The sequence below is a fragment of the Paenibacillus periandrae genome (genome assembly GCF_022458865.1).
Lineage (GTDB): Bacteria > Bacillota > Bacilli > Paenibacillales > NBRC-103111 > Paenibacillus_S > Paenibacillus_S periandrae.
Window position 1 is genome coordinate 1 of the sequence record NZ_JAJNMU010000012.1, and the last position, 57,671, is coordinate 57,671.

Below are 57,671 nucleotides of genomic sequence, written 5' to 3' on the forward strand. Positions count from 1 at the left end.
GGAACGAGTAGCACGGGAGCGATGAGTAAGACCTTGACGGGATTGACGCCTGGTACGACATACTATGTGCGTGCATATGCGACCAACAACACAACAGCAACGGGCTATGGAGTGGAAGTTCAGTTTACGACGCAGAACTTACCGGTAGCACCAACGGTAACGACGCTGACGTACACGAACATCACGACAACGACCGTTGATTTAACGGGCAATGTAAGCTCGGACGGCGGAGCATCGTTAACGGAGCGTGGATTTGTGTATGCAACAACCCCGAATCCGACAACGTCCAACTCAAAAGCAACCGATGGAACGAGTAGCACGGGAGCGATGAGTAAGACCTTGACGGGATTGACGCCTGGTACGACATACTATGTGCGTGCATATGCGACCAACAACACAACAGCAACGGGCTATGGAGTGGAAGTTCAGTTTAGGACGCAGAACTTACCGGTAGCACCAACGGTAACGACGTTGACGTACACGAACATCACGACAACGACCGTTGATTTAACGGGTAATGTAAGCTCCGACGGAGGAGCAGCGTTAACGGAGCGTGGATTTGTGTATGCAACAACCCCGAATCCGACAACGTCCAACTCAAAAGCAACCGATGGAACGAGTAGCACGGGAGCGATGAGTAAGACCTTGACGGGATTGACGCCTGGTACGACATACTATGTGCGTGCATATGCGACCAACAACACAACAGCAACGGGCTATGGAGTGGAAGTTCAGTTTACGACGCAGAACTTACCGGTAGCACCAACGGTAACGACGCTGACGTACACGAACATCACAACGACAACCGTTGATTTAACGGGTAATGTAAGCTCGGACGGCGGAGCAGGGTTAACGGAGCGTGGCTTTGTGTATGCAACAACCCCGAATCCGACAATATCCGACTCGAAAGTACCCGATGGAACGAGTACGGGAGCGATGAGCAAGACCTTGACGGGATTGACGCCTGGTACGACATATTATGTGCGTGCATATGCGACGAACACGGTAGGAACGGGCTATGGAGTGGAAGTTCAGTTTACGACGCAGAACATACCACCAGTAGCACCAACGGTAACAACGCTGACGCACACGAACATTACGACAACGACAGCCGACGTAACGGGTAATGTAAGCTCGGACGGCGGAGCAGGGTTAACGGAGCGTGGCTTTGTGTATGCAACAACCCAGAATCCAACAATATCCGACTCGAAAGTATCCGATGGAACGAGTACGGGAGCGATGAGCAAGACCTTAACGGGATTGACGCCTGGTACGACATATTATGTGCGTGCATATGCGACGAACTCGGCAGGAACGAGCTATGGAACAGAAATTCAGTTTATCACAATTCCACTCTCATCCAATGCAGGGTTGACAAGTCTATTATTGACAGATGTTGTATTGAACACGACATTCAATAGTGAGACTGTTGCTTATACCGCATCTGTGGGTAACCGTATTACGCAGACTGATGTAACTGCTACTTTAAACGGTGAGGCTGCTTATGCAGTTCTGAGCGTTTTTGATGCAAATGGCAATATAGTTGGTAGCCCTGCAACACTGAGCAACAATCAAAAGAGTGGCGTTATTGCCCTGAATGTAGGAATTAATACGCTCAGACTTGAAATTTTTGCCCAGAATGGTACAACTACCGGCACGTATACCTTTGCTATCTTAAGAGTGCAGCAGCAAAATAATTCGGGGTCGTCAGGTGGCAGTAGTTCGAATAGTACACCGCCTTCTCAGATACCAAGCAATTTGATTGTTGATATTACAAACCCTAATAGTGGTGTAAAGGAAGTCAATGCCAAAATTACACAATTAATAGGACCGCAACTGAACCTTTCAGGAAAATTGCTGACAGCAGATGGAACTGCTCTCAATATTACTGAGTTCCCTGTTAATGCCAATGGAGCATTCACGCTACCTAATGTTGGTCCTGGTGAATACAAACTCTTACTGAGTGTAATCGCCCCAACTGGCGAAAAATTAGCCGGACGTGTAGCCAAGTTGACTATTGACAGTAACCGGAATGCAAAGCTTGAAGCCGATTTGATTGACCCTTATGGTATCATCACTGATTCAGTAACAGGCAAACCTGTAGATGGTGTAAAAGCTACCTTACATTGGTCAGATACTGAATTGAACAAGTCCAAGGGTAGAAAAGCTGGGGACCTGGTTATCCTTCCTGAACTTCCGGACTTTGCTCCCAACAAAAATCATGACCCGCAAATCAGCGTTAACGGCGGACAATACGGATGGATGGTATTCCCGGATGGCGACTACTACATTCTGGGAGAAAAGGATGGCTACGAACAGTTTGACAGCCGGAAAGACAATCGTGATGTGAAGCATGGAGATGACAGCTATGTTCGCGGTGGCAACATTCATGTAGGTGTATCTATCGTAGAGTACAGTTTCCAAATCAAGCCTAAGATCAAGGATTCGGGTGAACACATGCTTTATATAGAAGGCTTTCCAGATGGTTTATTCCACCCGGAAAATAGTATTACTCGTGCAGAGTTAGCGACCATTCTAAGTCGCATACTGCCTGTAACAGCCTCAACATATTCAGCACCCACGTTCACAGATGTGAATTCTTCTCACTGGGCAGCAAAAGCTATTATCAGGGCAGGTGAGCAGCATTGGCTTACTGGATATCCAAATGGTAGTTTTGCTCCTGAAAAGTCAGTCACTCGTGCAGAATTTGCGCAAATGCTGTCGAATATTAAAAATTTAAATTCTACACAGAATAGCTCGTTTAATGATATTACAGGACATTGGGGTCTTCCAGCAATATCCGCTGCCGAGAAGCTTGGATATGTATCGGGCTATCCTGATGGAACCTTCCGGCCGGATCAACCGATAACCCGTGCTGAGTCGGTGAAAGTGTTTAACAAGCTTCTGGATCGTCAACCATTGAAAGTAGATGTTTCTCCTAAATGGGGCGATGTACCTACAACTTATTGGGGTTACGACGCTATTATGGAAGCATCCTCTTCTCATAAGTTTGATAAATATGAGAATGGATATGAAGTTTGGAAGAATTAATGTCAGCTGAGGGTGTCCAAGAGCCATGAAAATGGCGAGTGGCACCCTCTTTTCAATTTCGTAAATACAGGCAGTGGAAGGATATCCACTAAAGCCAGAGTGTACAAAAGCTGAAGGTATCTTAGAATAAGAAGATACTGCGTGGCTCGTGACCTTTGCGGGAAAGATTAGTCTTCGGCTATTCTTTATCAACATGATCAACTGCTGGATCACATCAAATTATCGATGACAATCGTTGTATGGGACCAGGAGCTCTACACGCTTTTCCTGATACCCGACAACATGTCGGTAATAAGCGGCTACGGTTTTTTTGACAAAAGGTAGGATGCTAGTACGTGCTGGATGACTCCTGTAAGAGCTGCCCAGCCCGAGATGCAGAGATGTACTCTGCTGTAATCTAGCGTGTACAGCTATGCGGCGGTTTTGAAAAGCGAACTTTTCCATGTACACGGTTTTAAGGCTGGCTGTTTCTTGGATTCTCTAACAAAGTTGTTGCCAAGCGGTAGTAAAACTTGAACTAAAGCATTGACAATTATCATGATATGTGTGATATTATTAACTAATTAACGTTAGGTAGGAAGATGCGTGAGAAGGAGTGGTTGAGATATGAACCGATATTGGATTTATGTGGTGCTTTCAGGCATATTGGAAATCGTATGGGTAACGGGCCTTAAGCATTCAGAAACGGCTTTGGAATGGACAGCTACTGCGCTAGCTATCATAATAAGTTTTCTGGTCATTATTTTGGCTGCAAGACGTTTGCCTGTCGGTACGGTTTATGCTGTGTTTGCCGGTATTGGCACCAGTGGTACGGTAGTGGTTGAGATGCTTATATTTGGTGAACCATTTAACGTAGCCAAGATTATGCTCATTGCAGTACTGTTAGCCGGAGTTATTGGCTTGAAGATCGTCACCACAGAAGAAGCCGGAACCGAAGTAGAGAGGGGGAGCCAATAATGCCTTGGTTAGCACTTGTTGCTGCTGGATGTCTTGAAGTGCTTGGAGTGATCAATCTGAAACGTTTGGCCATGAAGAAATGGGATGCAGCCTTATATCTTATTATTACCTTTGGTATTGGTTTTGTACTCTTATCCTACGCAATGAAAACTATTCCTATGGGAACTGCTTACGGAGTTTGGACTGGAATTGGTACGATTGGTGCCGCGTTAGTAGGGATGTTTATGTACGGAGAACCGAAGGAATGGCGGCGGCTTCTGTTCATTGCAATGATCTTGTGTTCAGCAGTAGGGTTAAAATTGATCGGTTAATCATCGAAGGCCAAGCAGTTGACATGAAACCTTAAGGTGTCATATAATAATACGAAACCAAATAGTTTCGTATTTTATTAAACTTTGACATGGAGGTTATTGAAATGGAAGACAAGCTTCAATCATTACCGGATATCGTTCAAAAAATGGTGTTTAATGCGCCTATTCAAAAAGTATGGAGTGCTGTTGCAACATCGGAAGGCATTGCTGCATGGTTCATGCCCAACGATTTTCAGCCAGTTGCTGGACACGAGTTCCTGATCAATGCAGGTCCATTCGGAATGTCGCCTTGTAAAGTAACTGAGGTTGAACCCCCTCATAGTCTTGCTTTTCAATGGGGGAAAGATTGGAGTATCAGGTTTGAATTGGTGGAGCTCGACGATAAAACCGAATTTACACTGACGCATTCCGGCTGGGATGCTGAGAAAGTTACAGAGTTCGGATTATCCCACACGATGATCCGCGACAATATGGCCCAAGGCTGGGTTGGGCTTGCCAAATCATTGGCTACCTATGTCGAAGCCTGATCATGCCATTGCTTCACCGAAGCATGATGTGTTTCAAGCGATAGCAGATCCTACCCGGCGCAGTTTGCTGCAATTGCTTGTCGATCAGGAGCTGCCCGTTACAGTCATAAGTGGACATTTTCCAATCAGCCGAACGGCGGTTTCAAAGCATCTGCGAGTTTTGGCAGAAGCAGGGCTTGTCCGGGAAAGAAAGGTTGGACGAGAGACAAGGTATCAGCTTGTTTCGGAGCCTTTAGTAGAATTAAAGAGCTGGCTGTCCTTCTATGAACGGCATTGGGAAAATAAGCTGGCTATGCTTAAGCATTTTGTTGAATCGGATAATCAGGGTCAGGATGATAGTAGTCCAAGTGGTCCATCGAAGCTGCTTGAGTAGCGGCGGGATAAACTGACTGCAAACACGCTGTATAATCAAATTAATGCATATTGGGACCAAGCCCGCATTGTTTATTGGCTTGGTCTTTTTGTACACTGAATAACGCTTCTAATAGGCATTCAATGAATTCAATGAAATTCAATGAAAACGATTGCATGTACTTCTCATAATCGGAATTGTGTTGTAATATGGAGTCAATAATGATTGAAGCAATAAGCCAAACAACGCAGACCTTTGAACGGAGGAGTCTTAATGAGAGTTCATGATATCGAAATTACTCACGACATGCAGCCGCAATATTTACAAATGGTAGCCCAGAAAGCGAGCACGTACCGTTCGGATATTACGATTAAGTTTGAGCGGGAAAACATAAATTTAGATGCAAAAAGCATTCTGGGAATGCTGCTGATCCCCATGCGTACGGGTACTCGGATTACGATTCAAACCAAAGGAAGGGACGAGCAGGAGGCCATTGATGCAATGAGCAGCTTGTTGGAAAAGTAACGCTCCTTAGATTTCAGAATGCCCAAGCCAAACCAAGTCCGTTAAAGCTATGGAAAAGGTACTGTCACTCACGAACGATGAGATGACGGTGCCTTTTTTCATTATGGAGAAAGTATTACAGGAGAGCAGATATGTGCATTGATTTCCGTCGCAGAGGTGTCTGAACGCACAAAAACGGGCTTGCGCCCGCTTTTTGAATAAGTCTGTTATCCATTTGTTCCCTGATTTAAATATCGTTAAACATTCCTGAATTTAAGCCAGCAGTAACACCGGTAGCTATAATGAGTACAGCAATCACTGCGTAGATAACGAAAACAATAGCGACGATAAGCAGATAAGCTTTAAAAAAGCTTTGTTTGTTAGGATTTGCGTTGCCGCCAAATGCCCATACAAACCACATCACAATGTTGACAATGGGGATAGCTGAAATAATTAGTGCAATAATCCATTCTTTGACGGGTACTACTGGTGCCTGGGGGCCATACGAATCCTGGTAACCATTCACAGGTTTGTTTAAAGGAATTTCTTGATTCATTTCATCCACCTCTTATATATGTAGTGTAAAAAATTACCTTATTACACTGTATCCCTTTAAACATAAATCGTCAATAGGTGACAAGCCATGAAAGATTTATATGAATTTTCAGATAAAAATAAAACAGAAGAGCTCCAACGCAGCTTACTTGCAGCCAAAGGTTTGCCATAATGAATAAAAGAGCTCTTCTGGAGTGTATCAATAGGTCATGCAGCCTACTACGGTCAAACATAAAAACAAGGTGTTCTAAAACAATGAAAGCCCTACCTCTCTTTCATCCTTGCGGCTCCTAGACCGCGCCAGTGTGAATCAGTTAACACAGTTACAAATTCTTAGGGTTGTTGGAATTTGAATGATTTTTATGAGTAGAGAAACAATAAGTGAACCGAGGAAAAGCTAGATGGGGGTGCATTCATTGATACAATGATATACTATACCATCTATCAGTTCAAATTGCAAATTAATTTTGAAAATTTTACAAACATGCCAGAAGCAAGGGTGAGATAGGCATTTCACTTACTTGTTCTACGCCATCGGCTCTACATAGCACAAAAGCAATTTTTATAAGCTCATTGTTGCCATTGAAAATAGGCTTAAAGAACGCACGCAGTTTGATGCTGTCTGAAGAGTGGGGGCTTCCCGTTTGAAAAGTAACCTGTTTTTCCTGACGGTACTCCATTACCTTGGAAACACACCGTTTAACCTTCAAGCAATCTGTGGGCTCAATAAAGGAAAGCAAGGAACTGCCGCCGAAGCCTTCAGCAGGCTCGACAAATGGCAGCGGCTCATAGTGGTTCGTGATTTCTGTTATGTCCAGATCCTCAGTCAATAGGCCGGAGGCAACGACCGGCTTGTTGCGAATTTGGCTGTTCAGCCATTTTTTCTCGGAAATTTCCTTAACGACATGAAAGTATAGGTCTTTTTGCTCCCAACGAATTTTACTGCTGTGAATTTCGACAGTCAGCTTATCTCCATTATGCCCGCACAAGGTTTCTTCTGCGTACAAATAACCTTTCTGATTCAGGCGCAACTGCTTTTGTGCCATTTTTTTTAATGATTCAGGCGCGAAAATATCGTAAAGCTTCATACTCAATATTCGGGACTTTGGAATACCAAGAAGCTTCGTGAATGCATGATTGACCTCAATAAATTTGGATGTACCTTTTTCTTCAAAAGTATAAAACATGCCCTCAGTGGCATTGGCAAATTGCTCGTTAAGTGAACGCATTCTAAGTTAGCCTCCTATGTAATAACAAGGTATGGATGAAGCAGCGCAACAATATCGGCTTTATAGTTCATTTTCCTGTATAATTAACCTATTCTTTCTCAATTGAATCACTTTTTATACTATTCGTTGAAGTTATCGAGTTTATGGGCGCTATGAAAAAGAGGTGGATTATGGTACCAAACGAGGAACGCTTTGATATTTATGATCAGCAGAAGAATTGGCTCGGAACCGCGTCTCGACAAGAAGTACATAGGGAGGGTCTATGGCATCAGACATTTCAATGCTGGATAATAAAAGATGCAGAGGACGGTCCAGCGCTGTTGTTCCAAAGACGGCATCCTGACAAAGATACGTATCCGGGAATGCTGGATATTTCTTGTGCTGGTCATCTGCAGGCTGGTGAACGTGTGGAAGAGGGAAATCGGGAGCTGGAGGAGGAGCTCGGTCTGGGTGTACCGTTCGAACAACTGATATCCTGTGGTATATATCGTAGTGATAAATGTATTAAACCTGGATTAATAGATAGGGAGTTTTGTCATGTGTATGGGTTTCGATCGAATCAGGCACTGACTACGTATAGACTTCAGGGAGATGAAGTGACAGGATTATATCGGGTATTCATTCAAGATGTGCTGCGGCTTGTCTACGGAATGACCAGTCAGGATATCATTGAAGCTATTGGTGTCGAGCCTGATGAATCGGGAGATCTGCGAGTAGTCAGCCGCAGCTTCACAAGTGATGACTTTGTTCCGCATGCTGCGGATTATTACGAAATGGTACTAAAGGGTTTTGGGCTACAGCGATAGGCAGACTAACGTCTGCTTCGCTGCACATATTCGATAAGCATGTCTTTGGTAATGTAAGTCCTTGTTGGTGAGATACCGTGCTTGGCATGCTCATTAATAGCGGCAGCATATCGGTTGATCTCGTCTACAGTGAAAGCTTCACCAGCTGAATATTGGGCGACAGCCTGATCAATGGCTTGCTCGCGCTTAAGGTCCAGCTCCTGAAAAACCTCCAGGTGCGCATGCATTTTTTGCGTATGAGATGTAATTGCTTCGTGAACACTCATGATGGGCAGCTCCTTAATCCTTGTCGGACATGATAGTATTGTGCTAGCTATCATACCATGATTTGAACCTGCCGAACAATCCTGGTATTTATACTTGCAGGTGATAATGTGCTGTTGTGGCGCTTACTCTTGTACAAAGTTGTGGTGCTTAAGATGAAAAGTGTAGCTGGAGCCATCGTTCGGAAGCTGAACGGCAGGGGAGGCTGGCTTGGCCAGCAGGAGAAATGCACTCGTCGTAAGATGCTGGTTCGTATGAACTTCCCACACCATCCAGTAGCTGATGGCAAGTCCTAATCCTACGAGAACAAGTAAGCTCTTGATCCGATCATTCATAAGATTAATCCTGCTTTCTATTGTCTAATGATACATATTGTATCATAAAATTGACTAAAATGGTCCAGATTGAATCAAATAATGGGGTTGTTCTCAAAAAACATAGTTAGCATGGAGTTAACTATAGAACGATACCCAACATTTCTGGTATGATATTAGTAGAAATGGATATGAATAGAGAATGGAGGAATTACCATGTCAGCGGCACGTATTCAACATAAGGTTATTTTTAATTTAAAGGTTGAGGCTGGGTCGGAACAAGCAGATCAGTTTTTATCCAAAAGCAAAGCAATTCTTGAAGTCATACCAGGTGTATACGATTTTCAAGTGTTACGTCAGGTGAGCAGCAAAAACGATTACGATTATGGATTTTCAATGGAGTTTGAGGATCAAGCAGCCTATGATGCCTACAATACCCATCCGGCCCACGTGGATTATGTGGAACATATTTGGAAAAATGAAGTAGTCCGTTTTCTGGAGATTGATTTCACAGTCGTATAATCAGTAAATAGTTTCAAAACGTTAGTACATATGAGGAGGAGTGAATACAATGATGGATAGAACTTTAACGGAATCCCATACAGGCAGCTTTGGACACATCATGCAGATTTTTGCGGTATCCCTGCTGGTCTCATTTGTTGGGACGCTTGCGGGTGCTATGCTGATTCCACCTTCACTTATCGGTTTGTTCGTTGTGATTGAGTTGGGCATGCTCGTATCTGTGTTCATTATGCGCTTCCGCGGAAAAATGATCGGTTATCCGTTTCTGTATATTTTCACCGCAGTTACGGGGGTTACGTTGTATCCGATTATTGCCACTTACGGTGGTATCATTGGAGCTAATCTGGTATCAGCCGCGTTTCTGGCCACTGCAGGTATTTTTGGAGGACTTGCCCTGTATGCCTATCGTTCGCAGAGGGATTTCAGCTTTTTGGGCGGATTTTTGTTCGCGGCTACAATCGGTTTAATCGTAATGAGTCTGTTCTCGTTGTTTATACCGATGGGCTCGACTATGAATTTGGTATGGTCTGTGCTGGGGATTGTTATATTCAGCGGCTGGGTATTGTATGATGTGTCCCAGTATAAAGATGGAGTAAGCCCTGAGGCTGTGCCGATGGCTGCTTTGAATATTTACTTGAATTTTATTAATTTGTTTATATACATTTTGCGTTTTCTGGCTGCGATTGTCGGATTTAGCAGAAATTAAATTGCAAACCCCTGACTATTGTTGGGAAACGAAGGAGCCTTGTGGAGCAGGGCTCTTTTTTGTTGTGTATAGGGTCATAGATCCTTTCAAATCCATAGTTGATACACGGAAAAGAAGAGTGATATAGTGGGGATGTAATCGTTATCATATTTTCTTTTGATAAAATGGAGGGAATCCAATGACTGTCTACCACACTGTCATGATGAAGCCGCAGGATAAGGTCGCGGTTGCGCTTACGGAAATTCCGGCTGGGGCTCAGTTGAATGTTGTCTGTCAAGGTATTGAGGTTCAGGTAGAACTGGCTGAGCCGATTGAGTTCGGTCATAAATTTGCTGTCGTACCGATTGCGGCTGGAGAAGATATCATTAAATATGGCGAGGTTATTGGGGTTGCAGTCAGAGGGATCCGCAAAGGCGAGCACGTACACGTTCATAATCTGGAAGGTAAAAGAGGGAGAGGGGATTTGCAGCATGACAGCTAATGTACAATCACGGACGTTTTGGGGATACCGTAGACCGGATGGCAGTGTAGGGGCGCGCAATCACGTGCTGATTCTGCCAACGATTGTTTGTGCTACCCAAACAGCTCAGCGGGTGACAGAGCTTGTGAATGGAACGGTTACTTTTATACATCAGCATGGCTGTGCACAGGTAGGAACCGATTATGATCAAACGTTCCGAACCTATGTAGGAACCGCTGCGAATCCTAACGTATACGGAGTGATTGTGCTGGGTCTTGGCTGTGAGACCCATCAAGCGCGAAGTGTAGCATCCGAGCTTCGTAAGACCGGCAAGCCCGTAGAGGTCGTCTCGATCCAGGATCATGGAGGGACGCTGTACACTATAGCCGAGGTAGCCAAAATTGCCGCAAGAATGGTACAGGAGGCTTCGCGCCAGCGACGGGTGGAATGTGACTTCGGTGAGCTGATCGTAGGTACGGAGTGCGGGGGATCTGACGCCTGTTCGGGGCTGTCGGCCAATCCGGCAGTAGGCTTTTGCAGCGATAAAATCGTCGATCACGGGGGAACCTCGATTCTGGCGGAAACTACCGAGCTGATCGGGGCTGAGCATTTGCTTGCGGCACGCGCGGTTAATGATCACGTAGCGAAGCGGGTGTATCAGGTCATTGAAGCGATGGAGAAACGGGCCTTCTCCATGAATATCGATATTCGTACCGGCAACCCAAGTCCGGGTAATATTAAAGGCGGGCTCAGCTCATTGGAGGAAAAATCATTGGGTGCGTCGAACAAGTCCGGTTCAAGGCCTTTACAGGAACTGATAGATTATGCGGAAAAGCCGACCAAAAAAGGTCTCGTATGGATGGATACTCCCGGTCATGATATTGAACAGCTGTCCGGGATGGCGGCAGGTGGTTCGCAGATCGTATTGTTCACAACAGGCAGGGGCACGCCAACTGGCTCTCCAATCGTCCCGGTAATCAAGATAGCGACTAATAGTGCGATATATGAGAAAATGAACGATAATATCGATATGAATGCGGGTACGATAATTGATGGAACGGAAACGATTGAACAGGTGGGAGATCGGATTTTCGAGGAGATTATCGAGGTATGCTCGGGAAAACTGACAAAGTCGGAAATCTTGAAGCAGAACGATTTTGGGATTTGGCGAATAGGGCCGACGTTCTAAAATTGAGGTGGTCGTATACGCTGCGCGGCTGAGGTGTTCTTACAATCGCTGTTGTTTCCGGATTTTATTTGATTGTTTTAAACATTTAATGGTGAAAATCCGGAAACAAAGGCGAACGCTCCGCTTCTCCAGCCAACCTCAGCCACTCCGCTGGGGTTAGCTCAGTTGTAGAATCATATTAATAGATTGAGATAGAAAGATTGAAAGAGAAATAGAGTGATAGATAGAGAAGGAGAGAAGCTCATGTTGCGTCCACTTGAAACAATCCAAGCCTACAAGCAAGATGAGAGTATGTCCTTACATGATCATCCATGGCTGCAATATATCGTATCGGCGGAAGAACGAATGGTCAATCTCGAGCGGGTCCTCTCGCTTCAGGATCTGGTTAACGCGAACCCGGTTCTGGATTATGTGGAGAAGTCGCTGGAAACGCTCGACCGATTGCAGATGTCCTTTTGGATTCAAGAGATTGTCGAAGAAGTGCTTATCTGGTCTGAGGTGGCCAAGGGCGGGACGGTGCGACAACGAGTGCAGTGGCAGAAGCAGGGCGTGCATCTGATGGCTCACAACATTGGTTCGAGTGAAATTTACGATTGGCATTCGAGTTCGTTGCATAGCGAGGCAAGGAGGCACGTAATCCACACGTTGATCCAGACTCACGGTTTAATTGGCCAGTATTTACGCGGGGAGGTTCCCTTCGAGGTACAACGACCATTGATGGAGCTTATACAGAATGGACTGCTCGCGGCTAATGAGCTGAGGGATATATTACTGGTGCTAAATCAATGCATTCTGGAAGCAGTATCGACGGAACTGTGGATTGAGATATCGCAGCAAGTTGCTGAGGTCATTGAGCTGATCGTTCATAAGCAGGAAGACAACGGGCTTTCGCTCCAAAACAGGCTGAAGCGGCTGCGGGCCAGCTCGATTTCCAGAGGCGAGAATTTTGAACGTGAATTTGCCAAGCTGTCAGCGCAGCCAGCGGTTATTGAGGCTTTTCAAGCGCTAGACAGCAAGACGCTGTGGTTTGTCGAAGCGGCTCTTCACGAGTTTTCTTTTGAGGAATTTGCCAAGCTGTTTCTCATCATTCTCAGCTCGGATGCGACAAAGCAGGCGGACCATATCAGCTTCGAGCGCATGATGAATGATATGTATTATGATTATCGGGGACAGAAGAAAATCAATGTCTACAAGAAACGAATCATAGAAAAATATTTGCGCGAATGCTCCTTTGAAGACATTATTTTGGCGCGTTTCCCGGTAAGTGGGCATCTATCTCCACAGTTAAATCAATCGGGTCCGCAATCGGATACAGTCTATTTTCATATGGAGTTCTCCACGGCGGCGGATAAGCTGATCCAGTTTTGTATGGAGGCCGAAAAATCACCTTTGTATGAAAAAGCGATACTTATGCTATTCGACCTGTTTGAGCTGCGCCGTGATGCCTACGACCGTTTTCATAATGAAGAGGAATATTTGACGATGATGAATCAAACCGCTGATTACAAAAAGGTTATTCTAGATTTTATTGTGGGCAATCGGGTTGTCGATATTGGCCCTGGTGGCGGGGTTATGCTGGATCTGATCGAGGATATGTTTCCCGATAAACAGGTAATCGGCATCGATATTTCGCTTAATGTGATTGAGGCGCTCGAGCGGAAGCGGCAGCTGGAAAACCGCCAGTGGATGGTGCTGCAGGGTGATGCACTCAATTTGAAGGAATACGTGGAGCCTGGTTCCATAGACACTGTCATTTTTTCTTCAATTTTGCATGAGTTGTTTTCGTATGTGGAATATGAGGGTAAAACCTATAATCATGCTACAGTTGCGGCAGCGCTGCGAAGTGCCTTCGATGTAATCCCCAACGGCGGGAGAATCATTATCCGTGATGGCATTATGAGCGAGCCGACCGAACAGCAGCGGATCATCACGTTTTTGGATGGGGAAGGCATGCAGTGGCTGGAGAGATATGCCAAGGATTTTGCCGGAAGAGAGATTCAATTCGTGCGACTGGGTATTCATGAGGTGCAAATGCCGATTAACGATGAGATGGAGTTTTTGTATACCTATACATGGGGTGAGGAGGCTTATGTACATGAGGTCCAGGAGCAATTCGGTTATTTTACACCCTCAGCTTACGAAAGCTTCATTCATACGGTGCTCGGCCCGCAGGCCCGGATCGTAGTTAGCAGACACCTGCTTCAGCACGGCTACACGGAGGCACTAAGTCCGAGAATCCGGATATTCAATGAACAGCGCGAGCCTGTGAGCTTGCCGGACAGCACATGTCTGATCGTAATACAAAAGCAAATGTAGTAGGAGGTTTCCATGCATATTCAAAAGGGACAAAAGGTAGATATCAATCAGGACAATCATTTATCCAGTGTGATGATTGGTTTGGGGTGGGAGCATTCCAATCAGGCTATGGACATAGATGGGGCTGCGTTTTTACTATCTGCCGCTGGTGTTTGTGAGCAGGATGACAACCTTATTTTTTATGGGAATCCGAGCAGTAAGGATGGAGCAATTACCCATACGCAATCAAGCCAAGGGGATAAGGAGCAAATTTCGATAGCCTTTAACCGGTTACCCCAAGATATTCAGAAGATTGCCATTACGCTGACGATCTATGAGGGCGAAAAGCTTAGCCAGCATTTTAGCCAGGTTTCGCGAATCTACATTCGGTTTCAGGACCCGTTAAATCATAAGGAGCTGTTCAGGTTCGAATTCGGCAGTGAGCTCAAGCTGGAAACAGCGATAGTTGCAGGAGAGCTTTATCTTCATAAGGGTAAGTGGAAGTTTAATGCTATCGGAAGCGGGTTTAATGGTGGCTTATCAGCGTTATGCAGCAATTATGGAATCAAGGTGATTGAGGAAGCAGACAATGAGACGCAGCAGGTGGACACGTCAGTCAAGCCTGTTGGTGAAGCACCTACAGTTCCAACAAAGCCTGCTGACGAGAGTCCTGTCATTCCGGCAAAACCTGTTCGGGAGACAGTTGTTACTCCCAAGTCTTCCGCAGCCCCGGCGGCTAAACCTCTTTTACTCGGAAAAATAGAGCTGAAGAAACAAGAGTCCGTTTCGATCGCAAAGACCTCCAAGGTTACAGCCCAGCTGAAGTGGGATAATCCGAAAAAGGATCTGGACTTGTACTGCTTTTATGTAACGAAGAAGGGTGAAGCGAATAAAATATATTACCGTCGGTTGGGCAGTTCCTCCAAGTCACCGTATATCGAGCTTGATAAGGATTCGCGAACAGGAGGGACAGAAACCGTCACCATTCACAACACGTCGGATCTGAGGTATGTGCTTTTTGCAGCCTACAGCGCACTGTCCAATGGAATTGGCAGCTTTAAATCGATGAAGGCTCGTGCTGTGGTGGACAATCATGCCGGACAAACAGTGACTGCTCCTCTATTGCAAAATAACAGATTTGCTTACTGGGTCGCCATTGCACAAATTGATTTCAGCGATCAGGATGATATGAGGATTAGCCATGTTGAAACATACTCAAAGAGCGGCTCGGAGAATTCGCCATTGCTCTACCCGGACGGGACTTTTAAAATGAATGTCGGTCCGATTGAATTTAAATAGCAAATGTTGCTTTGTCACCCGGAGTTGTGTAAGCTTTCTTAAGAACTTATTATGGTTAGGCTGAAATAGCTCTCCTACTAGGCTTAAGGAAGGAAGATTAACATTGTCTACGAATCAGATGGAACAGTTCAAATTTTTAAAAAATGAGATTACGCGATTTATGATGGCTTACAAATTTGCGTTGGATGCGTTCGATACGAAGCTGGAAATTTTAAAAGAGGAATTTCAATTTTTGCATGACTATAATCCCATTGAGCATACGAAATCCAGATTGAAATCTCCTGAAAGCATTATGAGAAAAATGTACAAAAAGGGCTTTGGCATTTCATTGCCCAGTATTAAAGACAATATTCGGGACATTGCAGGTATGCGGATAACCTGCTCATTCATTAACGATATATATCGAATCAGCGATATGCTGCAAAGTCAAAGTGATCTTACACTGCTTGAGGTGAAGGATTATATTCGCAATCCCAAGCCCAACGGGTATCGGAGCTTGCATCTGCTGATTGAAATTCCTGTATACATGTCTGATCGGCAGGAGCAGGTATGTGTCGAGGTGCAAATTCGGACGATAGCGATGGATTTCTGGGCGAGTCTGGAACACAAGATTTTTTATAAATACAATCAGGCTGTTCCGACTCGACTGCTTCAGGAATTGAAGACGGCAGCAGATTCTGCAACTGCGCTGGATTTGCAAATGGAGCGGCTGCATAAGGAGATAACCGAAATTAAAGAGGATCAGGATCAAGGCTCGGAAGGGGAACTGAATCAGATTCGTGTCAGTAACCAGCAATTTCAGCTCCCGGAGGCACTGCTTCGTTTAATGGGCGGAGGTTAAAGAAAAATCTGGTTGACAAATATTTTTAATATGTCATAATGAAAGTATCAAACAGAGATAGTTGATACCTTGTTTATAATATCAGTATATAAGTTTTCAGCGGAGCTGAATATTCTGATATTGCAAGAAAAGCTACATTTGTAACACGGATGTATCTTCACCGAATAGGCTTCGATCAGAAGCTTCTCTTAAGAGATAAGAATTTATATGTTTTCAGCGAAGCTGAACGAATTCTTATCTCGCAAGAAAAGCTACATTTAAAACACGGATGTATCTTCACCGAATAGGCTTCGATCAGAAGCTTTTCTTATTGCTTTACTTATAACCCGCATATAGCGTCATAGCTGCTGCGGATTTCTTTTTACAATCCGATAATGTCATAATGATATTATTGAGACTGCCCTCGTGGAAGGATGGTTACGATGAAAGCACTTATTGTCATTGATTACACGGTTGATTTTGTAGTTGGGAAGCTGCCTTGCGGTGAGCCGGGAATCGAGATTGAACAGCGGATTGCCGAGCTTACGGATACTTTTGTCACTCATAATGATTTTGTCGTTATGGCTGTCGATCTGCATGATGAGCTTGACGTCTATCACCCGGAGCACCGACTGTTCCCACCTCATAATATTAAGGGTACGGAAGGCAGGGCATTATATGGTAAACTGGATGAAGTGTATCAAACCCATCGTGACCAGATCTACTGGATGGACAAAACCCGCTACAGCGCATTTGCCGGTACGGACCTGGAACTTCAGCTGCGGGCAAGAGACATTAAAGAGCTTCACCTGATTGGAGTCTGCACGGATATCTGTGTGCTGCATACGGCCGTGGATGCCTACAATCGAGGCTTTAACATTGTCGTACACCGTGATGCGGTTGCGAGCTTTAATCCGGCAGGGCATGAGTGGGCGCTGGGACATTTTCAACATACGCTTGGAGCAACTATTTTATCATATAGGGGATGAAGATATTGACTAAACCAACTGTACAACAACACATTCAAGAAGTACTGCATGTTCTTCCCAAGATTGATGCCGAACAGGAAATTCGCCGCAGGGTCGATTTTTTGAAAAGCTATTTGCTGTCCACCAAGGCGGAGGGTTATGTTCTCGGTATATCGGGGGGGCAGGATTCGACACTTACGGGGAAGCTTGCGCAAATCGCTGTAGATGAGCTGAATCAAGAGATAACGGATCCTACAGGTATTGCCGGTGAAGGGTATCGATTCATTACAGTCCGATTGCCTTATGGCGTGCAGCAGGACGAGGCAGACGCACAGATGGCTTTATCCTTCATTCAGCCTTCGAAAAACATTACTGTCAATATCCAACCTGCTGTCGATGCATCAGCAGCCCAGTTTGAGCAAGCGACAGGTGAGAAGCTGAGCGATTTTCTGAAGGGAAATATTAAAGCCAGAGAACGGATGAAGGTGCAGTATGATCTGGCTGCCCATTACCGGATGCTGGTTCTGGGAACCGATCATGCGGCAGAGGCCGTCAGCGGATTTTTTACCAAACATGGTGATGGCGCCTGCGATGCAGCCCCTATATACGGCTTGAATAAACGTCAGGGCAAGGAGCTGCTCAAGCATTTGGGATGTCCGGAGCTGCTCTATTTGAAGAAGCCGACGGCGGACCTTGAGGATTTGAAGCCGGGTCTGCCGGATGAAGTTGCCCTTGGTGTAACTTATGAGGAAATCGATACGTATCTGGAGGGCGGGGTGCTGTCCGATGCCGCCAAGGATATTATTGAACGACGTTATCAAAGGACCGAGCACAAGCGCAATGCCGCTGTCACTGTGTACGATGATTGGTGGAAGGAGAGATTGTAAATGTCGTACGATAATTTGACGCTGCACACGGATAAGTATCAGATTAATATGATGTATGCGCATTGGAAGAACGGAACGGATTCCCATCAAGCGGTATTCGAGGCTTTCTTTCGCAAGCTGCCTTTTGGCAATGGTTATGCTGTGTTTGCCGGGCTTGAGCGAATTATTAACTATATTAACCATTTGCAATTTGACGAGGAAACAATCCGTTATTTACAAGAGCAGGAGGAAGAATACGATCCGGCTTTCCTCGAAAAGCTGCGAGGCTTCCGCTTTACAGGCAATATTAGCGCAGTTCCTGAGGGTACAATTGTGTTTGCCAACGAGCCGTTGATTCGCGTGGAAGGGAAAATATTTGAAGCTCAGCTTGTCGAGACGGCTCTGTTGAATTTTATGAACTTCCAAACCTTGATTGCGACCAAGGCTTCGCGGATTCGTCAAGTCGCACCCGAGGATACGCTAATGGAATTTGGGACTCGCAGAGCCCAGGAAGCGGATGCTGCCATATGGGGGGCACGGGCTGCTTACATTGCCGGTTTCGATGCGACCTCGAATATGCGGGCAGGAATGCTGTTCGGGATTCCATCCAAAGGTACGCATGCTCATGCGTGGGTACAGGACCATGATACGGAGGAAGAGGCTTTTCGCCATTATGCCGCTGCGCTGCCGAATCAGGTGACATTGCTTGTGGATACGTACGATACGTTGAGATATGGGGTTCCCAATGCGATCAAGGTTGCCAAATGGATGGAGCAGCAAGGAAAAAGAATGTCTGCAATTCGACTGGACAGCGGAGATTTGGCGTACCTCTCAAAGACGGCAAGGAAGATGTTCGATGAAGCGGACTTGCCTTACGTAAAGATTGTGGCTTCGAACGATCTTGATGAGAATATCATATTTAATCTGAAGGCTCAGGGAGCCCGGATCGATAGCTGGGGGGTGGGTACACAGCTGATTACGGCTGCTGATCAACCTTCTCTCGGAGGTGTGTATAAGCTCGTTGCGCGTGAAAAAGCGGGAGCTTTCGTGCCTGTGATCAAAATTTCGGGAAATCCTGAGAAGGTATCGACTCCTGGTATCAAGGAAGCCTATCGGCTTATAAGCAAGCAAACCGGTAAAGCAGAAGCCGATTGTGTGACTCTTGTTGGGGAAACGGATGTATTACAGGGCAAGAGACTGAAGCTGTACGACAAGCTGCATCCTTACTTATTCAAATATGTTGACAATTATGACGCTGTTCCACTGCTCAAGCCGATTTTTCAAGCTGGTAAACAGGTATATGAGCTTCCCGAGCTGGAACAAATTCGTGAATACCACCGTCAGCAGTTGACTCAGTTCTGGCCGGAATATTTGCGGAAGCTTAATCCGGAGGTGTATCTGATTGACCTGAGCGCCAAAGCGTGGCAGCAGAAGATGGATCTTATCCACGATTATACGAGTGCCAAATTGGAATAAAGCGATGAATTCTTGCTATAGGTCTATTGATCCAAGATGGATGCTTACTCAACGTGTTGCTCTAAAAGAGGCCCAGAAGGGCTTCTTTTTTGTTGTGTCATTTCACACATTTAAGGACTTGTGAAGTTTGTAACTATGGGTAAAAATGTGTAAAATATATTGTATTAGTGTCATTATTCCCTAATAAAACTTAGGTAGCTACACATGGAATCGAGCCGAAAAAGGAACTCATTTACCTGATTATAAATTTATGCATAGAAAGGACCTTGACAATGCCGGAGCAGGAATGGAATGGAGAATCGGTCAAAGATGTATTGGATACTGGAGAGCTTCTTAATGCGTTAATGGCACTGAAAAAAGGCAACTTTTCTTATCGCTTGCCTTATGATCATACGGGCGTTGCGGGCAAGATCGCTGATACATTCAACGAAATCATGGATATGCAGGAAAACCTTGTGACCGAGGTTCAGACCGTGGCTAAGGTTGTAGGTAAAGAAGGTCAGCTTTCCCGAAGATTCTCACACAAAAATACAGGCGGTTCATGGGACACCGTAGTCGAGTCGCTCAATGGTCTCGTCATAGACCTGATACAACCGACCAGTGAGATGGTCCGTGTTATTAACGCGGTCGCCCAGGGAGACTTGTCGCAAAAGGTCGAGCTGGAGTTCGAAGGACGCGCATTGACAGGGGAATTTCAAAGAACGGCTACCAACATTAATATGATGGTGAACCAGCTCAGCACCTTTGCCTCGGAAGTCACGCGGGTAGCGCGCGAGGTCGGTACAGACGGCAAGCTGGGTGGTCAGGCGGATGTTAAAGGTGTATCGGGCACATGGAAGGATCTTACCGACGGCGTTAACAATATGGCTAGCAATTTAACGGATCAGGTGCGTAATATAGCTGCAGTGACTACGGCGGTTGCGAATGGCGATTTGTCCAAGCAAATTACCGTTAACGCCAAAGGCGAGATCATGGAGCTCAAAAATACGATCAATACGATGGTGGATCAGCTGTCGACTTTTTCTTCCGAGGTTACACGGGTTGCCCGTGAGGTAGGTACGGAAGGAAAGCTGGGTGGACAAGCAGATGTTAAGGGTGTATCCGGCACGTGGAGAGATCTAACGGAAAGCGTTAACTATATGGCCTCCAACTTGACGAATCAGGTGCGTAATATCGCAGTCGTTACCACCGCAGTTGCCAATGGAGATCTATCCAAAAAAATAACAGCAGATGTGCAGGGTGAAATCCTTGAGCTGAAAAATACAATCAATACGATGGTAGACCAATTATCGACATTTGCTTCCGAGGTTACCCGGATGGCTCGTGAGGTAGGAACGGAAGGGATACTGGGTGGACAGGCAGAGGTAAGCGGCGTTGACGGTACGTGGCGTGATTTGACAGAAAGCGTTAACTACATGGCCAGCAATTTAACGAATCAGGTGCGGAACATAGCGGAAGTAACCACAGCCGTTGCGAAGGGCGATTTGTCAAAAACGATAACCGTAGATGCCAAGGGTGAAATCCTGCAGCTGAAAAGCACGATTAATACGATGGTGGATCAGCTCAGTAACTTTGCCTCTGAGGTAACTCGGGTGGCACGTGAGGTGTCGACGGAAGGGAAGCTCGGAGGACAAGCGGATGTTAAGGACGTATCGGGCACTTGGAAGGATTTAACCGATAATGTTAACTTCATGGCGGGGACATTGACTGATCAGGTGCGGAACATAGCGGAAGTTACGACAGCGGTTGCAAAAGGTGACCTGTCGAAGCAAATTACCGTTAATGCGCGCGGCGAGATTCTTGAGCTGAAAAACACAATCAATACGATGGTGGAGCAGCTGTCGACGTTTGCCTCTGAGGTAACACGTGTAGCGCGTGAGGTGTCGACGGAAGGGAAGCTTGGCGGACAAGCCGACGTTAAGGACGTATCGGGTACCTGGAAGGATTTAACGGACAACGTTAACTTCATGGCGGGGACATTGACCGATCAGGTGCGGAACATAGCGGAAGTCACAACGGCAGTAGCGAAGGGTGATCTATCCAAGCAGATTACGGTTAATGCGCGCGGTGAAATTTTGGAATTGAAAAACACGATCAATACGATGGTGGATCAACTGTCGACGTTTGCCTCCGAGGTTACGCGTGTAGCCCGTGAGGTCGGTACGCTCGGGATGCTGGGTGGACAAGCACAGGTTACAGGCGTTGCCGGTACATGGCGCGATTTGACGGAGAGCGTTAACTACATGGCGTCAAATTTAACGAATCAGGTGCGTAATATCGCAGTCGTCACCACAGCGGTAGCGAACGGCGACCTGTCGAAGAAAATTACGGCAGACGTTCAGGGTGAAATCCTTGAGCTGAAAAACACAATTAATACGATGGTGGATCAGCTCTCAACGTTTGCCTCCGAGGTTACGCGTGTAGCTCGTGAGGTGGGTACGGAAGGGAAGCTGGGCAGCCAGGCGCAGGTTAAAGGCGTTGGTGGCACATGGAAGGACTTGACGGACACCGTTAACTATATGGCGAGCAACCTGACCATCCAGATGCGCAATATTGCGGGCGTGACGACAGCGGTTGCCAATGGCGATCTTTCCAAAAAAATTACCGTAGATGTTAAAGGTGAACTGCTTGAGCTGAAAAACACGATTAATACGATGGTGGATCAGCTTAATTCATTTGCCTCGGAGGTAACACGTGTGGCCCGTGAGGTCGGTACGGACGGTAAGCTTGGCGGTCAATCCCAGGTGCGCGGCGTAGGCGGGATCTGGAAGGACTTGACGGATAACGTTAATATTATGGCGACGAACTTAACCGATCAGGTGCGGGGAATTGCGAAGGTTGTAACCGCCGTTGCCAATGGTAATATGAAGCAGAAGCTGACGGTGGAAGCCAAGGGTGAAATCGCAGAACTGACGGATACGATCAATAATATGATCGATACGCTCGCTACCTTCGCAGACCAGGTTACGACGGTTGCTCGTGAGGTAGGCGCGGAAGGTAAACTAGGCGGGCAAGCGAACGTTCCGGGTGCCGCGGGAACCTGGCGTGATTTAACGGACAATGTTAACTATATGGCGAGTACGCTGACCACACAGGTTCGAGCGATCACTAACGTGGCGACGGCCGTGACGAAGGGCGATTTGTCCAGAACCATTGATGTCGCTACAGCCGGTGAATTAACAACGCTGAAGGATAACATGAATGAAATGATTCGCAATCTGAAGGAAACGACCCGAATCAATACGGAACAGGATTGGCTGAAAACCAACCTGGCGAAGTTTTCCCGATTGCTGCAGGGTCAGCGTGACCTGTTTGCCGTGTGCCGGATGATCTTGAGTGAGCTGGCTCCGTTGGTATCCATGCAGCACGGTGTGTTTTATATTAACGAGCCGGTAAGCGGCGTCCCTGTATTGAAGCTGTTTGCGAGCTATGCTTATCATCAGCGTAAGCATTTATCCAATGAATACCGTGCAGGCGAGGGTCTTGTCGGGCAGTGTCTGATCGAGAACCAGCGGATTTTACTAACCAATGTACCTTCTGATTATGTGATGATTTCCTCCGGGCTGGGAGAAGCAACACCGCTTAATATTGTGCTACTCCCGATTATATTCGAGGAGCAGGTACTGGCTGTTCTGGAATTGGCTTCCTTCCGTGCCTTCAGCGAAATTGATCTGGCCTTCCTGGATCAATTGACAGAATCCATCGGAATTGTGATCAACACGATGCAGGCGAACCAACGGACGGAGGAGCTGTTGATGCAATCGCAATCTCTGACCGAAGAGCTGCAGAAGCAGCAAAATGAGCTGCAAACGACAAACGAAGAGCTGGAGGATAAAGCCAAGCTGCTCGTTATTCAAAAGGCAGAGGTGGAAAGCAAAAACAATGAGGTCGAGGTAGCAAAGCGTTTCCTGGAGGAAAAAGCCGAGCAGCTGGTGCTGACCTCCAAATACAAATCGGAGTTTTTGGCCAATATGTCGCATGAGCTGAGAACTCCGCTTAATTCACTGCTGCTGCTCGCCGAACAGCTTGTTGATAATCCGGATGAGAACCTGACCGATATTCAAGTGAAATTTGCCAAAACGATTCAGGACTCCGGATTTGATCTGCTCAATCTGATCAACGATATTCTGGATTTATCCAAGATTGAGTCGGGAACGGTTACACCTGAATTCAACGAAACCTCGATTAAAGAGATTACCGACGGGTTGGATCGTACCTTCCGTCATATGATTGATAACAAGAGACTTGATTATTTGATCAAAATCGAGCCCAATGTACCTAAAACTATTTTGACCGACTCCAAAAGGCTTCAGCAGATTCTGAAAAATCTATTGTCCAATGCGTTCAAATTCACGGAGCAAGGTCAGGTCATGCTGTTGATTCGAAGAGCTTTGAATGACTGGAGTCCTGATCATGATCTGCTGAATCGTGCCAAAATGGTATTGTGCTTCTCGGTTAGTGATACAGGTATTGGAATTCCGAAGGAAAAGCAGCAGATTATCTTTGAAGCCTTCCAGCAAGCGGACGGCAGCACAAATCGGGAATATGGGGGGACAGGTCTGGGACTAGCCATTTCACGGGAAATTGCGACCATGCTCGGCGGTGAGCTGACTTTGTTCAGTATAGCAGGCAAAGGAAGTACTTTTAACCTGTATCTGCCTCTGGATGTCGATGTGCCGGATTCGGATGTGAAGCAGAAGTATATTCCGGAAGTCATAGATGTAACTCCATTGAAGCGGAACCGCGGCTACCAGAATAATATAGAGGAATTGATCATCGATGATCGGGACGACATCCAGCCCGGAGATCGTGTATTCGTAATTATTGAGGATGATCAGAAGTTCAACGAAATTTTGCTGGATGTGCTTCACAAAAAAGGGATCAAAGCGATCATCACCAATAAAGGCTCAAATGTGCTGGAGCTAGTTAACCAATATAAGCCAGTCGCTATTACCCTTGATTTGCATCTGAAGGATACGGACGGGTGGCTGGTCATTGAGCATCTCAAGAATGATATGAGTGTCCGTGACATTCCGGTCTGTGTCATCTCGGTTGAGGAGGATGTCATTCAACTGATGCAGAAGGGCGTCTTTGATTACATTTGTAAACCGGTAACGAAGGAAGATCTGGACAATGCTCTCGATAAGCTGAACAGCTTTGCAGATAAAATGGTTCGTCAGCTGTTAGTTGTGGTACGTGATGAGCAACGACGTAAAGAATTTGTGAGTATGATCGATAATAAGGACATCAAGATTACGGCAGTCGATACGTCCCGTAAGGCACTTAATCAATTTAAAACGAAAAGCTTTGATTGTGTGCTGGTAGACAATGATTTGACGGATATGAAGTTCATTCAGCTGGTTCGCGAAATGCAAAAAAGCTCCAAAAACAAATATCTTCCTATTGTTATCAATCCAAGCAGAAAACACACAGTGGAAGAAGCAAACGATCTGGAAGATTTGATGAAAACAGCTGTTGTGAAGGAAGTCAAATCATCGATTCAAATACTGGATGAGACAAGCCTGTTTCTGCATCGCAAGGCGGAGAACCTTCCAGAAGGGCCGCGGGAAACGCTTGTGAAGCATTTACAGTCTGATGCGATGATCGAATCCAAAAAGGTGCTTGTTGTCGATGACGACATCCGTAATATTTTTGCCCTGACCACGATATTGGAGCGTCATAGCATGAAGGTGTATGCGGCTGAAAATGGTAATGATGCGATTGCTATTTTGCAGCAAAATCCCGATATTCAGATCGTATTGATGGATATTATGATGCCGGTAATGGATGGCTATGAAACTACACGAGCTATACGTGAAAAGCCTGAGTTTAAGGATCTGCCTATTATTGCCCTGACAGCCAAAGCCATGAAGGGAGATCGGGAGCAGTGTCTGGAAGCAGGAGCTTCTGACTATATTACGAAACCGGTCAACAGTGCCCATTTGTTAACGATGATTCGCAACTGGTTAACCGGGGATGACAGCCTGGAAGAGGACTCCAAAGCCCAGCCTCAAGGTTATCATAAAATTTTCACAACATAATCATGCAACATAGGCTCTGATAGTCAGACTTTCATAACTGGAACAAGTACCCTGGGACGCTGCTTCTGGGGTACTTGTTCGCTTATATGGTCAATAAAACCTTTGGAGGGATGGTATCATATGCTGCTTTTAAAGGAAGGTCCGGCCTATTTGCCACTGGGTGATCAGGTTCTTCTTTTGCAATTTGCTCAGGAAGTGTCAAAGGAGCTGAATCTGTATATTCATCAGTATGTACAAGCCATTCAAGCAGCCAGGATTAAAGGAATCCGGCAGGTTGTAGCTTCTTTTTGCAGTATTTCGATCAGTTATGATCCCATATTTATACGTTATCAGCATTTGGTGAATGCGCTGCAGCAAATCGATACGTCAGAGAAAGCAATTGGGGTTCGCAAGGGGAAGGTGCTGCACATCCCTGTTGTGTATGGAGGAGAATACGGTCAGGATCTGGATGATGTAGCTGATACTGTAGGACTGAGTCCTGAAGAAGTCGTACGTATCCATTCAAGTGAAGCCTATTTGATTTATATGCTTGGTTTCATTGCAAGTTTTCCCTATTGTGGGGATCTTAATAGTCGGATTTCAGTGCCGCGGCGTATCAATCCGCGTGTAAAGGTGGAGAAGGGCTCAATTGCAATAGCTAATCAGCAAACGAGTATTTATCCCGTCTCTTCACCAGGTGGCTGGCATATTATTGGAAGGACACCACTAAATACGTTTGATCCTTACTCGAATCCACCCAGTTTGTTCAGGGCGGGGGATTATATCAAGTTTGAAGCCATTACAGCTGCTGAGGCTGAGGGCTGGAATGAACTTACACGAAAAGAGTGGACTGAACTATGGCAGGAATAGAAATCTTGAAGTCGGGGCTGCTAACTACCGTACAGGATTTGGGAAGAACGGATTATCGGATGTATGGCGTGAATACGTGTGGGGCGATGGATAGGTTCTCATTGCGATTAGCCAATCTGCTTGTAGGCAATGGGGAGAATGAGGCGGCTTTGGAGGTTACACTGATCGGCCCTCATTTGAAATTCATGGAGGACGGTGTGATTGCAGTAACGGGTGGGGACCTTGCCCCAAGACTTAATGGTACCGCGATTGGAATGTGGAAAACGATCCTCGTATCCGAAGGAGATATACTCCAATTTGGTCATATGAAGCATGGCTGCCGCTCCTACGTGGCAATCAAAGGTGGAATCGATGTGCCACTGATTATGGGGAGTCGTTCAACCTTCATTCGCGGCGGCTACGGCGGACTCGAGGGAAGAAGCTTAAGGGAGGGAGATAGACTGGATATAGGTCAAGGTGAGCCCCAATTAGCTCGGACTTTGGTTGCAGGTAGAAGCTTGCCTCCAGCTTATAGACCTGACTTTGTGAAAGAACGTCCTATCCGCTTTATTCCCGGTCCGCAATTTGATCGTTTCAACGAGACGTCATTGGATACTTTTGTTGCTGATTCCTACACCATCCTGAATGAATCGGATCGTATGGGATATCGGCTTAAGGGCCCGCAGCTGCAGCACAAGTCTGGTGCAGATGTGATTTCGGATACAGTTACAATCGGTTCGATACAAGTGCCGGGCGATGGCCAGCCGATAGTCTTGATGTCAGATTGCCAGGTGACAGGAGGCTACACCCAAATTGGTGTCGTTATCGGCGTAGATATTCCTTATCTGGCTCAAAGAAAACCAGGCGATTTCATACAATTTCAGCAAATTGGTATCGAGGATGCCCAGCATTTCTGGAGGGAACAGGAGCGGCTTATTTCTTTGATTAGAATGCATAATGTTCGCTGAATGTACCTTTGGCAGAATTGAAAAACTCGTTTGAAGCTTTGGGTCTGGAATGTGTGAAAACCTATATTAATAGCGGGAATGTTTTGTTCGAATCTCAATTAAGTGAGGCAGTCTTGCGTGAACAAATCGAGCAAGCGGTTCACAGGGATTATGGTATTGCGTTGACAGTAGTATTAAGGACGGCTCAGGAGCTGGAACAGATGATTGAATATTGCCCATTCTCCCCGGATACCTTGCTGGCAGGGGAAAGTATTCATGTCTCTTTTCTGTTCCAGGCACCTACCGAGGACCAAATTATCTACTTATCCCGAATCCAAAGTGAAAAAGATGAATTCCAGATTCAAGGCTGAGATCTTTATTTATGGTTCCGTCAAAGCATATTGGATTCCAAGCTTGCGAGTCATCTTCCAAAATTTGCAGATTCCGCGACAACACGCAATTGGAATACGATCATAAAGCTCGACGCGTTTCCCCTTTTATTCATTCGTTTCAGCTACAAGCTGAGCATGGGGCAATGTGCACATAAAGGCATTCAAGGCGCTGCTCACAAATGAGTCCTTTCGTGTAATGAACTCGGTTTGCATATGACGGTACGAATCGGGAATGGCATGTGTACGGACAGAGCCTTCCGATTCGTGTTTGTTTATGACGGATTTGGGCAGCAGAGAGATACCAAGCCCTGCCGATACACAACCAATAATCGCTTCCAGCGTACCAAACTCCATAATGATCGGCTGCGTTATGCTAATGGACGAAAGCCACTGATTCAGCACTTCCCGATAAGAGCATCCGGTGCTGTACACGAGAATGGGTTTGGTTACAGCTTCATCGAGCTGGATGACTGCAGGAGTAGAGACGATAACCAGTTCTTCATCAAATGCAGGCACCGATTGCAGGTCAGGATGGTCACATTTGCAGCCTATGAAGGCTCCATCCAGCTCATAATGGAGTACCTTCTCCATCAAATATTGCGAATGCCCGGTCGTTAGTGACAGCAGTACACCAGGATACTGCTTGTAATAAGAGGCTAACAGCTTTGGCAGTCTGACGGCGGCAGCGGTCTGCGTGGAGCCAATGACGAGCGGGCCACTTGGTTCACTGGACGAGGTGAGTGCCAATGTCGCTTCATCCAGCATACCTAGAATTTTGTCTGTATAGGTGAGTAGGGTCTTACCACTCGAAGAAAGTGTCATCCCCCGATTATGACGAAAAAACAAGACGGTTGCCAGCTCCGACTCCAGCTGCTGAATCCTTGCGGTCACATTGGATTGAACATAACCGAGCCTTTGTGCCGCTTTGGTAATCGAGCCCTCCCGGGCGACCATTTGAAACACGCGTAAATCTGAGCTCTCCATAGCTGTAAACCTCCTCCATTACAATAAAGCTATTTTCAGTCGAATTCTTGATATCACAAATTATGATGTTTAGTATCTCTAACAATCATTATACATAACTGCCATCCTCCATTACAATCAATCTACACCCATTTCATCATGGACATATGAAAACTTGATTTGATCTTATAAATCAAAATGTATCCATGCAAAAATTAGGAGGATCTTTGTCATGAACATGCATAATAAAGTCGCTTTAGTTACCGGTGGAGGAACAGGAATTGGCAGGGCAACGAGTATAGCATTGGCAGAACGGGGAGCCTGGGTAGCAGTGAACTATTCGAGGTCCGAGACAGACGCTGACGAAACCGTGCAAACGATTCTAAGCACGGGTGGTCGTGCCATGTCTGTTCAAGCTGATGTGTCCAATGACCGGGAAGTGCGCGCTATGGTCGCTGCCGTTGTCCAACAGTTCGGAACTGTTGATTTGCTAGTCAATAATGCGAGTATTACTCAACACATCGCGCTTGACGATCTGGAAGCAGCAACTGATGAGGTATGGGATGAGCTGTACGCTGTTAATGTTAAAGGCATGTTCAATTGTGCACGTGCTGCCGCTCCATGGATGAAGAACAATCAGCAAGGAGCAATCGTCAATGTAGGGAGCATAGCTGGATTAACCGGTTCAGGCTCATCACTTCCCTATGCAGTATCCAAAGCAGCTGTGCATGGACTTACCAAATCATTGGCTCACGCATTGGCTCCGCAAATTCGAGTAAACTGTGTCGCACCAGGAGCTGTCGCAACCAGATGGTGGGCAGGACGGGAAGAGAAGATGAATCGGTTAAGTAAAAACCTGCTGCTCCAGCACATCTCCACCCCAGAGGACATTGCAAGACTGATTTGTACGGCATTGGAGCAGGAATCCATGACTGGGCAAATATTAACCATCGATTGCGGACAAACCTTATAACCACAAACATGCTTTTGAAAGAGAGGGTAACCCAACAACTCAGCAGCAAAGCAATTGGAGGTTTGTATTATGAATAAAATCAAATATATCGGACTAGTTGTGTTAACAACTTTTTTAATGGGGATTGCCTTTCCTGTTGGCAAGCTCGGTATGGCTTATGCACCACCTTTTTTCCTTATGGGCATTCGGTTCGTGTTGGCAGGAGTGCTGCTTGCACTTATCGTCAGGAGGAAACCACGGCCGCGTGGAGGTAAGCAGTGGCTGCAGGTGGCTATAATTGGTCTGTTCCAGTCCGCAGGTGTGATGGGATGTGCCTATTTCAGTATGCGATGGATTTCCTCGGGCGAATCCTCAATTATTACATGTACGAATCCACTGCTTGTCATTATACTCGGAACCTTGTTTACCGGCGCTGTATATCGTGGTCATCAGTGGATAGGCGTAGCTATTGGTTTTATTGGTGTCGTGTTCACGTTCGGACTTCATATGGATATTCAGCCAGGATCGTTTATTAGCTTCGCGGGAGCCTTGTTATTTGCTGTGTCCACACTGCTGGTAAAACGATGGGGGCCTGCATTCGATATCCATGTTATGGCTGCTTACCAGATGATTGCGGGTGGAGTCGCTTTGTTTATTTTAAGTGCATTCACGGAGCAGCCTTATTTTCATATGACCCTTACATCGGTCTCCATTGTGCTATGGCTTGCGATTATGGGCTCAATCTTTCAGTTCTCGTTATGGTACTACCTGCTGCAGGGTGGTGATCCTGCCAAAACAAGCACTTTTCTGTTTCTCGTACCCTTCTTTGGTCTGCTATCCAGCTGGCTGCTGCTCGGCGAACAGGTTCAGTGGTATGTGGGAGTCGGCGGTGCGCTCATCTGTGTGGGAATTGTGCTCGTCAATTGGGAACGCAGGAAACAGCCAGGATTGCAAATAATCAAGCCCTTAATAGAAGGGTAAAGCAGATGATGAAAAGAATCAGGGGTGGTGATCACTTAGATCGCCGCCTTTTTGTTGTTGCAAGAAATATTTGATCAAAGTGTTAAAAATCAAACTTTTCCCAGCACCTCAAATCGGTTATGTTAAATATAGCTATGATCACTCATAGAGGGGGGAAAGCTGCTTGAATCTAAAAAGAATGCTGTCAAACCGGAGAAGTGTCATTATAACCTGGTTGATTTCGTATATTGTCGTGTTATTCGTACCCGTACTATTCAGCGCCGCGCTGTATTGGGAGGCACAAAATACCATTGATGAACAGATTCAAAGAGCTAATGATACACTGCTGAAGCAGATGCAGGATGCTATAGATAATGAAATTGCACAGGTCAATCGCTTGACCAATGAAATGTATTCCAATGTAAAGGTGCATGATTTATTTTATTCCAACAAGTTTGCGCGTGACGACTTTCGTTATGAGCTGTACGGGATTACACAGGATTTGGGCAGATATCGCTCAACCTTTTCCAATATAGATGAATATTACATTTATTGGTCAACGGGGGATATTGTCATTACCCCGATGGTCTACAAGCCTTCGAGCTTGCTTTATGCGGATTTGTACAGCGGCAGCGAGTTGAGCTTTGGGGCGTGGACTAATAAGATCAGCAATTTAAAGCAGCGGCAAACGATGTATACAAGTCGTATCAATGAAACAGGACGTAAGCAGAGCTATGTAAGCTTTATAAGTCCTTTTCCTGCGGATAGTAACGACAAATCAGTAGGTTCTATTGTGGTGATGATCGATACGAACAAGCTGCTGCATACCATTTCCAGCGTGGGTCAATTTAACGGCGGGGATTTATTTATACTCAATGAAAATAAACAGGTCCTCGTTTCGAATACGACAAAGGAGATCGATTTATCACCGGTTAGCCAAATTCTTGAAACCTCAGGCAATGTATATGGTAACTACCACGGAATCAAGTCCCAATTTTTTTATATAAAGTCTTATAATTCAAAATTATCCTATTTGATGGTTGTTCCCGGTAATCTGGTGTGGACAGCTTCTGCTTATGTAAGAAATGTAGCCGCTTACAGTATTGTTTTCAGTGTGCTTGGCGGTTGCATCCTTACAGTATTTTTCTTGCGCAGGAACTATAAGCCGTTGGATTCGATCATGCAATCGATGAGGTTGTACTTTGGAGCGGAACAGAAATCCGGCAACGAGTTCCATTTCATTCAAAATGCCTTTGTGGATACAGTGAACGAGAAGGAGCAAACGAATGTCCGTTTGAAGCAGCAGCAAAATCAGCTGCGGTCACACTGGATTTCCAGATTGCTGAAGGGACGTATGGATGCCCAGCTTTCCCTGGAAGAGGCTGAGCCTTCGTTTGAGCTTGAATTTGACTCGGAAAATTTTTGCGTGCTGTTGTTTTATTTGGAGGATAGCGAGCTGTTCTTTAAGAAGGCTCATTATCTGCAGGTTGCCGATAAGCATAAGCTGCTGCAATTTATTGTGACTAATGTAGTCGAGGAACTGGTCAATCAACGGCATACGGGATACATGGCTGAGGTGGACGATATGATGGCTTGTTTAATCAATGTTCGTCAACAAGATTCGAAAGATACGGCTGATCAACTGGAACCTATTGCCCGAGAGGCACAGAGCTTTCTGTTAAAGCATTTTGAGATTGAGGTTACCATTTCCATCAGCGGCTTTCACACCTCGAAGCTGGAAATTCCGGAAGCCTATAATGAAGCACTCGATGCCATGGAATATAAGCTGATACGCGGCAAGCATGAAATTATTAGGTATGAAAAGATTCGAAAGGGAGACCCCTCGCAATTGAAGGCGGGTTACTATTACCCGTTGCAAATTGAGCAGCAGCTCATTAATTATGTTAAAGCTGGAGATGTGAATAAAGCAAGGGCATCATTAAATGAAATCATTGAACGCAATTTCCATCAATCGGTCATGACGGTGGAGCTTGCCAAGTGTTTATTTTTTAATCTGGTGAGTACGTTTATTAAAACGATGAATGAAATCGGGGATATGGATATACAAGAGACTTTTTTTCACAACAATCCGCAGGCGATTGAAGAGTTGACCCATTCCCAAACTGTAGCCGATATGCACCAGCAATTACTCGTAATGTTGGAGGAGGTTTGTCGTCTTACAGCCGCAAAGCTGGAGGCTAATAAGTTAAAGCTAAAGGACGATGGATTGGGTGAGTTTCTGCAAAAAATCATCAAATTCGTGAAGGAAAATTATGCGGATGCCAACTTGAATATATCGATGATCGGAGACTCATTTCAAATGAAGCCGACTTATGTATCCAAGCTGTTTAAAGACCATTCCGGTGAGGGGTTATTGGACTATATTAATAAAATTCGAATTGAGAAGGCGAAAACCCTTTTAAGAGAAGGGAATATTCCTCTACAGGAGGTTGCCAATCTGAGCGGGTTTAATGATCTTAATACCTTTATGCGCCTGTTTAAAAAGTTTGAAGGAATTACGCCTGGTCAATATAAAACATTTTGAGCATGATTTTGGATATATTGAGGGTTCCATGACCTGCTGTATCGAGGCATAATCGGATGGTAAGTCTTAACAGGCTACCAGTAAACAAGGAGGTCATTGTATACATGAACAACAAAGTGAAAAGGTCTTTTGCTGTACTCACAACAGGGCTTATGGGAGGAAGCTTGCTGCTTGCTGCTTGTTCCAAAGAAGCGACCCCGGCACCGGGCAGTACACCTTCTGAAACGAAAACGCCTGCAACGACAACAGCAACAACCGCTGGTACGTATCCCATCAAAACGGATAAGGTCATTACGCACTGGTACGTTGCTGGAGCCGGACAATTGGCGGCCATTCCGGATGTGAACAACTGGCCGGTTTTTCAGGAATTAGCGAAACGGACGGGAATTAAGGAAAAGTATATTTCACCCGCTGTCAATCAGGCCAAGGAGCAGCTGAATGTGATGTTTGCATCCGGTGAATACGCCGATATCATCGAATGGAATTTTTTGAACGATTACCCCGGCGGCCCTGAGAAAGCGATTAAAGATGGCAACATCTTAAAGCTTAACGATCTGATAGACAAATTTGCGCCCAACCTGAAAAAGTATTTGAAAGCGCACCCAGATGTGGACAAACAAATTAAAACGGATAACGGTACCTATTATGGTTTTCCCTTCGTACGTGGTGATGATTGGCTGAAAACATATGGCGGGCCGATTGTCCGTAAGGATTGGCTGGATGATCTTGGCTTACAGGTACCTACGACGATTGATGAATGGTACATCGTGCTGAAAGCTTTCAAGGAGAAGAAGGGAGCGGCGGCTCCGCTGACCTTTATAAGCGGTGTTCCGCGCGTATTTGATGACCTGGGCACGGGTGCTTTTGTTGGAGCTTACGGGGTAACACGCGGCTTTTCCTTGAAGGATGGCAAAGTTATATTCGGACCTGCGCAGCCGGGCTACAAGGAATTTTTGGCTACCATGCGCAAATGGTACGTTGATGGCTTGCTGGATAAGGACATCGCAACCATTGACGGGAAAATTCGTGATGCTAATATGACGTCGGGTAAATCAGGAGCAACTTATGCCCTGGCAGGCGGGGGAATCGGCAAATGGCTGACGGCCATGAAGGACAAGGACCCCAAGTATAATGTAGTCGGTGCCCCGTATCCGGTACTGAAAAAAGGCGATATTCCGATGTTCGGTCAAAAGGATTACACAGCACCAAGCGGCGGAACATATGCGATCTCACCAAAAAGCAAAAATCAGGAGCTGGCGGTTCAATTGCTCGACTACGGCTTTAGCGAAGAAGGCATGTTATTCTACAACTTCGGAACTCCGGGCGTCAGCTATGATATGAAAAACAACTATCCTACATATTCGGATATGATTAAGAAGGATTACAGCTTGAACCTCGGTCTCTATACAAGGTCAACAGGCGGTCCGACCATTCAGGACAGACGTTATTACGAGCAATTCGCAGCGCTTCCACAGCAGCAGGAGGCTGTTACGACCTGGTTCAAAACCGATGTGGACAAATACATGCTGCCTCCGATTTCCCCGACACCGGAAGAAAGCTCGGAGCTGGCCAAGATAATGACCGAAGTGAATACGCTGGTTGACGAAACCACGATCAAGATTGTGCTGGGGATAGATACGCTGGATTCCTACGATAAGTTCCTTGACAAATTGAAAGCACTCAAGATTGATCGCGCCATTCAGATTGAACAGGCTGCATTGGAACGCTATAACAAGAGATAGGAAATTTACGGAGGTCAGAGGAGAGAAGATGCTATTTATCTCTTCTGTCTTCTTCATCAAGTCTTGGTAGGGACGGGGGGAGTATCATGCAGAATGTCATCAAAAAAACGAATTGGAGGAAGTTCCTCCTTAATGATCTGATACGCAATAAGCTTCTTTATGTCATGATGCTGCCTGCATTGGCATATTACATTATTTTCCATTACGGTCCTATGTATGGTGCTATAATAGCGTTTAAGGAGTACACACCATCGAATGGAATTATGAACAGCGAATGGGTGGGACTTGCGAATTTCCAGGATTTTTTCAGCGGCTTTTATTTCTGGCGTATTTTCAAAAATACGTTGCTCATCAGCTTGTATTCCCTTATATTCGGTTTTCCCGCTCCTATTCTTCTGGCTCTGTTCATTAATGAACTGAGAAGTCAGGGCTTCAAACGTATCGTTCAGTCGGTAACGTATATGCCTTATTTTATTTCACTTATCGTGGTTTGCGGCATCATCAAGGACTTCACGAATAGCGGAGGTCTGATTAATACGCTTGTTAGTTATTTTGGCGGCGACGGTAAGACGATGCTGCAAAATCCGAATTATTTTCGCCCGATTTATATACTATCCGAGATTTGGCAGCATTTTGGCTGGGAATCGATTATATATTTGGCAGCCTTAAGCGGCATTGATCAGGAGCAGTATGAAGCAGCCCGAATTGATGGAGCCGGACGCTGGCGGCAGATGCTCAATATTACAATTCCGGGCATCCTGCCAACGATTACCATCCTGCTCATTCTGCGTATGGGGAACCTGCTGAATGTTGGCTTTGAAAAAATCATTTTGCTCTACAACCCTTCGATCTACGAGACGGCAGATGTCATTGCCTCTTATGTATATCGGAAAGGTCTGATTGAGTTCAACTGGAGCTTCAGCGCAGCAGTTGGCTTGTTCAATTCACTAATCAATCTGGTTTTGCTGGTCACAGCGAATTATATTAGCCGCAAAACGAGTGAAAACAGCTTGTGGTAAGGAGTGTCCAAACATGGGTAACAAAAGGTCATTTTCGGATTCGTTAACCGACGGTTTCATTATTATCGTGATGCTGGGTTTGATGCTCATTACGGCCTATCCGATCATCTATGTCATCCTTGCTTCGGTTAGTGATGGGACGGAGCTGATGAAGCACACCGGCTTTCTGTACAAATCATTCGGCTTTCATCTGGATGCCTATAACAAGGTGTTCGGAAATCCGAACATTCTTATCGGCTATGGCAATACGATCTTTGTGGTCATTGCCGCTTTGGCCGTCAGTATGAGCATCACAGCGATGACCGCTTATGTGCTGTCGCGCAAGCAGGTATTTTGGAACAAAATCTTTATCTTTGTCATCGTGTTGACGATGTTTTTTAACGGAGGTCTGATTCCTTTTTATTTGATCGTTAAAAATGTCGGACTGATGAATTCTCTCTGGGCGCTGATTCTGCCCTTCGCTGTGAATACCTTTAATCTGATCATTATGCGAACCGCATTTATGAGTGTGCCTGACAGTCTGGAGGAATCCGCCAAGATCGACGGCGCCAATCATTTCGTGATATTAACCCGTATTGTTGTCCCGCTATCGCTGCCTGTTCTTGCTGTAATGTCACTGTATTATGCGGTGGAGAAATGGAATGGATGGTTTTATGCCTCCTTGTTTTTGAAGGACCGCAATCTGTTCCCGCTGCAGTTGATTCTCAGAGAAATTCTCATCTCCAATTCCACGGACAGCATGCTTGGTGGCGGAAACATAGACACAGCGGTTCAGATCAGTGAATCTATCAAATATGCAACCATAGTAGTCGCCACCTTGCCCATTTTGTGTATGTATCCTTTTGTACAGAAATATTTTGTAAAAGGGGTTATGGTTGGAGCTTTGAAAGGATGATGGCTACGACAACTCTGGAAACTGAGGTTGAGCATCGGGGGCAGATCAAATTAACGGGTAAACACCAGCAGCTCGTGGATCTGATGCTTCACCATATCAATCAGCATTATATGGAGCCTAACTTGTCGGTGGAGACACTTGTTGATATTACGGGGTTGTCTACCAACTACGTTCGAAGGGTTTTTAAAGCGGCGACCAGCCAATCGTTCTCGGAATATACGGCAAGGCTTCGGTTTCAAAAGGTAAAGGAGCTGCTGACCGAAACCGACCTGCCAGCAGTCAGAATCGGTGAGAGAGTGGGCTTCATCAATTCGAGCTACTTCTATGTTTCCTTTAAAAAGTACACAGGAAAAACACCGGATTTGTACCGCAAGCACAACAAGAAAGCAACGAACTGAATCCATGAGTGAAGCTATTTGTATACATGTCAAAGCATTGGATTTGAACATCGATATGATTCGTTTTAAGTCGCTGCCTGTGGCATCAGGGACGTATACCCATATTGCGGATAACGCTTGGTATGCGAATGCTTTTGTTATTGCTTATTATAATGGCTTGGAGATTCCGAAGGATGTGAATCCCAATGCAGCCGTTACACGTGAGCAATTCGGTGATTTGCTGGTTCGCGCCTTAGAAAAGAAAGGCAATTTTCCACAGATAAAAATTGTACCTGCTGCGATCAGCGATGAGAATCAAATTACTCCTGAATACCAAGGCGCATTGCAGCGTATGCTTCATTACAAAATTGCCGAGCTGGACAAGGATGGCAAGTTAAATCCAAAGAGTCAACTCACGCGTGGTGGCGCTGCAATTTGGGTATATAATGCTATCCGAGTATTGAATGAACATGTGCTAGCACCGGAACCAGCTCCAGCTCCGGTAGAAGCTGTTTCAGTAACTGTTGAAAAAGTAAACGACGATGTTAAGCGCAATCAGGCTATCCCGCAGGGTCGATAAGATCTTGGGGATAGCTTTTTTTAAGAGATGAGAATTTGTATGTTTTCAGCGAAGCTGAACGAATTCTTATCTCGCAAGAAAAGCTACATTTAAAACACGGATGTATCTCCGTCGAATAGGCTTCGATCAGAAGCTTTTCTTATATTTTCGGGGATTATTGAACGGACTTTGGGTGCGACTGACCTGTTACAACGTCAAAGTAATTATGTTACAATTCAAATTGGGTCTTTAGAAGTAAAGATTCAATATCAGATTATGGATGACAAGCCGACAGGATGGTTAAATCATCAATTGGGGGAATGCAGGTGAGCATAAGTTACGTCAATCTTAGAGCCTTCGAGTCAGAGGATATGAAGGAGCTGCACCGCTGGTTCAATGATGCGGATTCTATTTCCATGATAGGCCGAGTTCCCAGAACCTATGAAGAAACGGTACAGCACGTCGAAAAAAAACGCAAAAATGGTGATTTGGTTCTGGCTATTGATAATGAAGAATTACATACGGTTGGCTGGATTTTTTTGCAAAATATTGAGCATGAGCACGGCAGGGCAAGTATCGGTATTTTGATTGCACCGGAGAGTCGCGGAAAGGGTTATGCGGGTGCAGCAATGAGGAAGATGATCGATATAGGCTTCAAGCAGCTTCGGCTGAATAAAATCTATTTAACGACAAGAGGAATTAATGAACAAGCGATAGGCTTGTATCAAAAGACCGGTTTTGTCATTGAAGGTCAGCTGAGAAGTCATGCCTATAGCGACGGTCGTTATTATGATACTTATATCATGGGAATATTAGCTTCGGAATGGAAAGGCTGATCAGTGATCGTAGCGGCCTATCCAGGTAAGTTAAACTACAACATATTCAGGAGGAATAACATGCAAACGCTTTTGCTGCTTGGCAGCCTTAATATGCTTATTTCAGTAATTTTGGGTGCTTTTGGAGCCCATGCGCTCAAGAAGAAAATTTCTGCGGAAATGTCTGCTGTCTATCAAACAGGTGTTCAATACCAGATTGCCCATGGTCTTGCATTGCTTGGCTTGGGTATTATCTCCAATGGTATTGTGAAAAGTCAGCTCATATACACGGCAGGCTGGTTCTTGTTCGCAGGGATTATTTTGTTTAGCGGAAGCCTTTATGTATTAAGTACTACAGGTATTAAAAAGCTGGGAGCAATCACACCGATCGGCGGACTGGCTTTCATTGTAGGCTGGTTATTATTGATTGTTGCTATAGTTCAAGGGTAAGTTCAGAACGGCAAAAAGCTATAGATCGCACGGTTCCGCAATCCGCCTAAATGGCGGATTTTTTGTATTGGAGGTACGGTTACACCGACTATTATAGGGGTGAAGGGTTTGGTATTCCGATGTAACGGGTAAATAGTAAACAGGCGCAGGAGTGGATATGAAACAAAACAATAAACAACGATGAGAGGATGATCAGAATGAATACGACATACGATTTGCATCAAACGAATGAAGTAGTGGGTGAAACAGGTAAGTATGTATGTGCTGTTGGCGAAACCAAGGAGCTTCAAAAGGGTGAAAGATTTCCGGCATGTCCCCAAACACAGCAGCCTACCTCATGGAGACACGCTGATCATCAGCATCGATCCGGAGAAAAGGTTACAGAATCAGGGCATTACAAAGACAAGGATGGAGAACGTATAGAACTGAAGCAGGGCGATGTGTTTCCGAACTGTCCAAGGTCCGGCCAGCCTACCTCTTGGAAGCATAATTAACTTAATATGAGTATAATTTGAAGCAGCCATACGGCTGCTTTTTGCTTGGGGGACAGCTGCTACAAGAACTCCTTGCCAAAAGGTAAACGTGTGAATTATAATGAAGAACAAACGTACATTAAAAGTACATATGTACATAATGGATAGGAGAATACGATGTCGGATATTCATCTTGAGCGCAACCGTCTGCTCGTCAAAATAAGTCAGCTGTATTATGAAGAAGGCCACAATCAGCAGGAAATTGCTCAACGGCTCGGAATTTCACGCCCTCATGTCAGTCGGATGCTCACAGCCGCGAAAGCAGAAGGCATCGTGCAAATTCATATCAGGAATCCTTACTCCATTGAACAAGAGATTGAGAAAAGACTGATAGAAATGTTCGGAATTCATGATGCCTTGATTGTTCATATTCCAGATGCGGATGCAGCCGCAAGAAATCTTCAGCTGGGACGTACCTGTGCTGCTCTGCTCGAATCCGCTCTCAAGGATGATGATTTGGTAGGAGTGATGGCAGGTCATACGATCAGCTCGTTGTGCAATGAAATTGAATACTTTTCCAGGAAAAATCTGCAATTCGTCTCGCTTATTGGCGGATGGGGCTCTGAAGGTGCGACATGGCACGCCAATGCCAACACCAGCATGCTCGCTGGAAAGCTGCGCTCCAAGCATTGGCTGCTGCATGCCCCAGCCGTAGTCGGCTCCGAGGAAGCCTGCACTTATCTCCGTCAGGAGCCGCAAATTGCCGAGGTGCTGCAGTTAGCTGGGCGAAGCCAGCTTGCTGTAGTCGGGATTGGCCAGGTATCCGAGCAGGCAACAATTGTGGAATCAGGTTATTTTAGCGAAGCCGATTTTCAGGATGTACAAAACCGTGGAGCGGTTGCTAATATATGCGCCTCCTTTCTGGGCAAGCAGGGCGAGCTGTTAGACTTTGCAGCCAGTAAGCGGATGATCGGCATTACGGCCTCCGAGCTGCGAGGTATCCCTAATGTGATCGGTCTTGCAGGCGGATTGGAAAAAGCTGAAGCGATAACGGCTGCTCTCCGCGGCAAATGGATCGATATTCTGGTTACGGATCTGGATACTGCACAAGCCGTGCTAGCTCTGGAGGAGCAGAAGGCTACTACGAAAGGATGAGTGAGATGGAGCAGCAAGGATATTACGGAGCGTTTGGCGGCTCTTTTATTCCGGAAATATTGGTTCCGGCATTTGCTGAGTTGAATGAGCATTTTGAACAAATCAAGCAGGATTCCGCATTTTGGCAAACCTATCTGAGCATGCTGGCTGATTTCTCGGGAAGACCAACCCCTCTAACGTATGCCGAAGGACTGACCCAATATTTTGGCAAGGCACGTATCTATATTAAACGAGAGGATCTGAATCACTCGGGCGCTCATAAAATTAACAATGCGCTCGGACAAGGCTTGTTAGCCAAACGAATGAACAAAACACGGGTCATAGCCGAAACCGGCGCAGGGCAGCATGGTGTGGCTACTGCGATTGTGGCCGCCAAGCTTGGACTGAACGCAACCATATATATGGGGCGCGAGGATATGGAGCGGCAGTATGCCAATGTATTTTGGATGAAGCGTTACGGGGCTGAGGTGGTACCTGTTGATTACGGCTCCCGAACGCTGAAGGATGCGATTAACGAGGCTCTGCGCGATTGGGTTTCTTCGTTTGAGCATACCCATTACTTGCTGGGAACGGCTTCCGGTGCACATCCATTCCCAAGCATAGTCGCTTATTTCCAGTCGATCATCGGGAAGGAAGCAAAGGAGCAGATCATGCAGGCTGCTAACAGACTTCCTAACCGCGTGTATGCTTGTGTGGGTGGAGGCTCGAATGCTCTGGGTGTGTTTCAGACCTTTATGCCGCATCGTGAAGTCGACCTTATTGGTGTCGAGGCCGGAGGTAAAGGAATAACCTCGGGTTTACATGCTTCGCGTATTGCTTATGGGCAGGGGACAACCGGGATTGCACAGGGCTATAAAACCTTATTTCTGCAAAATAAGGATGGTCAGATGCGGGATACTTACAGTATCGCAGCAGGACTTGACTATACAGGAGTCTCGCCTATTCTAGCAGATCTGGCTGAACAGGGCCGTGTGCGATTCGAAGCAGCTACCGATGACGAGGTGATTGATGCATTGAAGCTGATTATGACGAAGGAAGGTTTGGTTCCTGCACTCGAATCAACGCACGCCTTCGCCGGTGCTTTTCGGGAAATCGAGCAAACCACAGATCAGGAAATCGTTATTATCAATATGTCCGGTAGAGGCGACAAAGATATATTTAATATAGCGGAGGGATTGCAGGATGACGAATGGACAGCATTTATCGCACGCAAAAATGAGCAATATGCCAACGCCACTAGCTGAATACTTGTCTCGCCAGACGAATAAAAAAATCCGCATTATGGCTCATCAAATTTTAGGCTACCCCGATTTTGAGACCAACTATAAGATGATTAGTTTGCTGCATCAGTATGGTGTTGATTTGATCGAGCTTCAGATTCCGTTTTCTGAGCCAATAGCGGACGGACCGATTTTTCTTCGAGCGAATCAAGGTGCTTTGGAGCGGGGCACGACGGTTGAACAATGCCTGGCTTTTGCCGAGCGTGTCGTCCGGGACTTTAATATTCCGTTTATTTTCATGACCTACTATAATGTGCTCTATCAATATGGCGTGGAACGCTTTGTGGAAAAGTGTGCAGCTATAGGGATCAGCGGTTTAATAGTCCCGGATGCTTATCCCGAAGAAAGTGAAATCTTCTTGAAGGCATGCCGGAGTTATGGTGTGGAGCCTATATTATTGGTTACGCCTTATACGACGGAGGAACGGTTCGCCTATATTGCCAGTCAAACCGGAGGCATGCTGTACTGTGTGGCCCGCAAAGGACTTACAGGTACACAAACCATATTTGATGATGCAACCACCCAATTTTTGGGTTATTGCCGTGAACATGCTTTAACTCCGATCGGGGTCGGATTCGGCATCCAGCAGCGCAGTGATGTGGAATATTTGATCGGCAAGAGCGATATTGCGATCATCGGGAGTCAGCTGCTTAAGCTGCTTGAAGAAGGCGGGCTTCATCGTGTGGAGGAATTTATGGCTACCTTGGCGGAGCTGTAGCCTGCCTTGTGAAAACACATGACAAATTATTTTTTTCTTGATAAAATTTAGATAGTTATGGTAATATGCACAAAAGGAGATGATCAGATGAATCCGAAGGTGACGTTTCAATCACTGAATCGTCCCAAGCTGGTTGACGACGTTGTCATTCAACTGCAGAAGAAAATATCCAGCGGTGAAATTCGTCAGGGCGATAAAATTCCTACGGAGCCCGAGCTCATGGAGCAATTCGGAGTGGGGCGCTCCACGATTCGTGAAGCCGTAAGAGTGCTCGTTCATGCAGGCTTGCTGGAGAAGAAGCAGGGGTTTGGAACGTATTTGACGTCCAGTTCTGTAATTCAGGAGCCACTTGTTCATCGGTTACGGCGAGCTGAAATATTGGAGGTGTATGAGGTTAGAAAAATGCTGGAGCTGGAAATATCCAGATTGGCCGCCAGCCGCCGCGACGAAGACGATCTTGAAAAAATGAGAATTCATTTGGACAATCGTTCAGCCGCATTGGACAGAGGGGATACTGATGCATATTTGCTTGCTGATATCGATTTTCATTTATCGGTAGCTGTCGCAAGCAAGAACAGTGTCGTTATCGATTTGTTTCGTACGTTTTCCACCGTTCTGCTGGACGCCCTTCAGAAGCTGGCGAAATATCAAGTCGGACATGACCCGCATACGTTGTTCCATGAACGACTGTATCAATCGATTCAGGAAAAGGATGTACAGGCAGCCATGCATTGGACCTCACAAAATTTGGATGGTACTATTGCAGAGCTTCAAAGGTATTTGGGAATGGAGTAATGGCCTTTCCTTGTTCTTAAACATCAGATGATAAGATGAAAGGTATGATGATTATGATAAAAACGCCTGCGGCAAGTAACCCGCAAAATACGACAGTGTTCTCCATTTTGTTCGCGATCAGTCTGGTCCATTTATTAAATGATTCGATTCAATCGGTTATTCCCGCTATTTTTCCGATTCTACATGAATCCCTGAAGCTGAGCTTTTCCCAGATTGGCTGGATTGCCTTTACCTTGAACGTAACCGCATCGATGTTTCAACCGCTGATCGGTCTTTATACCGATGCCAAGCCCAAACCCTTTTTGCTTCCAGCCGGAGTAGTGTTTTCCCTTCTTGGGATGGTCGTATTGGCTTTTGCCGGCTCATTTGCACAGGTTATAATATCGGTAATACTGATCGGGCTTGGCTCATCCGTACTCCATCCTGAGGCATCACGTGTCGCCTATTTGGCTGCAGGTCCACGTAGAGGGTTGGCACAATCGATTTTTCAGACGGGAGGGAACATTGGTCAGGCGCTGGCACCCGTATTTACAGCACTCATATTTGTACCTCTCGGTCAATTCGGAATCATCTGGTTTACGATAGCAGCATTGGCCGCGATATTGGTTCAAGTCTTTGTAGCCAAATGGTATCGCGGCTATATGACCAGGCAGTCGACAATCAAAAAGGCTGTCAAAGTCGTTAGAAACAACCTGCCAAAATCGATGATTGCTTATGCGATGTGTATATTAATTCTGCTGCTTTTTTCTAAATTTGTGTATGTGGCCAGCATGACAGGCTTTTACGCCTTTTATTTGATCGATCATTTTAAAATTTCTACGGAGTATGCACAAGTATTTATTTTTGCTTTGCTGGCAGCCGGTGCAGTAGGAACGTTTCTTGGTGGGCCGATGGCTGACCGATTTGGAAGACGTAATATGATCTGGTTTTCGATTCTTGGGACAGCGCCATTCTCCTTGCTGCTTCCATATGTGAGCTTGTTCTGGTCCGCAGTGCTTTGCGTGATGATCGGTTTCATCTTGTTGTCGGGATTTTCCGTTATTGTTGTGTACGCCCAAGAGCTGCTGCCAGGGAAGGTGGGGACGGTATCCGGATTGTTTTTCGGATTGGCTTTTGGTCTTGGCGGCATCGGTTCCGCTGTGTTGGGTACTGTTGCGGATGCGACGAGCATTTCCTTTGTTATTCAGCTGTGCGCTTATTTACCGCTGCTCGGCTTGCTTGCCGCTTTTCTGCCTACGGATGCGCGTCTCAATCTCGTTTCGGTTGATTCCAAGCAAGCGGTGACGAATTAAAGTGCAAGTGAACTAGAAAATCAAACGAAAAGAAGGATATGGGTAGGGGGGAAACTTCATACCCATACCCATCCGCACCCTCGCCAACGAGCCGAGGTAAAGCTTATGACAAGGACCCAGCTTCAGCCTGTTTTACTGTTTTGCTGCCACAAATGACTCTGCCGCTGCAGAAAGATAATAAGCCAACCCGGTTTGCTGATCTTCCAGCATTTTAAGATGAAAGTCATCATTTAGGAAAAATTGAGTCTGCGCTGCAAAATCTTTGGCCGATGTTTGATGACCATGCCTATTCATAAACTCCAGATGGTATCCAATCAAATTAACTATCTCCTCATCGTTATGCTTTATGCCTGCTCTTAATGAGCTTGCCATTTTATTCATAAAGGTCATGGCTTCAACTGCTTGCTCATTGATTTCCTGAACCTTCTCTGGGACAACCTCAAGAGAATCCATCCCATACGTTTCCTTCAAATATTGATTTTGATCGCCCAGCGCTTTGTTCCATTTTTCCTCGCTTTCAAAACCTTTGAACATTTCCTTGTTATCCATGGTTTCCCCTTCCTTTATACATCCAATAGATTTACGCAATGTTTGTACGATGGTATCCAGCCTGTCTTTGCGGCTAAGGAGCAGCTCCTCCTGCTGCGAAAGAATAGATAACCGATCTGAATGATGTTCCATCATTTCCTTGATTTGATCTAAGGAGAAATCCAATTCTCTGTAAAATAGAATCTCTTGCAAACGTTCCAGCTCTTTCGTTCCATACAGCCGGTATCCCGCTTCACTTATCCTGCTAGGTAAGAGGAGACCGATCTTGTGATAATGATGAAGCGTTTTGATTGTTGCATGCGACAGTTCAGATACTTCTTTTACTGTATACAATATTGCTCATTCCTCCTTTCTGTACATAGCTTAATGTCTACCCTAAGAGGAGAGTCAAGTGGCAATTTTATCAGTACTTCAGGTTCGAAGCAAAAGCCAATAAAAATAGATTGACAATAATTGTACGCTGTTTTATATTTGTTGTACATACAAAATAAGAGGAGGAGCTGTTACTTATGAAAGATCAATTTTTGTTCGATTGCTTGTTTTTTACTGCGAACCGTTTGAGCCGGGCAATTACAAAAATGGCTGAAGAGGAATTTGCTCCGACCGGTTTGAGTCCCATGTACGGCTATCTGATTCGTCTCGTTATTGGTGACCCGGGAATATCTCAAAAGGAACTATCCGAAAAGCTGCATATCACGCCATCCACGCTTACACGTTTCATCGATAAATTAGAGGGCAAACAATTAGTGGAGCGCAAGGTGCAAGGTAAGACGGTATTGGTGTACCCGACACCAAAAGGGAAAGAGCTGGAGGACTCGATTCGTCAATCGTCGCAAAATTTGCACCGCAGATATGATGCTATTCTGGGCAAAGAAGCCGCGGATCTATTATCCAAGGATATCGTAGCAAGCAGTGAGCTGTTGGAGAAATAAATATTTTTTTACATCAATTTTGTATGTACAACAAAAATTGGAAATGTCGGGAGTGTCCAGCAAAATGACAACAGGGCTCAAGTCTTCAAAAGTGTATTACGGATGGGTGGTTGTCCTGATCACCTTCGTAACGCTGCTAGTATCTGCAGGAATTCGTTCCATGCCAAGCATCCTCATGCTGCCATTTGAAAAAGAATTCGGATGGAGCCGCGGAGGCATATCCAGCGTCATCTCGATGGGTATTTTTTTATATGGATTAGTGGGGCCATTCTCGGCAGCATTTTTGCAAAAGTTCGGTATTCGAAGAGTGATGGTCGCATCGCTGGCCGTATTGGCAGGCAGTCTCCTGATTACACCTTATATGACGGCTCTATGGCAATTTGAGCTGTTATGGGGCTTGGTTGCAGGTCTTTCCACAGGAATGATGGCGAACGTGCTGGGTGTAACGGTTACGAATCAATGGTTCGTGAAACGCAAAGGACTCGTGGTTGGATTGCTTACGGCAAGCGCTGCTACAGGGCAGCTGCTGTTCCTGCCGATGCTGGCTCAAGTTACGGTTACGGTCGGCTGGAGATATGCAATCTATACATCTGTCGCGGCGCTTCTTGTACTTATGGTTATCGTAGCCATATGGATGCGAAATTCTCCGTATGAGGTGGGAGCTGCCCCCTATGGGACAGAGGAGCTCGTCAAGCCCGTTGTGTTCCAGGGAAATTTGTTCCTGACACCCTTGTTGGCGCTGCGCTCTGCTTTAAAGAACAAAACCTTTTGGCTGCTGGCAGGCACCTTCTTTTTCTGTGGTTTTTCAACCAATGGCTTGATCGGTACTCATCTTATTCCGGCGTGCGGAGATTATGGAATTCCTGAAGTTATGGCGGCTGGCTTGCTGGCCTTAATGGGTTTGTTTGATCTGGTCGGAACGACACTCTCTGGTTGGCTGTCAGACCGCTACGATAATCGCAAGCTGCTGTTTATGTATTATGGACTTCGTGGACTTTCCTTGCTGTTCTTACCATTTGCTCTGAATGCAAGTCCAACGGTACTGATGATCTTCACTGTCTTTTATGGTCTGGATTGGATTGCGACCGTGCCGCCTACCGTTAAACTTGCATCTCTGGAGTTTGGCAAGGAAAAATCCGGGATGATCTTTGGCTGGATCGTGGTCGCTCATCAAATCGGCGCTTCGGCTGCTGCTTATGGAGCAGGTGTGATGAGAGATTGGCTGGGCAGCTATACGGTGCCGTTTGTTGCCGCCGGTTTCGTCTGTTTGTTTGCCGCGCTCATGGCGATACGTATTTCCCAAAGCACAGGTACAGCGAAGTCAGCGTTGAGCAATTGAACCTTCATGCTGTGCAACTGCAGACTGGATTTTGGATAGAATGGCTGTGGATCATGGGTAAATCCAATAAATTTGCCGAAGATTATTATAAACAGATTGCTACTTGGAGCCAGCTTAAGTAAAATAGAAGGGAATTTGAAGTTTTTGAAAAGAGGGTAACGAATGAATAAGGAATCCATTTTCGGATTAACATTTGATCAACTGGCTGCGTGGCTTCTGGAGCACGGGCATAAAAAATTTCGAGCGGCACAAGTCTGGGATTGGCTATATAAAAAACGGGTGACAGACTTTTTTGAGATGAAGGATGTCAATCCCGATTGTGTTCAAGTATTGGCGGAGCATTTTGTAATCCATACTTTGCAGCAGCATATCAAGCAGGAATCAGCGGACGGAACAAGAAAATTTTTGTTCAAGCTGAAGGATGGCAATCTGATTGAAACCGTTATGATGCGGCACAAATACGGCTTATCGGTTTGTGTCACCACGCAGGTTGGCTGTAACATCGGCTGCAGCTTTTGTGCGAGCGGCCTGTTAGCCAAAAAAAGAGATTTAACCAGCGGGGAAATCATCGAGCAAATTATGAACGTACAGCACCATCTGGATATGGAAGAACCAGGTAAATTCGTGAGTCATCTTGTGGTCATGGGAATTGGCGAGCCCTTTGATAATTTTGAGAATATGATGAATTTCCTGAAAATCGCCACAGATCGAAAAGGGCTTACGATTGCGGCCAGACATATTACGGTATCAACGAGCGGGCTTGCCAATAAAATAGTCGAATTTGCCGACACGAAGCTGCCGGTCAACCTGGCAATTTCCTTGCATGCACCGAATAATGAGCTTCGAACCCGTATTATGAAAATCAACAAAGCCATTCCGATTGAAAAATTAATGCAGTCTGTCGATTATTATTTGGAAAAAGCGAACCGGAAAATTACCTTTGAATATATTTTGCTCAAAGATGTCAATGATCATAGGCAGGAAGCCGAGGAGTTGGCTGATTTGCTCGGTAACAGACGACATTATGTGAACCTGATTCCTTATAACCCTGTGGATGAGCACAGTCAATATCAGAGAAGCGATCAGGAGTCGGTGCTGGCTTTCTACGATACCTTGAAGAAGAGAGGCATTAATTGTGGTATCCGCCATGAGCATGGTACGGATATTGATGCCGCTTGCGGACAGCTGCGGAGTAAACAAATTCAAGTAGCGCAAGCACAATAACACTATACGGATCGAGCTTGGCAGCATATCGAATCGAAAGGCCCACATCAACTTGATGTTGGGTCTTTTTGCTGCGGGATAAATGTTGGAGTTATTGGAATAATAAACTAAGCTTCTATACTTCAGCCTATTTATGATGACGAACCTTGTATTAAATGGCCATGAAGTTGCACAGAATTCCGCGGAATAGGCTCCAATACCTTCAGCTAGCTCCGATTTCCGATTCATCACCGATTCATCATATGTTTACAATTTCCAATCATATATGCTATAATCCGAGGATATCTTAATTCATAGTGGTGATTTCTGTGCGTATCCAAATAACAACAATACGAAAATGTCCTTAAACCTTGACCGGAATCGGTCAAGGTTTTTTGTTTCCTTAGGGAAAAAGTTCTGGTGGGGGGAATAAATGATGGTGCCGGGTAAGAAGGATGCTTCGATGATTGCTGTATGGATAAGCTTGATCAGCAACGTGCTGCTGACTGTCATGAAACTATTGGTAGGCCTATTATTTAACAGTCCGGTATTACTGGCCGATGGGGTCCATAACGCGGGTGATGTTATTGCAACTATAGCTGCGTTGAGCTCCATGCGTATATCCAAGCAGCCTGCCGATGAGGATCATCCTTATGGACATGGAAAGGCTGAGGTACTGGCATCTGGCATCGTGGCGGTCATTATGGGACTAGCAGCTGTGTATATAGGCTATGAGGCGGTATCCGCTTTTTTTGAAGAGCCTTCACAAGCGAGTATCATCGCCTTAATTGCAGCGATTCTCTCTTTAATATGGAAACAGGCCCTGTACATGTATACGATCCGAATTGGTAAACAGACGAATAGCAAAGGATTAATTGCAACCGCATATGATCATCTTGCTGATGTATATGCATCGCTTGCCGCGGTTGTCGGAATCGGTCTCGCATTCATTGGAGAAACGTATCATATTCCTTATTTATCATATGGAGATCCCGCGGCGGGTATCATTGTGTCGATATTAGTATTAAAGCTGGCCATTGAGATGTCGCTGGAAACGGTCGGTATATTGATGGATAAGACTGTAAGCATCGATAAATTGAATGAATATGCGGCTTTGATCCAAACCATCTCACAGGTGAAACGAATCGACCGCTTGCGTGCCAGAGAACACGGCCATTACATACTCGTGGATGTCAGGGTGAGCATTCCGGGTGAATTAAGCATTCAAGAGGGGCACGATATTTCCCGTAAAATAAAAGGAGCCATTATCGATAACCACCATGATGTGGATGAAGTATTAATTCACTTGAACCCGTGGTATCCGGCTGAATCCAGGTAGAATGACGCTTTTTTCATTATTTTTTCATATTAATTGGGTAACATAAGAAGCATCAACCATAACCTCAAAGTTATAGTAGGAGCACACTTATGAAAACAACAGACGAGCAGTATGCAAGGCCATTGACGTGGATACCGGAAAGGGAACGGATTTGGTTGTTAGCTGCAGCTGCGGTTTCCCTATTCATTATGATATGGGGGCTTTGGAGTATGATTCATTTATCTGCTTCTGTGCTGCACAGCAAAAAATTCGAATTTACCTTTAAAAATTATGGTTCGAATGCGCGGCTTGCTCTTTTCGTTGTTCTGGCTAACTATGTGCTTATGTTGGTTTTGCAGAAGCGGATGGTAGATCGCTGGAGCAGCCTGAAAAAATGGATGATCAGACTGTGGCGGTTAGCTCGGAGCTTGCATACGCCAATTGCCATAATAGCGATCGGGTTCATTGTACTTCATGTCGTTGCGGTATTTATGTATGGCTTTAAGTATAATTTCAACAATATCAGTGGATTGCTGGCTTTATTAGTCCTTCTTCCTGTACCGGTCTCAGGTTTATTCAGATACAAGAAGCTGGATCGAAAGTGGCATTTACGATTAGGACTAGTGTTTGCCGTACTTTTTCTGATTCATTCTTTTGTGTAGAAGACCTGGCCATTGGCCAGGTTTTTATTGTTACAAGGTTCAAATCTTAACGGGTTCTTACTCTATACAGGCTATACCCCAGATTAGCCGCCAGCAGTCCTGCCAGTAGGAAGGACAAGCCCCCGATCCATACATTCACAGCTACGCTTGAGACAGCAGCAACTATTCCAAATAAGATTTGCTCACGGTATTTGCCGGGTGAGGTGGGTGGGTCGCTGAGCATGAAGAATGAGAGGAACAACACAGCGTTAATAAAAGGGATACGAAAAATATCGTTAACATCTAGCGCATGATAGAACGATATTCCAGTAAATAAGGCAAAGTATGTGCCGAGAAATCCAAAAATTAATGGAAATTTATTCACTTTATTAACGACCAGATAGCCTCCGACCACAAGAAATACAAGGGTCCATCCTGGAAGTGCGGATAAGCCACCCCACCATTCGTGGCCGCTGGAAAATAACAGCAGGACGGCGAGAAGACCCACCGCGGCGGGATTAAAAATCGGTTTTTTCTTTATGCGGAGTACATGCTTGGAAATAATGGCGATAACCGCTGCTGCAGCTGTGATCAACCAACTGGAAGCGGGGCTTAATACCAGTGCGATAATAAGGCCAGTGAGCAGAGCGCCATCTGGTACCCGTCTTTTTCGTTTCAGCATTACCATCAAACCAAAGTCCAGTACCCCGGCTGTGCTAACAGCGATCACGATATTACCAATGCCTTGAAAAGACAACGGGCCGAAGGAAGCGACTCCTGTTAAAACGAGCAGAATAATCAATACATAGCCCTTGGGAGTTTTCAAAAAAGGATGCTTTCGATTCATCGGTTTATTGTTTTCATGGATTTCACTCATACCAATACCTCTTCATGTCGTTTGTCATATATAACTGTAAGGAAGAAGTAATCCACAGTCCTTGAAGCTCTGCTTCGTCGAGCCATTTCTTTCCTTGTTCATATCCCAGTACAAAAGCAGCCGTAGAAGCGCCATCAGCAAGCATTGCGAAGGGGGCGACAACCGTGCAGCTGTACAAATCTTCACGGGAGGCCTGATTATGAGGATTAATAAGATGGTGGCTCCCACTTTGTTTGCTGATTCGTTCATAGCTACCCGAGGTGCACACGGCCATATCGCTGATGCTTAGGGTACAAATCGTAAGCTCCTTTTCAAGGGGATGACGTATTCCTATTCGCCAAGGCTGATGACTCTCATTCATGCCCCCAGCAAAAATGTCACCTCCGGCATCGATATAAAATCCCTCGAAGCCTTCCAATATTCGTTTGGCCCAATCAATAGCCATACCTTTGGCAATGGCTCCCAGATCAAGGACGAGGGGCTTTGACAGCTTCACGATCCGACGAATTTCATCGATCTCAATATCTTTATAGCTCGCGGCGGGTGCTGCATCCGTTATAGGCAGAGGTATACTACCATTCAAATAATGACGGTCGAACCCTTTTTCCTCCATAAGCCTTCCTATTGTTGGATCAAACACTCCATTCGTCATCTCTGCCAGCTCTATGGAGAAGCGAATCGCTTCAAACAGTAATGGACTGACCGTAATGGCTGAGCCTATATGGTGGCTAATTTTTCTAATCTCGCTGTTCTCATCAAAGCGGCTGCAGGTTGCTTCCACAAAGGTAAACAAATCAAACACCTGATCGATGGCTTGATGCATGAATGGCTCTGAATGGACAGAAACTACTTTTACCGTAATCAGGGTATCCATACATATCGCAGTACGCACTACGCTTTTCATCTTCATGACAGCTGTTGTGCTTTACTTAATGCTTGTTGAACAGCTTCGATAAAATCTTTGGAGCTATTGGTAGCTCTGCTGACGGTATCAATATTGGCACTCTGCTTATCGATGACTTGCTGCGGTAAGCTCTCAATGTAGGTGACGGGGTAACGTGTAGCGCTGCGAGTAATTTCCACATTGGCGATGCTGCCCTTTTGAATCGTTACCGCCACCTCTACGGTACCAAAGCGGTTAGTTCCTGACCCGGTGTAGCTTCCATCCTTGTATTTGGCATTCGTACCTGAAGGCTGTACTGCTGTCGGGGTGGAAGGTTTGGGGTTTGAGTTTGAGTTAGAGTTAGAGATTGAGTGTCGCTGCGGCCGATCTATAGGTCGAACCTGCTCACTTGAGCTTGTAGCTGAGGTCATGACGGACTCTGTTGGATGCATGGCCTGAAGGCTTTGCGGCTCTGTAACGACATAACCGGCTGCATACACAATACCGATTGCTGTAGAACATAATGCTATGAGCTTCTTTCCGATAATAGCCATTGTTGATTTTCCTTTCGTCAAGTATTAAGTACACCCCTTGTATATGGATCATAAGATAAGCCGATGAAAAAATCATGAAAGTTTGGCTGGAGGCATACCGGACAAGTCGTTCTATTTCTTCATTATTTTTTCATGGAACTTTGTTATGTTTATAGTTAACTATAGGAGCGTGAAAGAAGGGCGGGGCCATGAGAATATTACTGGTGGAGGATGACGTCAAGCTCGGCTTTTTAATTGAATACAAGCTTAAGCATGAAGGCCACCAAGTCGATTGGGTAAAGAATTCGGAGGAAGCAGAGAGTTTATTTGCAGCAGAGGCGTACGATCTTTATATCTTGGATTGGATGATTCCGGGGAAAACAGGACTTGAGCTATGTAGGGAACGGAGGAAGCAGAAGGATAACACGGCCATCCTGATGCTGACTGCACGCGATGCTGTCGAGGACAGGGTAAAGGGCTTGGTGGATGGAGCAGACGATTATTTGGTTAAACCGTTTGCTTTTGAAGAGCTGTTTGCCCGTATGACTGCGTTGGATCGTAGAAAACAGACAAGCGGATACGAAGAAAGCTGCACTTCCCATAGTTTGAAGCTGAATTTGCAAACGCAGGAGGCATGTCGTGATGGGTCCATGATCTATTTAACGAAAAGGGAATTTCAGCTGCTATCCTTCCTGATGCGCAACACCGATCAGGTATTATCCAGAGAGCGAATTTTGAATTATGTGTGGGGAACCGAAGCGGATGTGACATTAAATGCGGTAGATGCTACTGTAAAGCTGCTCCGTAAGAAGATCGACGATCCCTATACGAACAAAGTTATTCAAAGCGTCCATGGACGGGGCTATCGTTTTTCGGATTCAGAGGCTGTTTCGCATGATTAAAAAAACACGAAGAAATCTCTTTATCATTTATAGTGTGATTATCGGGTTAATTCTGATTATAATGGCTGTTACCTTTTACTTGATGCTGTCAGGCGTGCTTGCAAGAGATGAACATACAAGACTTGAAGCAGCTTCAGCAAAAGCGCAAATGGAATGGCAAAGAAGGATGACGAATCCAATCGGCGGTATGAATGACAATAAAGATATGAAGGATAATCGTCCACCACATAAAATGGAATGGGAGTTTTTACAAAGCAACCAAGCTGCCGTTGTTACAAATATGAATGGTCAAATCCTGTCGCAATCCTTAGTACGAAATCCATTAGTTACGGAAGGCTACTTAAGAGAAATCCAGATTCAGGCTGTCAACACTAAGCCTTATGTCCTGCAGCATATAGAGATTGACAACCGGAGCTATGCAGTCATAAGTATGGATATGAACAATCTACGTGGTATCAGGTTGTATATTGCCGAGGATATCAGCAATCAAAAGCACCTCCTTACCGAAATGCGCTGGCTGCTGGGCGGCGTATCGATTCTGCTGCTGGTTGTGGCCTCGATCCTCGGTTATATTTTGGCTGGACGGGCGATGATTCCAATCACTCGTTCCTATGAGCGGCAAAAAGCCTTTACTGCTGACGCCTCCCACGAGCTGCGAACGCCGCTTAGCGTGCTGCAGGCATCTATGGAAATATTGGAGGAACAAAAAGAGCAGCTGCCGTCCATTCATCAATTGGTTATGGGACATATGAGGGATGAAATCCATCGGATGATTCGGCTCACAGAAAATCTGCTGCTGCTGGCTCGAAGTGATTCCGCCATGCAGCTAAGCCAGATGGAGCAGTTCGACCTTCGTCAAACCATTCTGAGCACAATGGATCGTATGCGGCTCGCCGCACAAGCTAAACAAATCTTTATTGAGGCTCATGTTGACAGCTTGAAAGAAGGCCGCTCCTACAAAGGGGATGCCGATCAGATCAGTCAGCTGTTATATATCCTTCTCGACAATGCCATAAAATTTTCAGATGTTGAAGGATCTGTGATTGTACGATCACAGTCCTATACCAAAGGGGGAATCGAAATTACGATAGCCGATAAAGGCTGCGGAATTCCGGCGGAAGATCTTCCTCATGTATTCGAACGTTTTTATAGAGTTGACAAGGCAAGGTCTCGCGAATCCGGGGGAACAGGGCTGGGGCTATCCATTGCAGCTCGCATTGTGCACAATCATGGAGGCGAGTTATCGGTCAAGAGCACCGTGGATCAAGGCAGTGTATTTATCATCCGATTTCCTGAAATAATGGGATGACTATTCATTCCTCTAGAACATCTTCCCTGACATAAACAATTTGACTGAATCATAAACTGGTCTGTTATCAGAGCTGAATGGTTCAGCACTTTTGTGTAGAGGAGTTTGATGCATGGATAATTTATCTGTGAAGCAAGCGGCGAATGCGAGCATACCACAGCCCATAAGAAGCGACGGAGCGGGCGCTACTGATCCTGGCCCGCGTGATGTGATGCGGGACATGGAAAATCCGGATATGCTCATTCCACCAGTCACGGATTCCGGTCTGCTGCCTAACCTGAAATTCTCATTCTCCGACACCCACATGCAATTAAATCAGGGGGGATGGTCGCGTGAAATTACAGTCAGGGATTTACCGATAGCCAAAACTATGGCGGGTGTCAATATGCGGCTTACACCAGGTGGTGTGCGTGAATTGCATTGGCATCAGCAGGCGGAATGGTCGTATATGCTATTAGGAAGAGCTCGTATTACCTCGGTTGATCAGGAAGGACGCAATTTTATTGCAGATGTCGGTCCTGGCGACCTTTGGTATTTTCCAGCAGGCCTTCCTCATTCCATTCAAGGCCTGGAAGAAGGCTGTGAATTTTTGCTTGTATTTGACGATGGCAGCTTTTCCGACTTGAATACGTTGTCGATTTCCGATTGGGTCGCACATACTCCAAAGGAGGTGCTTTCGGCCAATTTTGGTGTACCGGAAAGTGCCTTTGCCAATATTCCTTCCAATCAGGTTTATATTTATCAGGATCAGGTTCCAGGTTCGCTTGAAAGCCAGGCCGTTCAATCTCCTTACGGCACCATTCCGCAGAGCTTCAAGCATGAGCTGCTGGCCCAAACACCGGTTAAAACACCTGGCGGGAGCGTAAGAATCGTTGATTCCTCGAATTTTCCGATTTCCAAAACAATTGCTGCTGCACTTGTTGAGCTCGAGCCGGGGGCAATGCGGGAGCTTCATTGGCATCCGAACAATGACGAATGGCAATATTATTTGACAGGTCAGGGGCGGATGACGGTATTTGCAGGCAATGGCGTAGCGCGCACCTTTGATTACCGGGCAGGAGATGTTGGTTATGTACCGTTTGCTTTTGGCCACTATATTCAGAATACAGGCACCCAAACGTTATGGTTTCTGGAAATGTTCAAGAGCGACCGTTTTGTCGATGTATCACTCAATCAATGGATGGCACTAACCCCAAGAGATTTGGTCCGTGATAATCTGAACGTAGGCCCAGAGCTATTGGATAAGCTGCGCAAGGAAAAATGGCCTGTTGTCCGCTATCCCGATTTTTCTTATACACCCAAATCATGATTAGAATGTTGGAAGAGGCAGGGACCCTGAGGATAAGGTCTTATGCCTCTTTTTTAGTATGCGCTTCGAAGTGCAAGGTGTTGACAAAAGCAAGGTAAGTGTTTATTGTATTAAGTGTATTACATGTAGTGGTACACGTATATATTTGGAGTGTGCTGCAGCAGAGAAAGGAAGAGAGCCTTGCACATACATATAGACGAGCGAAGCACGACCCCTATATGGGAACAAATTGTCCAACAAATTAAAGAGCTAATCCTCAAAAAAGTGCTAAGACCCCATGACAAGTTGCTATCTGTCAGAGAGCTTGCCTCTATGCTCATCGTCAACCCGAACACGGTAAGTAAAGCCTATCAGGAGCTTGAACGACAGCAAATTATTGAGACTCGACGTGGAAAAGGCACTTTTGTCACAGAGGCATTACCCGTACAGGGGAACGAACAGCGGATCAATGAAATTCGGCAATCGCTACAGCTGCTTGTAGTGGAGTCCTCTTACATTGGAGTGAGCCGGGATACGCTGGTGCAATGGATTGACAGTTATATGAATGAATTGGGAGGCGAGAGACTTGTTGAACGTCCGAAATCTGAGTAAAGCCATAGATGGCAAAACGATCCTTGAAAATATTAACTTTGAACTCAAAAGTGGATCTATTACAGGACTGATTGGTCGGAACGGAGTCGGTAAATCGACACTGCTGAGGATCATGACAGGTATTTTGGATCCTGACCAGGGTGAGGTACTATTTGAGGGTGTAAATCTGAGAACCTATCCACTTATTAAACAATCGATGTATTATGTACCCGATTCTATGAGTATGTTCAACAGCTATAGTGTCAAGGAGCTGGTTCGGCTGCATCGGAGCATGTACGAGCAATTTGACCAGGAAGCTTTTTATACATGGCTGGACCGCTTCCAGCTGCCAACAAACCGGACGCTGCGTTCGTTTTCCAAGGGAATGAAAGCATTGTTGGTTATCATATTGGCCCTTGCTACTCAGTCCAAGCTGATTATTCTGGATGAACCGACGAACGGGTTGGATGTTATCGTAAAAAAACAGGTGATGCAGCTGCTTGTTGAGGAAGTATCGGAACGCCAGCTGGCCCTGATCATTTCCTCGCACCATTTGCAAGAGCTTGAGAAAATAGCCGACGTTGTCATGATGATGAAAGACACCAGGATCGACTCCATGATCAGCATAGAAGACGTG

Annotated in this window: 56 protein-coding genes (1 of these 56 running past the window's edge); 47 read left to right on the plus strand and 9 right to left on the minus strand. The window is 45.6% G+C overall.

The genetic code is table 11. The annotated features are described in order from the left end of the window. The 6 genes from LRL21_RS20430 to LRL21_RS20455 all read left to right on the plus strand — a co-directional run. Nucleotides 1–3,051 (plus strand): S-layer homology domain-containing protein (locus LRL21_RS20430; protein ID WP_240417639.1); only part of this gene is annotated, 3,051 nt, incomplete at its 5' end. Between the two features lie 606 nt (nucleotides 3,052–3,657). Continuing rightward, nucleotides 3,658–4,008, plus strand: coding sequence for a DMT family transporter (locus LRL21_RS20435; RefSeq protein WP_240417640.1), 351 nt, complete (start codon nucleotides 3,658–3,660; stop codon nucleotides 4,006–4,008). Beyond that, nucleotides 4,008–4,319 (plus strand): DMT family transporter, encoded by a 312-nt coding sequence (locus LRL21_RS20440; protein WP_076228722.1) that lies wholly within the window; start codon nucleotides 4,008–4,010, stop codon nucleotides 4,317–4,319. The genes LRL21_RS20435 and LRL21_RS20440 overlap by 1 nt, the downstream gene beginning before the upstream one ends. A 104-nt stretch (nucleotides 4,320–4,423) precedes the next feature. Beyond that, the gene (locus LRL21_RS20445; RefSeq protein WP_240417641.1) at nucleotides 4,424–4,846 is read left to right on the plus strand and encodes an SRPBCC family protein; all 423 of its coding nucleotides are present in this window, start codon (nucleotides 4,424–4,426) and stop codon (nucleotides 4,844–4,846) included. Further along, a complete protein-coding gene (locus LRL21_RS20450; protein WP_240417642.1) occupies nucleotides 4,833–5,219 on the plus strand; it encodes an ArsR/SmtB family transcription factor in 387 nt (128 codons plus the stop codon). Before LRL21_RS20445 ends, LRL21_RS20450 begins: the two co-directional genes overlap by 14 nt. 252 nt (nucleotides 5,220–5,471) lie before the next feature. Further along, nucleotides 5,472–5,723 carry an HPr family phosphocarrier protein gene (locus LRL21_RS20455; RefSeq protein ID WP_240417643.1) on the plus strand — a complete coding sequence of 84 codons (252 nt, stop codon included), beginning with the start codon at nucleotides 5,472–5,474 and terminating at the stop codon, nucleotides 5,721–5,723. 226 nt (nucleotides 5,724–5,949) lie between these two features. Here LRL21_RS20455 and LRL21_RS20460 read toward each other — a convergent pair whose 3' ends face one another. Both LRL21_RS20460 and LRL21_RS20465 read right to left on the minus strand, forming a co-directional pair. After that, nucleotides 5,950–6,258 carry a hypothetical protein gene (locus LRL21_RS20460; RefSeq protein WP_240417644.1) on the minus strand — a complete coding sequence of 103 codons (309 nt, stop codon included), beginning with the start codon at nucleotides 6,256–6,258 and terminating at the stop codon, nucleotides 5,950–5,952. Nucleotides 6,259–6,733: 475 nt separating this feature from the next. Next, complete coding sequence (locus tag LRL21_RS20465) at nucleotides 6,734–7,486, minus strand: PAS domain S-box protein (protein WP_240417645.1); 753 nt, start codon at nucleotides 7,484–7,486, stop codon at nucleotides 6,734–6,736. 170 nt (nucleotides 7,487–7,656) lie between these two features. Here LRL21_RS20465 and LRL21_RS20470 point away from each other — a divergent pair, with 170 nt between their 5' ends. Then, nucleotides 7,657–8,292 carry an NUDIX hydrolase gene (locus LRL21_RS20470; RefSeq protein ID WP_240417646.1) on the plus strand — a complete coding sequence of 212 codons (636 nt, stop codon included), beginning with the start codon at nucleotides 7,657–7,659 and terminating at the stop codon, nucleotides 8,290–8,292. A gap of 5 nt (nucleotides 8,293–8,297) precedes the next feature. Here the strand turns inward: LRL21_RS20470 and LRL21_RS20475 are convergent, their stop codons facing one another. Together LRL21_RS20475 and LRL21_RS20480 are read right to left on the minus strand one after the other, a co-directional pair. Continuing rightward, nucleotides 8,298–8,558 (minus strand): DUF2533 family protein, encoded by a 261-nt coding sequence (locus tag LRL21_RS20475; RefSeq protein ID WP_240417647.1) that lies wholly within the window; start codon nucleotides 8,556–8,558, stop codon nucleotides 8,298–8,300. Nucleotides 8,559–8,681: 123 nt separating this feature from the next. Continuing rightward, nucleotides 8,682–8,891 (minus strand): hypothetical protein, encoded by a 210-nt coding sequence (locus LRL21_RS20480; RefSeq protein WP_240417648.1) that lies wholly within the window; start codon nucleotides 8,889–8,891, stop codon nucleotides 8,682–8,684. 195 nt (nucleotides 8,892–9,086) lie between these two features. Between LRL21_RS20480 and LRL21_RS20485 the strand changes: the two genes are divergently transcribed. The 14 genes from LRL21_RS20485 to LRL21_RS20550 all read left to right on the plus strand — a co-directional run bounded on the left by LRL21_RS20485 (nucleotide 9,087) and on the right by LRL21_RS20550 (nucleotide 27,658). Beyond that, complete coding sequence (locus LRL21_RS20485) at nucleotides 9,087–9,392, plus strand: Dabb family protein (protein ID WP_240417649.1); 306 nt, start codon at nucleotides 9,087–9,089, stop codon at nucleotides 9,390–9,392. Between the two features lie 49 nt (nucleotides 9,393–9,441). Further along, nucleotides 9,442–10,098, plus strand: coding sequence for a Bax inhibitor-1/YccA family protein (locus tag LRL21_RS20490; protein ID WP_240417650.1), 657 nt, complete (start codon nucleotides 9,442–9,444; stop codon nucleotides 10,096–10,098). Nucleotides 10,099–10,276: 178 nt separating this feature from the next. Next, the gene (locus LRL21_RS20495) at nucleotides 10,277–10,579 is read left to right on the plus strand and encodes a UxaA family hydrolase (RefSeq protein WP_240417651.1); all 303 of its coding nucleotides are present in this window, start codon (nucleotides 10,277–10,279) and stop codon (nucleotides 10,577–10,579) included. After that, nucleotides 10,569–11,747, plus strand: coding sequence for a UxaA family hydrolase (locus tag LRL21_RS20500; protein WP_240417652.1), 1,179 nt, complete (start codon nucleotides 10,569–10,571; stop codon nucleotides 11,745–11,747). Before LRL21_RS20495 ends, LRL21_RS20500 begins: the two co-directional genes overlap by 11 nt. A gap of 243 nt (nucleotides 11,748–11,990) precedes the next feature. Continuing rightward, a complete protein-coding gene (locus tag LRL21_RS20505; RefSeq protein ID WP_240417653.1) occupies nucleotides 11,991–14,063 on the plus strand; it encodes a class I SAM-dependent methyltransferase in 2,073 nt (690 codons plus the stop codon). A gap of 12 nt (nucleotides 14,064–14,075) precedes the next feature. Continuing rightward, a complete protein-coding gene (locus tag LRL21_RS20510; RefSeq protein ID WP_240417654.1) occupies nucleotides 14,076–15,341 on the plus strand; it encodes a TerD family protein in 1,266 nt (421 codons plus the stop codon). A gap of 103 nt (nucleotides 15,342–15,444) precedes the next feature. After that, nucleotides 15,445–16,182 (plus strand): GTP pyrophosphokinase, encoded by a 738-nt coding sequence (locus tag LRL21_RS20515; protein ID WP_240417655.1) that lies wholly within the window; start codon nucleotides 15,445–15,447, stop codon nucleotides 16,180–16,182. 422 nt (nucleotides 16,183–16,604) lie between these two features. After that, the gene (locus LRL21_RS20520) at nucleotides 16,605–17,150 is read left to right on the plus strand and encodes a cysteine hydrolase family protein (RefSeq protein WP_240417656.1); all 546 of its coding nucleotides are present in this window, start codon (nucleotides 16,605–16,607) and stop codon (nucleotides 17,148–17,150) included. Between the two features lie 5 nt (nucleotides 17,151–17,155). After that, nucleotides 17,156–18,016, plus strand: coding sequence for an ammonia-dependent NAD(+) synthetase (nadE, locus tag LRL21_RS20525; protein WP_240417657.1), 861 nt, complete (start codon nucleotides 17,156–17,158; stop codon nucleotides 18,014–18,016). After that, complete coding sequence (locus LRL21_RS20530; protein WP_240417658.1) at nucleotides 18,017–19,471, plus strand: nicotinate phosphoribosyltransferase; 1,455 nt, start codon at nucleotides 18,017–18,019, stop codon at nucleotides 19,469–19,471. It abuts the gene before it with no gap. Nucleotides 19,472–19,743: 272 nt separating this feature from the next. Further along, entirely contained in the window at nucleotides 19,744–25,512 is a 5,769-nt protein-coding gene (locus tag LRL21_RS20535) for a HAMP domain-containing protein (RefSeq protein WP_240417659.1), read from the plus strand. 120 nt (nucleotides 25,513–25,632) lie between these two features. Continuing rightward, the gene (gene pxpB / locus LRL21_RS20540) at nucleotides 25,633–26,361 is read left to right on the plus strand and encodes a 5-oxoprolinase subunit PxpB (protein WP_240417660.1); all 729 of its coding nucleotides are present in this window, start codon (nucleotides 25,633–25,635) and stop codon (nucleotides 26,359–26,361) included. Next, nucleotides 26,349–27,308, plus strand: a complete 960-nt coding sequence (locus LRL21_RS20545) for a 5-oxoprolinase subunit C family protein (protein WP_240417661.1) — start codon at nucleotides 26,349–26,351, stop codon at nucleotides 27,306–27,308. The genes pxpB and LRL21_RS20545 overlap by 13 nt, the downstream gene beginning before the upstream one ends. A gap of 8 nt (nucleotides 27,309–27,316) precedes the next feature. After that, a complete protein-coding gene (locus LRL21_RS20550; protein ID WP_240417662.1) occupies nucleotides 27,317–27,658 on the plus strand; it encodes a DUF1697 domain-containing protein in 342 nt (113 codons plus the stop codon). 126 nt (nucleotides 27,659–27,784) lie between these two features. On the opposite strand, the gene LRL21_RS20555 is transcribed toward LRL21_RS20550, so the two are convergent. Continuing rightward, complete coding sequence (locus tag LRL21_RS20555; protein ID WP_240417663.1) at nucleotides 27,785–28,663, minus strand: LysR family transcriptional regulator; 879 nt, start codon at nucleotides 28,661–28,663, stop codon at nucleotides 27,785–27,787. 211 nt (nucleotides 28,664–28,874) lie between these two features. Here LRL21_RS20555 and LRL21_RS20560 point away from each other — a divergent pair, with 211 nt between their 5' ends. From LRL21_RS20560 to LRL21_RS20635, 16 genes are all read left to right on the plus strand, one after another. Continuing rightward, nucleotides 28,875–29,615 carry an SDR family NAD(P)-dependent oxidoreductase gene (locus LRL21_RS20560; protein WP_240417664.1) on the plus strand — a complete coding sequence of 247 codons (741 nt, stop codon included), beginning with the start codon at nucleotides 28,875–28,877 and terminating at the stop codon, nucleotides 29,613–29,615. A 69-nt stretch (nucleotides 29,616–29,684) separates the two neighbouring features. Further along, entirely contained in the window at nucleotides 29,685–30,575 is an 891-nt protein-coding gene (locus LRL21_RS20565) for a DMT family transporter (protein WP_240417665.1), read from the plus strand. A gap of 163 nt (nucleotides 30,576–30,738) precedes the next feature. Then, nucleotides 30,739–33,099, plus strand: coding sequence for an AraC family transcriptional regulator (locus tag LRL21_RS20570; protein WP_240417666.1), 2,361 nt, complete (start codon nucleotides 30,739–30,741; stop codon nucleotides 33,097–33,099). Between the two features lie 104 nt (nucleotides 33,100–33,203). Beyond that, nucleotides 33,204–34,841: an extracellular solute-binding protein gene (locus LRL21_RS20575; protein WP_240417667.1), complete on the plus strand. Its 1,638-nt coding sequence runs from the start codon at nucleotides 33,204–33,206 to the stop codon at nucleotides 34,839–34,841. A gap of 86 nt (nucleotides 34,842–34,927) precedes the next feature. Then, entirely contained in the window at nucleotides 34,928–35,860 is a 933-nt protein-coding gene (locus tag LRL21_RS20580; protein WP_240417668.1) for an ABC transporter permease, read from the plus strand. A 13-nt stretch (nucleotides 35,861–35,873) separates the two neighbouring features. After that, the gene (locus tag LRL21_RS20585; RefSeq protein ID WP_240417669.1) at nucleotides 35,874–36,755 is read left to right on the plus strand and encodes a carbohydrate ABC transporter permease; all 882 of its coding nucleotides are present in this window, start codon (nucleotides 35,874–35,876) and stop codon (nucleotides 36,753–36,755) included. Further along, nucleotides 36,752–37,153, plus strand: a complete 402-nt coding sequence (locus LRL21_RS20590) for a helix-turn-helix domain-containing protein (protein WP_240417670.1) — start codon at nucleotides 36,752–36,754, stop codon at nucleotides 37,151–37,153. The genes LRL21_RS20585 and LRL21_RS20590 overlap by 4 nt, the downstream gene beginning before the upstream one ends. Before the next feature lie 4 nt (nucleotides 37,154–37,157). After that, nucleotides 37,158–37,712 carry an S-layer homology domain-containing protein gene (locus tag LRL21_RS20595; protein ID WP_240417671.1) on the plus strand — a complete coding sequence of 185 codons (555 nt, stop codon included), beginning with the start codon at nucleotides 37,158–37,160 and terminating at the stop codon, nucleotides 37,710–37,712. Nucleotides 37,713–38,017: 305 nt separating this feature from the next. Beyond that, nucleotides 38,018–38,527 carry a GNAT family N-acetyltransferase gene (locus tag LRL21_RS20600; RefSeq protein ID WP_240417672.1) on the plus strand — a complete coding sequence of 170 codons (510 nt, stop codon included), beginning with the start codon at nucleotides 38,018–38,020 and terminating at the stop codon, nucleotides 38,525–38,527. A 60-nt stretch (nucleotides 38,528–38,587) separates the two neighbouring features. Beyond that, complete coding sequence (locus LRL21_RS20605) at nucleotides 38,588–38,956, plus strand: DUF423 domain-containing protein (RefSeq protein WP_240417673.1); 369 nt, start codon at nucleotides 38,588–38,590, stop codon at nucleotides 38,954–38,956. A 197-nt stretch (nucleotides 38,957–39,153) separates the two neighbouring features. Next, entirely contained in the window at nucleotides 39,154–39,450 is a 297-nt protein-coding gene (locus LRL21_RS20610) for a hypothetical protein (protein ID WP_240417674.1), read from the plus strand. A gap of 156 nt (nucleotides 39,451–39,606) precedes the next feature. Continuing rightward, nucleotides 39,607–40,584 carry a sugar-binding transcriptional regulator gene (locus LRL21_RS20615; protein ID WP_240417675.1) on the plus strand — a complete coding sequence of 326 codons (978 nt, stop codon included), beginning with the start codon at nucleotides 39,607–39,609 and terminating at the stop codon, nucleotides 40,582–40,584. Between the two features lie 5 nt (nucleotides 40,585–40,589). Next, entirely contained in the window at nucleotides 40,590–41,828 is a 1,239-nt protein-coding gene (gene trpB, locus LRL21_RS20620) for a tryptophan synthase subunit beta (RefSeq protein ID WP_240417894.1), read from the plus strand. Continuing rightward, nucleotides 41,800–42,582: a tryptophan synthase subunit alpha gene (gene trpA / locus LRL21_RS20625; protein ID WP_240417676.1), complete on the plus strand. Its 783-nt coding sequence runs from the start codon at nucleotides 41,800–41,802 to the stop codon at nucleotides 42,580–42,582. Before trpB ends, trpA begins: the two co-directional genes overlap by 29 nt. 87 nt (nucleotides 42,583–42,669) lie before the next feature. Next, nucleotides 42,670–43,377, plus strand: a complete 708-nt coding sequence (locus LRL21_RS20630; protein ID WP_240417677.1) for a FadR/GntR family transcriptional regulator — start codon at nucleotides 42,670–42,672, stop codon at nucleotides 43,375–43,377. A 47-nt stretch (nucleotides 43,378–43,424) separates the two neighbouring features. Then, on the plus strand, nucleotides 43,425–44,669 hold the full coding sequence (locus LRL21_RS20635) for an MFS transporter (RefSeq protein ID WP_420832474.1): 1,245 nt from the start codon (nucleotides 43,425–43,427) through the stop codon (nucleotides 44,667–44,669). Between the two features lie 132 nt (nucleotides 44,670–44,801). On the opposite strand, the gene LRL21_RS20640 is transcribed toward LRL21_RS20635, so the two are convergent. Then, nucleotides 44,802–45,554, minus strand: a complete 753-nt coding sequence (locus LRL21_RS20640; RefSeq protein ID WP_240417895.1) for a MerR family transcriptional regulator — start codon at nucleotides 45,552–45,554, stop codon at nucleotides 44,802–44,804. A gap of 173 nt (nucleotides 45,555–45,727) precedes the next feature. Here LRL21_RS20640 and LRL21_RS20645 point away from each other — a divergent pair, with 173 nt between their 5' ends. The 5 genes from LRL21_RS20645 to LRL21_RS20665 all read left to right on the plus strand — a co-directional run bounded on the left by LRL21_RS20645 (nucleotide 45,728) and on the right by LRL21_RS20665 (nucleotide 50,672). Continuing rightward, nucleotides 45,728–46,150: a MarR family winged helix-turn-helix transcriptional regulator gene (locus tag LRL21_RS20645; RefSeq protein WP_240417679.1), complete on the plus strand. Its 423-nt coding sequence runs from the start codon at nucleotides 45,728–45,730 to the stop codon at nucleotides 46,148–46,150. 64 nt (nucleotides 46,151–46,214) lie between these two features. Beyond that, nucleotides 46,215–47,489 (plus strand): MFS transporter, encoded by a 1,275-nt coding sequence (locus LRL21_RS20650; protein ID WP_240417680.1) that lies wholly within the window; start codon nucleotides 46,215–46,217, stop codon nucleotides 47,487–47,489. Nucleotides 47,490–47,651: 162 nt separating this feature from the next. Further along, nucleotides 47,652–48,713: a dual-specificity RNA methyltransferase RlmN gene (rlmN, locus tag LRL21_RS20655; protein ID WP_240417681.1), complete on the plus strand. Its 1,062-nt coding sequence runs from the start codon at nucleotides 47,652–47,654 to the stop codon at nucleotides 48,711–48,713. 418 nt (nucleotides 48,714–49,131) lie between these two features. Beyond that, nucleotides 49,132–50,031: a cation diffusion facilitator family transporter gene (locus LRL21_RS20660; protein WP_420832475.1), complete on the plus strand. Its 900-nt coding sequence runs from the start codon at nucleotides 49,132–49,134 to the stop codon at nucleotides 50,029–50,031. Nucleotides 50,032–50,120: 89 nt separating this feature from the next. After that, a complete protein-coding gene (locus LRL21_RS20665; RefSeq protein WP_240417683.1) occupies nucleotides 50,121–50,672 on the plus strand; it encodes a hypothetical protein in 552 nt (183 codons plus the stop codon). 46 nt (nucleotides 50,673–50,718) lie between these two features. Here LRL21_RS20665 and LRL21_RS20670 read toward each other — a convergent pair whose 3' ends face one another. The 3 genes from LRL21_RS20670 to LRL21_RS20680 are packed head-to-tail and all read right to left on the minus strand — an operon-like array spanning nucleotide 50,719 to nucleotide 52,986. Continuing rightward, a complete protein-coding gene (locus tag LRL21_RS20670; protein ID WP_240417684.1) occupies nucleotides 50,719–51,528 on the minus strand; it encodes an RnfABCDGE type electron transport complex subunit D in 810 nt (269 codons plus the stop codon). After that, on the minus strand, nucleotides 51,521–52,438 hold the full coding sequence (locus LRL21_RS20675) for an FAD:protein FMN transferase (protein ID WP_240417685.1): 918 nt from the start codon (nucleotides 52,436–52,438) through the stop codon (nucleotides 51,521–51,523). The genes LRL21_RS20670 and LRL21_RS20675 overlap by 8 nt, the downstream gene beginning before the upstream one ends. After that, nucleotides 52,435–52,986: an FMN-binding protein gene (locus LRL21_RS20680; protein WP_240417686.1), complete on the minus strand. Its 552-nt coding sequence runs from the start codon at nucleotides 52,984–52,986 to the stop codon at nucleotides 52,435–52,437. Before LRL21_RS20680 ends, LRL21_RS20675 begins: the two co-directional genes overlap by 4 nt. A 167-nt stretch (nucleotides 52,987–53,153) precedes the next feature. On the opposite strand from LRL21_RS20680, the gene LRL21_RS20685 reads away from it, so the two are divergent. The 5 genes from LRL21_RS20685 to LRL21_RS20705 all read left to right on the plus strand — a co-directional run. Continuing rightward, nucleotides 53,154–53,846 (plus strand): response regulator transcription factor, encoded by a 693-nt coding sequence (locus tag LRL21_RS20685; protein ID WP_240417687.1) that lies wholly within the window; start codon nucleotides 53,154–53,156, stop codon nucleotides 53,844–53,846. Continuing rightward, nucleotides 53,839–55,155: a sensor histidine kinase gene (locus LRL21_RS20690; RefSeq protein WP_240417688.1), complete on the plus strand. Its 1,317-nt coding sequence runs from the start codon at nucleotides 53,839–53,841 to the stop codon at nucleotides 55,153–55,155. The genes LRL21_RS20685 and LRL21_RS20690 overlap by 8 nt, the downstream gene beginning before the upstream one ends. A gap of 112 nt (nucleotides 55,156–55,267) precedes the next feature. Then, nucleotides 55,268–56,464: an oxalate decarboxylase family bicupin gene (locus tag LRL21_RS20695; RefSeq protein ID WP_240417689.1), complete on the plus strand. Its 1,197-nt coding sequence runs from the start codon at nucleotides 55,268–55,270 to the stop codon at nucleotides 56,462–56,464. A 180-nt stretch (nucleotides 56,465–56,644) separates the two neighbouring features. After that, on the plus strand, nucleotides 56,645–57,055 hold the full coding sequence (locus LRL21_RS20700) for a GntR family transcriptional regulator (protein WP_240417690.1): 411 nt from the start codon (nucleotides 56,645–56,647) through the stop codon (nucleotides 57,053–57,055). Next, on the plus strand, nucleotides 57,030–57,671 hold the 5' portion of the coding sequence (locus LRL21_RS20705; protein WP_240417691.1) for an ABC transporter ATP-binding protein. It continues 243 nt past the right edge of the window; only the first 642 of its 885 coding nucleotides appear in the window; it begins with the start codon at nucleotides 57,030–57,032; the stop codon falls past the right edge of the window. The genes LRL21_RS20700 and LRL21_RS20705 overlap by 26 nt, the downstream gene beginning before the upstream one ends.

Excerpts from the sequence above, each read along its gene's own strand:
- LRL21_RS20435 (WP_240417640.1), top strand. The coding sequence starts at position 3,658 with ATGAACCGATATTGGATTTATGTGGTGCTTTCAGGCATATTGGAAATC.
- LRL21_RS20440 (WP_076228722.1), top strand. The coding sequence starts at position 4,008 with ATGCCTTGGTTAGCACTTGTTGCTGCTGGATGTCTTGAAGTGCTTGGA.
- LRL21_RS20445 (WP_240417641.1), top strand. The coding sequence starts at position 4,424 with ATGGAAGACAAGCTTCAATCATTACCGGATATCGTTCAAAAAATGGTG.
- LRL21_RS20450 (WP_240417642.1), top strand. The coding sequence starts at position 4,833 with ATGTCGAAGCCTGATCATGCCATTGCTTCACCGAAGCATGATGTGTTT.
- LRL21_RS20455 (WP_240417643.1), top strand. The coding sequence starts at position 5,472 with ATGAGAGTTCATGATATCGAAATTACTCACGACATGCAGCCGCAATAT.
- LRL21_RS20460 (WP_240417644.1), bottom strand. The coding sequence starts at position 6,258 with ATGAATCAAGAAATTCCTTTAAACAAACCTGTGAATGGTTACCAGGAT.
- LRL21_RS20465 (WP_240417645.1), bottom strand. The coding sequence starts at position 7,486 with ATGCGTTCACTTAACGAGCAATTTGCCAATGCCACTGAGGGCATGTTT.
- LRL21_RS20470 (WP_240417646.1), top strand. The coding sequence starts at position 7,657 with ATGGTACCAAACGAGGAACGCTTTGATATTTATGATCAGCAGAAGAAT.
- LRL21_RS20475 (WP_240417647.1), bottom strand. The coding sequence starts at position 8,558 with ATGAGTGTTCACGAAGCAATTACATCTCATACGCAAAAAATGCATGCG.
- LRL21_RS20480 (WP_240417648.1), bottom strand. The coding sequence starts at position 8,891 with ATGAATGATCGGATCAAGAGCTTACTTGTTCTCGTAGGATTAGGACTT.
- LRL21_RS20485 (WP_240417649.1), top strand. The coding sequence starts at position 9,087 with ATGTCAGCGGCACGTATTCAACATAAGGTTATTTTTAATTTAAAGGTT.
- LRL21_RS20490 (WP_240417650.1), top strand. The coding sequence starts at position 9,442 with ATGATGGATAGAACTTTAACGGAATCCCATACAGGCAGCTTTGGACAC.
- LRL21_RS20495 (WP_240417651.1), top strand. The coding sequence starts at position 10,277 with ATGACTGTCTACCACACTGTCATGATGAAGCCGCAGGATAAGGTCGCG.
- LRL21_RS20500 (WP_240417652.1), top strand. The coding sequence starts at position 10,569 with ATGACAGCTAATGTACAATCACGGACGTTTTGGGGATACCGTAGACCG.
- LRL21_RS20505 (WP_240417653.1), top strand. The coding sequence starts at position 11,991 with ATGTTGCGTCCACTTGAAACAATCCAAGCCTACAAGCAAGATGAGAGT.
- LRL21_RS20510 (WP_240417654.1), top strand. The coding sequence starts at position 14,076 with ATGCATATTCAAAAGGGACAAAAGGTAGATATCAATCAGGACAATCAT.
- LRL21_RS20520 (WP_240417656.1), top strand. The coding sequence starts at position 16,605 with ATGAAAGCACTTATTGTCATTGATTACACGGTTGATTTTGTAGTTGGG.
- LRL21_RS20530 (WP_240417658.1), top strand. The coding sequence starts at position 18,017 with ATGTCGTACGATAATTTGACGCTGCACACGGATAAGTATCAGATTAAT.
- LRL21_RS20535 (WP_240417659.1), top strand. The coding sequence starts at position 19,744 with ATGCCGGAGCAGGAATGGAATGGAGAATCGGTCAAAGATGTATTGGAT.
- pxpB (WP_240417660.1), top strand. The coding sequence starts at position 25,633 with ATGCTGCTTTTAAAGGAAGGTCCGGCCTATTTGCCACTGGGTGATCAG.
- LRL21_RS20545 (WP_240417661.1), top strand. The coding sequence starts at position 26,349 with ATGGCAGGAATAGAAATCTTGAAGTCGGGGCTGCTAACTACCGTACAG.
- LRL21_RS20555 (WP_240417663.1), bottom strand. The coding sequence starts at position 28,663 with ATGGAGAGCTCAGATTTACGCGTGTTTCAAATGGTCGCCCGGGAGGGC.
- LRL21_RS20560 (WP_240417664.1), top strand. The coding sequence starts at position 28,875 with ATGAACATGCATAATAAAGTCGCTTTAGTTACCGGTGGAGGAACAGGA.
- LRL21_RS20565 (WP_240417665.1), top strand. The coding sequence starts at position 29,685 with ATGAATAAAATCAAATATATCGGACTAGTTGTGTTAACAACTTTTTTA.
- LRL21_RS20575 (WP_240417667.1), top strand. The coding sequence starts at position 33,204 with ATGAACAACAAAGTGAAAAGGTCTTTTGCTGTACTCACAACAGGGCTT.
- LRL21_RS20580 (WP_240417668.1), top strand. The coding sequence starts at position 34,928 with ATGCAGAATGTCATCAAAAAAACGAATTGGAGGAAGTTCCTCCTTAAT.
- LRL21_RS20585 (WP_240417669.1), top strand. The coding sequence starts at position 35,874 with ATGGGTAACAAAAGGTCATTTTCGGATTCGTTAACCGACGGTTTCATT.
- LRL21_RS20590 (WP_240417670.1), top strand. The coding sequence starts at position 36,752 with ATGATGGCTACGACAACTCTGGAAACTGAGGTTGAGCATCGGGGGCAG.
- LRL21_RS20595 (WP_240417671.1), top strand. The coding sequence starts at position 37,158 with ATGAGTGAAGCTATTTGTATACATGTCAAAGCATTGGATTTGAACATC.
- LRL21_RS20605 (WP_240417673.1), top strand. The coding sequence starts at position 38,588 with ATGCAAACGCTTTTGCTGCTTGGCAGCCTTAATATGCTTATTTCAGTA.
- LRL21_RS20610 (WP_240417674.1), top strand. The coding sequence starts at position 39,154 with ATGAATACGACATACGATTTGCATCAAACGAATGAAGTAGTGGGTGAA.
- LRL21_RS20615 (WP_240417675.1), top strand. The coding sequence starts at position 39,607 with ATGTCGGATATTCATCTTGAGCGCAACCGTCTGCTCGTCAAAATAAGT.
- trpB (WP_240417894.1), top strand. The coding sequence starts at position 40,590 with ATGGAGCAGCAAGGATATTACGGAGCGTTTGGCGGCTCTTTTATTCCG.
- trpA (WP_240417676.1), top strand. The coding sequence starts at position 41,800 with ATGAGCAATATGCCAACGCCACTAGCTGAATACTTGTCTCGCCAGACG.
- LRL21_RS20630 (WP_240417677.1), top strand. The coding sequence starts at position 42,670 with ATGAATCCGAAGGTGACGTTTCAATCACTGAATCGTCCCAAGCTGGTT.
- LRL21_RS20635 (WP_420832474.1), top strand. The coding sequence starts at position 43,425 with ATGATTATGATAAAAACGCCTGCGGCAAGTAACCCGCAAAATACGACA.
- LRL21_RS20645 (WP_240417679.1), top strand. The coding sequence starts at position 45,728 with ATGAAAGATCAATTTTTGTTCGATTGCTTGTTTTTTACTGCGAACCGT.
- LRL21_RS20650 (WP_240417680.1), top strand. The coding sequence starts at position 46,215 with ATGACAACAGGGCTCAAGTCTTCAAAAGTGTATTACGGATGGGTGGTT.
- rlmN (WP_240417681.1), top strand. The coding sequence starts at position 47,652 with ATGAATAAGGAATCCATTTTCGGATTAACATTTGATCAACTGGCTGCG.
- LRL21_RS20665 (WP_240417683.1), top strand. The coding sequence starts at position 50,121 with ATGAAAACAACAGACGAGCAGTATGCAAGGCCATTGACGTGGATACCG.
- LRL21_RS20670 (WP_240417684.1), bottom strand. The coding sequence starts at position 51,528 with ATGAGTGAAATCCATGAAAACAATAAACCGATGAATCGAAAGCATCCT.
- LRL21_RS20675 (WP_240417685.1), bottom strand. The coding sequence starts at position 52,438 with ATGAAGATGAAAAGCGTAGTGCGTACTGCGATATGTATGGATACCCTG.
- LRL21_RS20685 (WP_240417687.1), top strand. The coding sequence starts at position 53,154 with ATGAGAATATTACTGGTGGAGGATGACGTCAAGCTCGGCTTTTTAATT.
- LRL21_RS20690 (WP_240417688.1), top strand. The coding sequence starts at position 53,839 with ATGATTAAAAAAACACGAAGAAATCTCTTTATCATTTATAGTGTGATT.
- LRL21_RS20695 (WP_240417689.1), top strand. The coding sequence starts at position 55,268 with ATGGATAATTTATCTGTGAAGCAAGCGGCGAATGCGAGCATACCACAG.